Raw genomic sequence first — 57,671 nt, forward strand, 5'->3', positions numbered from 1 at the left:
CCATGTTGCTGCAATGATTTACTATAGAAAAACTCTCTTTGGTAGTGGACCTAAATTGACAGCAGTTCAAGGAGAAGTATCAAATATTCGCCGGCTGTACTAAATCGCTCTTCCATAGCTCCAGGATTTTATTGAACTCGACCGGTTGAATAGCATTTGAACCAGAGAATGGCGTGTTGTAGCTTAAGATGAGAAAGAAAATTAATCCTAGTGAAGTAGCCAGCAATGAGATCATCAATATATGATGACGCCGTTGAGGCATTGCATATAGAGACTGATAAAAAATATAAACAAATGCACCCAAGCATAAAGTCAAAAGCATTGAATAATCTAAGTCTGCTTTAGAACTAGTAATACGCTCTAAACGCAGCTTGTAGTATTCGGATATTAATCTTAACTCTTCTTGCTGGGCAATTAACTCGGTGTTATTCATCGGAATGTGTCGCAGCATAAGTAATTGGAATTGATGAAAATCAGCAAAATATTGATCATCAAATTGACTTTGGGCCATCAGCGGCCACTCTTTTGCAATGACATTCTGAACATAGCCCGTTAAGAGTTTGGTGCTTTTCTCCTGAAGTGGAGGCTGAAATGCATCTAAGGTCCTATAAATGGTAGTGAGGGTTGTAGCCTCCTGCACGACAATTGAATTAATACGATTGTAATTTTGCCAGGTCGAAACAGTGATGAAAGCTAAGGTCAGTCCAAAGATGGTGCCTATCGCAAATGAAAAAATAGTTGCATGGCTAGTATCATCGATTGTTAAAAATGAAAGATATTTTTGAACTACAAAAAATATGATGAGTGAACCGGCAAGAAAAGTTGCAAGAACAAGTAAAAGAGTTAATAGTATTGTTAGCATAGATGTTTAGAGTGCTAACTGAATATAACTCATATGTCATGCAGCACTATTTATGGAGCAACCCATTGTTTTGTGAGGACCCTTCTCACCATTGGATCAAAGGTAGATAGAGGTTCACTTTTGTAATTGGGATCAAAAGAGATTTCATCGTACTTGGCACAAAACTCTACGGTTTGCTCATAGGCAGGATCAGATTTGTATTGATCACGTGCATTAGGGTCAAGGCCAATTTTGTCACCGTAAAAATATGTCTGGAATAAACCATGCTGAACCAACATCCAGTAGTTATTTCTTGAGATAAAAGGATGCAAAATTGAGGCAATTACCTCCCCATGATTAAAGGGTCCTAATGGTTCAGTAATATCGTGGAATAGTGCCACGACAATATACTCTTCGTCTTTACCGTCACGCAAGGCTCTAGTAGCGGTCTGCAAACAGTGCTCTTTCCTAGTGATATTGTAGGCAGTATCTTTAGAAAGATTCTCCAGAAGTGCGAAGAGCTGATCTGGCAAAACAGCTAATGTATGTTCATGCACTTTTTTCAGCTTTTCGAAATCAGCAACCGTTCCTTGATCCATGCTGGTGAAATGCATTTTATCCATTAGAGGCCTTTAAAAATAAATGGAAGAGCTTTGTTACTTTGCGTACATCAAGATTAGTATTTTATGCTTGCCTTGTAATGTCATGACAATCTGCAACTGGTCCAGCCGACTTATCATAACGATCGGTGGTTGTAGAAGCAAAACAGACTGACATCTCATTTGGACCGCTCATCTTAAAGGTATAAATACCATCTTTATCCGCCATTGTGCCACTCATCAGATCGCGACTAAATGAGCCAACGATCTGGACTGTATGGCCCTCAATAGTAAATGTCCCAGCGAATGCTCGATTTGACTGCTTATCAAATTGATACGTTACCGTTAAGCCAAGAAATCGAACTTCACCTTTCTCGCCATTAGGATAGTGGCTTCCGCCCCCGATAACTGCGTCATTTGTCTTCCCTATCCATGTGCCAATGACATTGGGAGCTTGTTTGTTTGAATCAGACATGGTCATTACCCTTGAAATTAAAGAAACTACACTCTGGCATTTGCCTTTGATACATGACTTCCCCATTCCGCTAACTCTTTAGAACAGTCATCACGTAACAGTGGACACTCAATTAAAACAGGGCCTCCCTCATGCTTGATAGCTTGGTTAATCGCGGCAGTCAGATCACCTGCTGTCCGTACCTTAATTCCAAGACCCTTACCATCATTCGCATTAAAGACATTGATTAAGCCCGCATAATCCCAATTTTTAATCTGGTTATAAGGGCCGTCATGCAGCTCTACCTCAATGGTATATCCACCATTGTTCATCAGAAAAATAATCGGGTTGACTTGATAGCGAATCATTGTTGATAGCTCTTGTGCCGTCATCTGAAAAGAGCCATCGCCTATCAACGTAATGACTCTCCTGTCAGGCTTGCTTGCTAAGGCTACACCCAAGGTTGCCCCAGCGGACCAACCAATGGAACCATATTGCATTTGTACGTGATAGCTTGCACCTTTAGGTAAATGTATTTTTTGGCCATTAAACCAAGAATCACCGGTATCCACCAATAGGCTCGTCTCCGAGTTAATCATGCCCTGTATTTGCCTTTTTAACTCTCGCAAGTTCAAGACATCGGCTGTTGCTGCAATAGCCACTGGAGCAATGGGTTCTTGATAACGCTGAAACTCCAACATTGAGGCATCTTTTTTAGATACTTTTACTGCTAACGCCTCTAAAAATTCAGCCATATAAACCTGAGAAAAGACACCCTCAGGCATGCTGACTTGGTCAATCCCAATATTAATTGCACTGTCCATCTTATAGAGCGCCGTCCATCCAGTGGTTGTGTAATCCGTTTGTTGCACCCCAATCAACACCTGGCAATCGCTTGACTCAATGATTTCTGAGCAATTAGGACTGCTGACCTCAGACCAGTATGTTCCGATGAAATGAGGGTGATCTTCTGAAAAAATTCCCTTAGCATCTGGGGTGGTGGCTACGGCACAATCCATCGCATTCGCTAAGCCCAAGCTTGCATTACCTGCCTGAGCAGGTCGTACTTTGACCCCGACGACCAATGCTGGCTTAACAGCAGCATTGATACGCTGTACAGCAGCATCTACCGCAGCAGCTAAGGCGCCTGGATCGCTTTTAGCAGCAGGGATTGGGAACAGCATTGAAGTAGGCGCCGGAATTTTAAGTCCAGTGAGGTTGCAAGCTATTTCTAAATAAACTGGCTTTTTCTTAGTCAAACAAGTGACAATTGCTTCATCGATCATTCTGGCCGCATCATCTAGATGGCGAATATTAAAAACAGCCGCTACTACAGTGGCAAAGCACCGCTCAGCTTGATAGAGATCTAGTTCCCCAATCGTATGATGAATTCTGTGATGGTCTTGCTGATCGTTTGAGTTAGGACCACCTGATACGGCTAACAAAGAAAGATCATCCCCATAAGCTCCTGCCACAGCATTGATCAAACTAAGACCGCCAACGGTGTAAGTCACAACTGCCGCAGAAAATCCGGCAGTCCGTGCATAGCCATCAGCGGCATATCCCGCATTGAGTTCATTACAACAACTAATCATTCGAAGACCAGGTGTCGCTATTAGTTGATCTAGCAAGACCAAGGTAAAGTCGCCCGGAACGGTAAAGAAATATTTTAGTCCAGCCTCGACCAGACGCTGACCAAGATATGAGCCAACTGTGACCTGCTTCACATCATTCATCTTCAGATGCTTTCAATATTTTTTAAAATAATTTTTATTTATCACTCAGATTTTTGAAGCCTCATTACTAAGGCGGTCCAAAAAGAATATTGATACGTGACTTCCAGTTTGAAGTATTAACGAGGCCTTTGGCTATGTTCCGGAATTGTCCTAAAGCAATATCGAACACGTTAGAGGGTCTTGGCAGCGCGGGAGTTAGTCCAAATTGGGGTTTATTATCGGCAAGCTCAACTTGATATGTGCCAAAGATATGATCCCAAATCATCAAAATTCCACCGTAATTCTTATTGATATAAATATCATTAGTGCCATGATGCACTCGGTGATTTGACGGCGTGTCAAAGACATAATCAAGCCATCCTAAGCGTGGGACCAATTCTGTATGGACAGCAAACTGATAGGCTAAAGATGCGCTTACCATTCCATATACCCATTCAGGTGTAAAGCCTAACCATACGATTGGTAAATAGAATAGAAAAACACCCGATATCACCGGAAACCAAGTCAATCTAATAGATGCTAAAACAATCATTCTTTGGGCGGAATGATGAACCGCGTGAGAGGCCCACAGTAAATTTACAGAATGACTAGCCCTATGCATCACATAATAGGCAAAATCACATAGTACAAATAGAAGTACTCCCATATACCAATGATTCATATCTACTGTTAATGTAAATAATCGATAGTGATATACGGTGTAAGCAAAAAATCCAAAGATGATTCCATGAACTGCAGCGCCAGCAAGCAAGTGACCTAACATCAGCGCCAAACTAACACGAGCCTCTTCCCAAGGGTATGCCTTTTTTTGAGTTCGATAAGCAATGACTTCAATGAGCATTGCGAAAATGATCAATGCAAAAGCCGCCCTGCCTGCTGCATAACCTTCTTGAAAAATTAACTTATACCAATGCTCTGTACTTAAAAACCATTCCATCCTATACACCCTTTAAGAAAGCAAGTTCATTTCGCAAGCAATTTTTCAATATTGCTTGCGAACAAAAAAAATTATTTTCTAGAGATTTCGTGACAGTCTGCAACAGGGCCTGCATTCTTATTGGCAGGATCGATAGTGGTAGTTGTAAAGCAGAGGGCAATCTTATTAGGATCAACCATCTTAAATGACGTTGTTCCTTGCTTAGTCGCAATTGCACCGCTTGAGAGATCTCCAGACAAAGAGCCAACAAATGTAATGCTGTTGCCTTTAATGGTAGCAGCACCTGAAAAAGTTCGACCCTCTTGCTTATCAACTTTATAGCTAATTTTTTCTTTTAGAAAGCGAATTTGGCCTGGACTACCGCCCGGATAAATACGACCCTCACCAATCGTGGCGTCATTGGTTTCACCATTCCAAGTGCCAACTAAATTAGGGGTCTGCTGTGCAAATGCACTCATTGAAAAGCCTAAGGCGAGTAAGAGGGTTGCGGTTTTTTTCATTTTGAATTTAGTTTCATTCACTTACAGATTAAAAACAAAGGACAGATAATTTCAGATGCAAATCATCAGTAGTTTTCTGCTATCAAAAATCTCTATCCAGCGAGCTAAAAATGACTTTTCAGATTAGAAAAACTCACTAATGACAAGATTATGCATGAGCGGGTTATTTTGTGATACCCGTCGATCGGAGGGGGCTTCAGAACAATGAAGCGTCAGTCGGTAATGGCGAGCTCAAGGGCCTAGAAATTAGTGGACAGCGCAATCAACTCTACCAGAGAGCGTAATCGCAATTTATACATAACCTCGGATTTGTATTCTTTTACAGTTGATAGTGAGATACCCAAAGCTTCTATTGGCGTTGATAGCTATTGAACAAATTATCTTGCAAGACATAAGCTGCTCCCTTGGCCACCAAATTTAAATCTTCAGCCAGTAACCTGGTTCGATAAGACCAGCCTTTTGGCAATTGGAGTTGTTTCTCTAGCATTGGCAAATCCGCCATTGATAGCTTGGGGTTCACAATTTGTGCATACGATTGCATGACATACTGCTCACCAGAGGGTGATATGAGCTCATAGACTGGTGAGCCAGCTTTGTATATCCAGGTTGTATTGCGATGAACAATAGTGGCTTGATAAGTAGGGTTTCCCCATAATAATTGCAATTGCTTAAATAGCCCAACTTCAATAGTGGCACGCAAGTTCATCTCAATACCGCCAAAACTTGCTCGCTCGTGATTAACTGTATTTCCAGTGGCTTGTACGCCATCGATCATCCAATATCGTGGTCCATTGAGGCGGACAAATGACGCCTTGTACGCATCCGAAATCGTTTGGTTCGTGATTAACTTCCATGCATCCTCTGGACAGTCATTGAGCCCTTGAGTACTAAATACCTTGACTACTAAAGTCAAAAAAGAGCGATCACCATAAAGGACCTCACAATAGCGCTTATTACGAAGATTGCTAACGCTAACCACATTACTAATGAACTTCTCTTCGACAGTACTTGAAGTAGCTGCATACACAGATAAGCTAGCAAAAAACGCTAGGGCAGTGAGAAATAAATACATTTTATGGGTCATTGGGCCGCCCTGTCACCAGACTAATGAGGGCCATCTTGTAAGACCCCCGCGTAAGTCAGCGGAGCCTATGCAAGAGTGAAACTGAATGCAATATCGGGGCGCAATCAGATCCAAGCTATTTACAGCTCCAAATAAGAAACTCCTTCTCCGGACTCTCGGGAGTGACCAAAATCATATATTGGCCAGGAGCAGATTGGGTAACTAAAACACCGTAAACTTTTAAGTTACTTTTAGAGGCAATCCGATCAGCCACACCCCAAACATTAGTAAGATCATCAACATAGGCGTGGGAGTATTGACTAAATTTTGCTGCAGCATTTTCATCCAATCTGGCCAAATGAATATGTAATTGATTTTGACTGCGGTAGGTTTTAGGATTCGCAGCGAGGGCAATAGAACCAGTTTTAATTTGGTCTTTGGCGGCCTTCCAGGCAAAAACCCATATTTCTTCTCGTCGCTTAGGATCTTCAACGCCAGTGATTGGAACTCTTGGCATAGCCAGCCCATGTATAAAGCCTTTCGGGCATCCACACATCTTAGCTTCCCTAATCGCCACAAACTGTGAATTCTCAGACCAAACATCTATGGTTTTGTTACATACATTTGCACCATCACAATATGCATCCATTCGAGGAGATACACAATCACCGCAATAATTTTTCACCTTTGAATCAACGCATTTGGTGGCAACGTTTAATAAGACATCGCTTGAAGCCATATCAATCGCGTTACTTTTACCAATCAATACAAATATAAAAATTGAGAGAATAGCAAAAAGTTTAAGTCCCTTAATAATATTCATTGGCTTCTCTTGTACGGAATCTAGATTTTAAAAAGATGATAATTACGGAGATCGAAAATTGACTGATCTCAATTCAAAAACCAGTATTTCAATGAAGTGTATTACTGCCAAATCCGTCAGCATGGACAAGTCATTGAACTAATTTTTGAAATCTGAGAAGCTCACGATTAAAAATATCAAAGTCCATAAGCAAATTTGGAAACTCGAGACAGAAAATGATATACATGAGAAATAATAAAAGCGACAGATATAGGGTTGTTAGCAACCAATCCTCATGTTTCTTCACTGCCATTGAATATCCGCATAACATCGAACTGACTACTAGTTGAGCGTATAGGAATCTTTCTAAGAGAAATGAAGGGTGATTCTTTGCACGTAATTGGTGTTGAAAAAAAGCATCCATTAATTGCTGCAATCGACCCCCGAGGATCAACTTAGCCGGCTCAAGGTTGTTTGCTGGCGCCCTCGTAATACTTTGAATTATGAACTCATGAAATTTTTCAAGTTGCTGCTCCTCATAATCGATATGACGATCAAGGTCATCAACCGTATGTACATCTTTATAAACATCGAGGCGAGCAGTGACAATGTCATTAAGATATTTTTTTGCAGTAATTTGGTCATCCGCATTGAGGTACTTAGTCGCGTCATACATACGATTCAGACTGAGAGCCTCACTTCTAATGCTTTCAGTACGATCGTTAAAGTGATTAATTGATGTAATAAACGTAAACCCTAGTATTAGGGCAGTTAAACTGTAAATGGCTTTTTCTAATGCATCTTCTACAGTGACCTCTTTTTCCTTAAGGAGTCGATGCCTCCCATAGGCCCACCCAATAAATAAAAAAAGGAGGATGGATATTGCGAATATGAGAAAACCATAGCGAACTATCTGAACATGGTTGTCTAAAAAATAAGTTCCCATAGAATTTTTAAGCTTTAAGGTTCATAGAGTTAATAGATAGGCTATTTAAGTAACACGGATGGTGATGCAGGAATGCTACCTGGAGCTTTCTGAAGTCACATCAACTGAGATAGCAATTTGATTGATAAAGACGAATACCCATTGTCTGTACTTGGAATGCTGTAAATACCACTGTCTAAACCCTCAATAGTTGCAAACGGTTTAGGTGTGGGCTTATCCTTATCCACAATTAATAAGGCATATTGATTTAATTTACCCTGGTTGCTGTTGAAGGAAGTTGCTGTTGGGGGCAAAGTAACTAGATAGGGTTTATCTGCAAGCTGAGCCCTTACAACTTGTCCAAGATACTCAAAAACATTATTAGTCGAACGAATGCGGACTATTAATGTGGGTTGCTGTTTTTTTGTAGCGCTAGTCTTCTGCAAACTTTCTTCGCTATCGTCTTCGCAGTACAGAGTTTCACCATACTTTTTTACTGGCAGGTAATTCGCATAGGCATTTGATTTGATGCAAGCCTTATATTTATTTGAAATCTGAATAGGTTGATACAGGAGATTTTGAGGATCGCCCACCTGCTTAAGTGTAATGTTTGAATCTTTAAACATTGCAAAAGCTTTATCGCCAAATCTTAGAGTGACCTTATCAATGGTCAACGGAGCACCCAATTTTTCTGATGTATCAATCAGCTCAGCAGTAAAGCCCTCATTGATGAGCTTATAGAGGTATTGCTGAAACTGAGGATGGTCTGGCCGCAATGGGTTGTTGACTAATACGGTAGATTTCCCATTGGGCTGAAAAATTTCAATCTCATCAATGACTAAACTCAAAATCACTTCTTTTGGTATGTGATTATGGGAGAAATACTTTACAGTCTCTTTTGGAAGCTCATTGAGATAGTTTTTCCAAAACACCGCATTATCCAGTGAAGATTGCGTGAAATTAAACGTATTATTTAATGTGAGCGAAGTGGTAGCAGTAGCATATGAAAGCCCTCCTTGAATGACGTTGTAGGCAGCGTTATAAGGTATCGCTCCACCTGAAAAAAACCCGCCGACAGAAGGCGTTACACCAATTGAACCAGAGCCATTAATGGTTGGCATATCTAAAAAGCTAACTGGTCTATTTTCTGATGCGCGCAATATGTTTTGAAAAATCATATTGATTTGGTACTGCTCCAAAGAATTGGCGTATTTTGCAGACATTTGCCCAAAGTCTGGAGTGAGTGTAGATGTGCATCCACCCAACAAAAAGCCAGCCATACTCAGTGTGAGGTATTTGCGAATATTCAAAGACACTTGCATATTAATTTGTTCTAATTTACGCAGGAAAGAAAAGTGAAGTAACCACCAGCAGACTAGTTAATGCTTTTATATTTTTCATAATCATACTTTTAAATAGATGTAATTAAGCTAGTTGCATTAACGGATTCGCTTTAAAGCGTTTCAGTAACATATCATAAAAGATGATGGCGTCACTACTATTGCTTTTATAAGCATATCAACTAATTGTAAATTTTAATGGGTCTTGGCTGATCGCAATGGGCTCTGATGGCCTTCAGCGGTCATTTAATAGATGGGTTCCTGCGAGATTTTTTGTACTAAATTAAGTCTGTCGGCGTTTAAACAGCTCTTTTAATCCGTTGGTCGCGAGTTCGAATCTCGCCCGACCCACCAGTTATACGAAGGGATCACAGAAATGTGGTCCCTTTTCTTTTGGGCAAATGGAATATATTGGTATCCACTTGGAGCAATTGGCCATTTATTAGACCGCAATCAGTGGATATGTGAGGCTAGGCGCCCCAATGTAAGACACTTAAAAATAAGCGGGAGAGTGAATTTTTACCAGCTCTTTGGCTTAGTAATCTCAGTGTTTGGTATAGCATCCGGCAAAAGACTTTGCTCTAAGGCCCACCGCCGAATTGGAATGAAAAAATTAGCATACTTCTTTAGCTGCCATGAGGGCTTACGCTTAGGTGCGCCAGGAGTTACGAGGCCAATCACTTTCTTATGTTGCTCTTTCACTAACTGCAAAGCCGTCGCTAAGTCAGAGTCATTTGAAACGATTACAGCGCAGTCATAAGCATTAGCCCAAGCATCATTTAAGACATGCAAGGCCAAGTTAACATCAGAACCTTTTTCTTCGGTCTTAAAAATTTCAATTTTATTTGGTGGCGGATTAGCATTCTCAGAAAATACCTTATAACGCAAGAAATGCCCGAAATGAGTTTCAACTTCGGGGCAATATACTTCCAACGCTCGAAAGTAAGTATCTTGACGAATATTGACTTGTGGGTCACGCTCTGTTGGCTGCACCCGTGCCGTAAAGTATTTGATCTTCACTAGCTCATTTTCTTCACCCAAGACCGCCTTGAAGAGCTTCGTTAAATTCAGCCACTTATAATGACTATCTTTTAATTGCCCATATTAGAAATTGAAACCATCAATATAGACAATCGTTCTTAATTTAGATTTGGCCACTCAAAATCCTCTTTAGAAAAAGCAAGGGCCTCCGAAGAGGCCCTGCACCTGACAGTCGAAACCATCAGGGTAGTAGTCATTAAACGATAGTGCTAATTAGCGTCCAAAACAATACCCCTTAGGGTTTTTAATCATTGATACAACGGTATCTATAGATCCAATTAATCGCACGCTTCTTTTAGGCGCTAGCTATGCACTGATTTACATAGGGTTTTGAAGACCCACAACTTCTTTTAATCCACTGGTCGCGAGTTCGAAAACGTAGTTTCGTCGAAGCAAATCTTGCCTGACCCTCTATCATTATTAAGCCTCGCTTCTGCGGGGCTTTTTCTTAATTAGAACCATATAAAAACTTTACTTAGATGATGAGGCTATTTGAGTAATATAGCCTTCTGCAAAAACTCCACTAATTTGCTTTTAGCAGAGTCTTGGATACTTCATCAAGAATACGGTCATACGCCACCCTCTCCTCACCTATATATAGCGATCTCTCATTTAAACAAAGGTTCGCGCCACCGATAGAACCTCTGGCTTGTGACGCAATATATTCAGGAATTAGCTTTTGGGGATCTTTGTATATATTAAGAATAGCTGCAAAATTTAATATATTCAGCCCATGGATAATATTTGACTCTGGAATATTCAGATCTCTTAAGAGGTCGCCAGCTAAAGCCGTCCTATCAACTGATTCCGCAGAGCTTATAGCCTCATAAGTACCATCAAGATATCGATCAAGCATTGAGCCTCGACGATTAAAGAACATAAAAGCATTATTTAGACCATGCTGTGCGGGCTTATTTTCCTCAAAATATAGCTCATAAGAAAATCCATAGTCAGATGTTAGGTCTAAATCGATATTTTTTGAATTGATAATAAGAATATCAATATCTGCCCAAATAACTACCTCGTAATTGCTCAGCTCTTGCTTCATCCATTCGAGTCTGCAAATATCTGCAACCGTGCATAGATTGTTATTATTATTTAGTACCTTTTTTCTAGCCCAATCAGGTGCAAAATCAAAGAGCTCATCGCCAATAAATTTGTAATCAAATCCTCTAGACTGACTAAATTTCTTCACGCTGTCTTGGCATCGCGCAATCCAAGACGGCACATCATGTTGCCGAAAAGACTGAAGTACGATGGCTGAAGGCTTCTGTTTTTTCTTGTTAAGATTCTCTAATAGTAAGTCGCCAAAAATCTCAGGCCTGCCTTTAAAGAAGATATCTACCTTATCTGGCCCGGAGAGCTTTTGACTTAATGCTACCCGCTCCTCATGATTCTCTGCTAAGCGGACTACCGCATTAATATATTCATCTGTATTTTTAGTGATGAGCCAGTCAGGTAACCCCAGTCTCTCAAATAAACCTTGATCAATATGTTCATGAACCTCGGGGCCTGTTTTGCATACCCCCACTAAACCTGCACATACGGTATCGATGATGCCATTCGTATTGCCGAATGGAAAAGGATTAATAAACAGATCACATTGACGAATGACCGCCATGTAATCGGCATAAGATTGGTGCGGGTAAACGGTTACCTTATCCCCCAAAAACATTCGAATAACACGCTGCACATTGGGATAAACCAAACCTTGTGCTTGCCCCACTAAAAAATGAAAATGCACCGGTACTTGAGACTTTTCCATAATCTGTTTACAAGCTTGCAAAAAGCCTGGGTTGAGTTTCATAGTGGTTGAACAAACCACTATTTGAACTACCTCAGGGTTTTGACGCAATTGTTTGGGGACTGGTAAATCCTTGGCAGATGCTGAAGGACGGTAAGGCATACCATCGTTAGGCAACCTTAATAACTTCTCACTAAAACAGGCTTCGTCACCAACATAGTCCTCTTCTACAACTACATAATCAATCGCATGGCCATGGGTTGTGGCAGGATGGCCCAGCGCCATCAACTGCAAAGGCGCTACCCGTAAATTGGCTAGCCACATTGTTAGTGGAAACATGCCAACGCTAGGCATATAACACACTAGCGCTTTGCTATTTTTGGCCTGCTCTTGAATCTGACGTAACTGATCAATCATGCTAGTATTTTGAATCGGAATGAACTCATCAAATACTTGCTTAGTAATCTCATCTAGGCAATTTTCATAGCCCATAGCAATCACATGAAAATGACGACGCGCACTTTCCATCGTGCGTGAATGCGTGCGATAAATGGAATGCGAGCTACCAAACCACTCTAATACCACTAGCATCACCGGCTTTTCACCATTGGGGGCATCCAGAATAATGGGCTCTGAAAACCCTGAATCAAGTAAACCATTTTGTGCCAATTTTCTGCAAATTAAGGCATTGATTGGTTTTTTAATATCGTGCTTGTCTGCGCGATCGGCATAACTACAATGCATATAGAGATCATGGAGTACTCCTAGAGGTAGCTGCTCTATATCATCCAATTGATCTAATCTGCTAGCTAACCAAGGGAGGATTTCTTCTCGCTTGCTATGGGCAATTGGTGAACCTAAGAACCGTGGGGAGATCAATACCAAACTCAAACCTGCGGCCAATACTTTATCGGCTTCCCAGAGCGCATTGAGCTCTAAGTGAACCTCAGAATCCGGCGTAAACAATAAACAAAATTTTAGTAAATTCTCTTTCGCTATTTCTAAGCTCTTTAGGTCAGTATTACCCTGATTAATATCCAGAGTTCTAATCACATGATCAGCCGTATGAAAAGGTGTGGCAGCGAATAAAGCAGCTAACCAACGATGCAAACTCAAAACACTTCTTTGCCACTGCTCTGTAATAAACAGATTCTTATTGGCTAGCAAACATGAGGCAGCAGAGGCAATCCGAGTATAGGTATATTGCTCGGCCTCTTGCTGTGATAGTGCTTGCAAGGGTTGGGCCTCGAATTGTGCTCCTACTCCACCAAAATTTTTGTCGAGCTCTTCCAATAAAGACATGAGCTCGCGCATGCCCATTTCTAGATCGCCACTATAGGCATAAGACTCAAATTTTTCTAATGAAAATGGCAAAATTAGAATTTCCAGTTATTCACTGACTCAATTGGCTGACTAGTTAGTAAATCAGCTAATCAGCCAAGGCAACGATGGACACGGCAGGAATAGCGACATCCCCACCAGGACTTACTGTCGCAGTTACGGATCCTGATCCAGCAGATGCACTCTTTTGATCTTCCTTAGCTGATGATCCTGAGCTCCCTTGTGATGAAGCAGAAGCGGAAGATGGAGCACTACTAGGTGCTGAATCTGCTTTAGATAGGGTGCTACCACTTCCTGACCCTGAGTTACTTAAGCCTTGCAATATAAAACCTGAAGAACTGCTGGCTGCGACAACAGTCTGCGCGTTTGGATTTGAAGCAATCTCTGCAGTGGTAGTCAAAGTACTACCACCCGCTAAAGTGTAGTTGGCTGTATCTGTCAGCGTATTGGCTAAATTGACAGTCTGTTGCCCAGGAAGTGGGCTAGCAAATACGCCTGTGGTATCCACCCCAGCAGGGCCAAACGTACTATTGGGGGCCAAGCTGCCATTTGCAGCTGTGGCATTACCTAACTGGGCTACTCCAGAACTGTTGCCAGTTATCGTAGCACTTGTAGTACCGTCATAAGGCTTATTGCTAACAGTTCCTGGGTTACTTAAAAAGACATTGGCTTTGGCAATGGTGGCGCTAGAGCTGACATTACCAATCGAATAGCCATCGACCACCCATGATGAGTTGGTATTCGTAATAGCTAGGGCGCTACTATTGACTGTTTGCGACCCTGCACTCGCATTGGTAAAGAAGATGCCACTAGCGCGATAAATATCGCCATCTACCGTACTAACTACAGCAGAAGCATTAGTAGTAGTGTCATAGACTTTATTATTGACTGTGACAGTCTGAATAGGAGCCTCTCTGTAATAGTAGTTTTGCGTACCATTGACTGGGTTCACATTTGCCGCACTCGCGTTGTAGGTCTTGTAGTAGACACCCGTGCTGTTAGCTCCAGTGATATTGGCCTGGTAAGCAGCAGTATTGGGATTGCCAGAGAAAATGGTGAGGGTGCCGTTATTGCTCAGATTGATACTGCCCCCAAGATTGACATTGCCGCCGCTAGTATTGCCTGCAGCTGAGGCAGTGCCGGCTCGTAATTGGAGGTTGTTTGCAAGATTGATATTGGCTGATTGGTTGAGGTTACCCACAAGAGTGCTGATATTGAAGCTACCGCTTGTTTGGGTGATATTGCCCTGCAATAGAACCCCATCAGAAGCGTTGCTAGAGCCCGTAATGTTCAGACTGCCGTTAGCTTGAGTGAGATTGCCATAATTACCTACTTGATAAACTCCGTAACTCATATTGCTTGCTCCAGCAATATTCATACTGCCATTGTTTTGAGTCAGATTACCGTTGGAGTAAGTACCAAAGTAGGTATTACTTGTGCCGCTGATATTTAGACTGCCATTGTTTTGAGTAAGCGTGTACACGTTATCAAAATGGGCTCCGATGAAAGTATTGCTTATGCCGCTAATATTTAAGTTACCGTTGTTTTGGATAATACGACCACCCGCTAGATAAAATCCAGTACCCGAAACGCAACCATTACTTGAATTACTTACACCCGCAATATTGATAGAGCCGTTATTTTGAGTCAGCGTACCAATAATTTCTGCACCGCGGTATGCTTCACTCACGCCACTAATATTTAAGCTACCGTTATTTTGGGTGACGCTACCTGTTTGATAGTAACCATAGCCATTTGAGCCATTGCCATTAGTACCATTACTAAAACCGGCAATATTGATCGTGCCGTTGTTTTGGGTGAGGTTACCCGTGGTATCAGCGACTAAGCTGACGTTGTTAGTAGTGTTCGTAGTAACCGTGTTAGAGACAGTACTGGTTGAGCTATTGGACACAGCTGTAGTTGGCGTTGCTAAAACAGAGTTCAACCCCCCTACTTGCACACCTGCTCCGGTATTGCTACTGCCGCTGATATTAAGGGCGCTACCAGCAAAAGTTACATTACCTAAATAAGCACCAATACCTGAAGTACTGGTGCCCGCCAAAGAAGCGCCACTTCCACTACCGGCAACGATGAGGTTAAGATAAGGACCAATCTGAGTACTACTATTAGCAGTGGTGTTGCTACTACCAGCAGTAGTGTTTACAGCAGAAGTATTGGTATTTGTCGTTTGAGTAACGCCGCCAAGTTGCACGCCTTGTCCTGCAGTGCTAGTGCCATTGAGATTTAATGAACCAGTGCCAGCATTATTGAGCGTGACATTGCCACCGGCTAAATAGACACCAGCACCACTAGCAGAGCTTCCGGCAAAGGTGACATTACCAGCGCCTAAGAGATTGAGCGCAGTAGCGATACTTTGATTAGTGGTTGTAGTGGTAGTGTTAGCTCCTGTGGTGACAACACGAGTGGTATTGGTTTGTGAGCCAGAGAGTCTTACTCCCGATCCCTGTGAGCTAGAGATGCTGCCGTTAAGCACTAAAGTGCCAGCCGTAATATCGAGATTACTTAGTCCTACTACTTCAATTCCTGTGCCATTAACAGAATTGCCATTAATCGACAGATTATTACCGTTAGCAACGGTCAGATTAAAGACTGGAAAGGCGGTAGTATTGAGCGTTGAGCTACCGTTGGAATAAATGGTGGTCGTGTCATAGGTACTAGCGTTTGTGGAATTTACTGCAGTTGTGACATTAGTCCAGGAACTAGTTGTGGTGTTATAGGTATTATTAGTACCTAGTGCAGTTTGTTTCCCAAGAGAAATGCCGGAACTGTAATTACTACCTCCAGTGATGTTGAGAGTGCCGTTGGTTTGCCTCAGGTTGCCTTCAAATTTAAAGCCAGTGCTGGTATTGCCACTTCCAGTGATGTTGAGAGTACCGTTTGTTTGGCTCAGGTTTCCATTTAGCGTAATGCCTGGTTTCGCAGCCGTGCCGTTACCAGCAATATTTAAGCTACCGTTATTTTGGATCACATTAGCCAAATTTAAGCCACCACCACCGCTGCCAACAATATTCATACTACCGTTGTTTTGAATTATCGTAGTTATAGCAAGATTGCCGCCATCATGGGAAACACTCTTAGTCTGACCAATCAAACTGATACTGCCATTGTTTTGGGTGATATTGGAGTCATAAAAATTAAAACCAATACCCGAGGTAATTGAGGTTCCATTTAGGAAAATACTGCCCCCATTTTGGGTGAGGTTCATTGTTTCTGAACCAATACCATTACCGGTACTACTAACACCAGTCACATTAATGTAGCCATTGGTTTGAGTGATGTTGCCTCTCAGATCTACGGCAGTGCCAACATTATTACTGGTGATATTTATATTGCCATTAGTTTGAGTGTTGTTGCCGCCCGTCTTCACAGTACCATTGGAACTGTTGATATTGATGGTGCCATTGATTTGGTTCAAATTACTAAGATGTACTCCGTTACCCATGCTAGTAAAATTAGTAGTGCCGCCTTTTTGCGTAAAGGTGCTCGTGCTACTCAAAGAAAAACCTACATAAGACTGAGACTGACCATTGAAACTCATACTGCCACCGTTTTGGGTGATATTGGTTATATGTGAATTAAAACCTATACCTGTTTTGTTTGCGGTCGCATTTAGGAAAAAACTGCCGCCATCTTGGGTGAGGTTCATTGTTTCTGAAGAAATACCATTACTGTTACTACTAACACCAGTCACATTAATGTAGCCATTAGTTTGGGTCAATTTGCCAGATAGCGAAACACCAGTACTGGTGTTACTGGTGCCAATATTGTTAAGAGCGCCATTGATTTGCGTAATGTTGCCTTGTAATCTCAATCCAATACCGCTATTACTAATACCAGTGATATTGATACTGCCGTTGTTTTGCGTGAGGTTGTTACCCAGAAGAACACCGCCGCCAGTTGTGGTGCCCGTACTATTTCCCAGTAGGTTCAAACTACCATTGTTTTGAACTAAGAAACCACTGCGATAATCCACCCCATTGCCAGTGCTATTAAAGTTAGTACCGGTGATATTTAAGGTGCCAGCGTTATGAGTGACATTACCAATTAAGTAGACACCACTACCTGTGCCATTAGTATTGGCTCCAGTAATATTGAGGACACCATTATTTTGCGTGAGGTTACCGCTGTGATAAACCCCGTGAGAGCTGCTATTGCCTGATCCAGTAATACTGATCTGATCATTGCCATTGAAAAAGACATCACCTGTGATGTTCACACCATTGATGTTTCGTACGCTGCCATTACCACTTAAGGTTGCTGTGCCACCATTTAAGCTCACATTGGTATTGTTAATAATGAGCGTGCCATTGGCTGCGGTGGCATTTAATCCTAATTTACCAGTGCCGGTTGCGCAAACATTGACTCCGCTAAAAGTTAAAGTTTGATTAGCAAATAAGGTCAGTGTGGAATTACTTGGATTAGTGACAACTAAATCAGCCGCTACTGTTAAATTACCGCCTGCAGTGCCACTACTGGCTGTGGTGACGGTGACATTTGTGCCGGTCGCTAGGGCATTGGTAATGGAGGTATTAAGCACATTACCCGTAGTATTGGTACCGGCTCCACTCCACACGTTGCTAGCGTTCGTGACGTTGGCACTCGCTACTGCATTAATCGTAATATCGGTTGGGTCTATTAACCACTCACCATTTTTACCTTGACTAGATCCTTTAACGTTGCCCAGCATCGTGAGCGTTTGGCCAGAAGTCTCTACAAAACCACCATCGCCTGCAGTGCTACCAATCAAGATATTAGTATTGCTGCCAATATAGGTTTGCTTTGCCAGTTCTACTGGCATGAGAGAGCCGACTTTACCGAGTTGATCACCACCAATGATCACTGCCCCACCCCCATGGGTGCCACTCGCATCAATCGTCGAGTTCCCTAAGAGAGCCACGCGGTTGCCTGATAGGATGGTCGTGCCGCCTTTGCTATCTGTATTGCTGACACTACCTACACTACTAAAGTTGTTTGCAGATACATCGATGATCGAATCTTCTACCGCTACTTGACTGGGTTTGTGAGCACTATTACCCGCTAGGATGACTGTGCCACCCTTGCTGCTGTTGCTGCTGTTGCTGCTGTTGCTATTACTTCCACTAGCTAGCAGTTTGGAGTTCGCTAGCGCAATCTCTTGTGCAGATACGGTGATATTGCCCGCTGGAGCTCCTTGACGTGAAACATCAACTGTAGCGGTATCTAGATTGACTTTACCGTTGGCGCCCGCATCAATACCAACAGCGCCACCTTGGGCGCTCACGACGCCGGATAAGTTAATGACAGAATTAAGTAAGCTATTAGTCGCATTGGCATTGAGAACAATCTTGCCATCTTGCGCCTGAATAACGCCATTACTGGCGATCGAGAGATTGTTGGTATTGTGGTTGACCGTAAACTGCACTAACTGACCATTACTTAAACTTAAAGTGGCTTGATCACCAGCAGTGAGCATCACTTGGCCACCAGGGGCGTTGATCGATCCTGTGTTGCGAATCTGGTCAGCCGCTAGCACCACAAATCCCGAGCTGGCATTGAGTGAGCCTGCATTACTAATGAGGCCTGTGGCGTTTGCGCTGGTGTTTGCACCAAATTGCAGATTACCCCCAGCCATAAACGTATTAGGAGCAATATCTCTCGTACTGGCTAATAAAGCGCCCACATTAACCATCGAGCCATTACCAAACACAATGCCTTGGGGGTTGACGATAAATACCTGGCCGTTAGCGGTAAGGGTTCCTAAAATTTGACTAGAGCCCCCGGTAATGCCCACTACCCGGTTGAGTACTTGCGAGCTACTAGAGGGCTGGATAAACTGCACCGTATTGCCAGCACCGACATTAAAAGTATTCCAGTTAATGACCGCTTTAGAAGTAGTCTGGGTGATCTCCATTTTATTGGCATTGGGCTGCGCAATCGATGCAGCGCCACCAACTACTTGTCCACCGGTGGGTAAGTTTTGGGTTTGGGCTTGAGTTTGGGTGGATACCAATTGCAGGGCGGAGCCCAGCAACAAGCAAGCACTCAAACTAATGGCTTTAATCGGAAAGAGTGTGAATACGCAATCGATCGCCACCACTTGTGGTGCCGTGGCCGGAGTCGAGCCTTTGACATGGCCGACCACGATCTCCGAGACGGCAACTAACATGCCACGGGCTTTACTAAAGATCAGGCGATAGGCTTTTTTGTTCATGTGTCAGAGGTCTTCCTGATTAAAAGCGTACTTGGGCTACAAACCAAAATTGAGAATTACCATTGCCATAGGTACCGGCAGGGCTCATGGGCAATCGCTTAGCCCAAGAAGCGCTTAAGGAGTATTTATTAAAGTAGTTCCAATCTAGGCCAATGCCCGCATCGGAAGCCACGATGTGATTAGTGAGATTGAGGTTGGAATAACCCGTAGCAGCTTGCCAGCCAATATCGGGTCCATGGGTTACCCAGCCATTGAGGTAATCGGCAAAGATCACGGGCACAAACTGACCATACTCGGTGTTAAATGCTTTGCGTAACTCTAAAGAGCTGATCGTGCCTTGGTTAATCGAGCCTTGCTCTACGCTATAGGCACGCAATCCTGAATAGCCACCAATCATCATGCGCTCATAGGCATCAAGATTGGTATTGGCTGCTTGACCGCGGATATTAATAACAGAGTAGATTGAATGCGCATCACTGAGGATGATTTTGCCCACCCCCTGAAAGGCGAGCTTGGTATAGCCACCAACCGCCTCATAATAGGGTGAAGACAGGCTATTGGCATCATCCATCACCTGCCCTACTGTCAATGCAGAACGAAAGAACCAAGTATTTTGACCTAAGAGAATGGAGCGATCCCCTGAGTTGCCATCTACAGTGAGTTGTCCAGATTGCAGTGTTTTATTAGCCGTACTCACGCCACCTGTTTCTGAACTCGTTGCTACTACAACCGCGTTCAGTCCCGCTGTCCAGTTTTGATCTAAACCCCTTAGCAATGGGTAGGCAACACCAAGGCTCAATGCATTACCAAAGCCGCTCGTATTGTTGTAACTGGGTAAAGAAAACTGACTACGGGAGACTGAGCCTTGCCAGCGCAAGCCATTGGCCGCTAGTGGGCCGCTCAGATCGATTGCGCCTGAGACCGAGCCTTGATTAGAAACGTTCAGATTGATCCCCAGCACATCACCTACCCCAAGCAAATTATTAGCGCTTAATGAGGTAGCTAAGCGGTATTGACCGGTAGAGCTAAAGCCCTGATTATCCGCCCCAACAGCGCCTTTAATTTGCGCCTCTTTGGATAATGTAGTGACGGTCAATTGCGTTTGGCCTACTGGCATACCCTGAGAGCTAAACTCTAAACCACCGGTCTGCAGTCCCACGGTGTCATAGAGTAATTGGGTCATGCGCTCAAAATTGGTTTTAGTTAAAACGCAATCATTGCCAACACCATTGGGGCAGAGATTTTGATCAACGACTACTTGCACCCAGTCGCTATTGACCGCAGAAGTGTTTTTAACAACGATTTGCCCAATCTTGCCCAAAAAGATACTCAAGCGCAGATCACCTGTTTGATAAAAAGCGGCGCGATCTGCTGCGCTCACTACCACTTGACCAATGAGATAGCCTTGATCACGCAAGGCTTTAGTTAACTGCGCTTCTTGCTCGGTGATTTGCGCGTTTGCAAGCTGTTGACCGAGCAAGCTCGCTTGCGCCTTCTCCATCATTGCGTTCACTTGGGGATCAATACTGTTATCCCAGCTGACTGCCTTGACTACCCTAGCATCTTGACTTGGGTTTGGGGATTTGGCGGGGGTGGTTGAGGCAAGGACTGCGGGAGCCTGAGATACTCCTACCGTGCCAGAGCCTTGGGCACTGACGAGCGTAGTAGTGCCCATACCCAGGCAAGCAAGGGCAATACTGGACACCATCCGAACGTGCAAGGTATAAGTCTTCATCTGCAAGAACTTTTGAGGTTTATTTAAAAGGTGCATGTGCTGATCGACAGCAGCCAATATCAGCCAATATCAAACCATATTATTGAAAAGATATTAGGTCTTTCCTACCCCACGAATGGGGGGTAGGGGTAAATATCTTTGAACTCTAGAGGTAATAGAGGAGACGAATAAGCCTAAACAGCCATAAATTGGCATGTAGAGGCTATTAAAATCACTTATTACCAGCAACAATCCCACCAAACCTTGACGTAACTCGCCTTAGTTAATGGGATTGGGCATTGAATTCATAATAAATAGTCGTGGGCAAACTTGAGAGGCTTGGTTATAAATATATAGGCATTCTGCCTAGTCAACGCAGATAAAGATATTGTCTGGACGCAAGTGACTTAATTTAGTTGATGCATAGTTTATCGTAGGTCGAATAGAGTATTGCCTTAGATAAGTGAAAGAAAAAAGATGGATGATCACTTGAGAAAAAAACTGATGGGACTTCGCATCATCAGAATTGTTCTTATTACGTTTACCTTGCTTCAATTTTTTCTATTTCTGAATGCCTTGAGTTTGATCTGCGCACTGCTGTTTACTCCAATACTCATCATCTTTTTTAATTATCTAACCCATGTCTGTCTTAGCCCCAACAGTGAACTCAACGCTAGAGTTGGGAGAGCTATTACAAAATATGACAATACATCCGTCTTCTATGTGACAAATCCTGAAGATGGGAAAAACTACCTACTAGACAAAGAAAAAGTTTTTTCCATACCTTTCAGTCCAGCTATTTTCTTTCAACCTTTTTCTTTAGATTGGGCTTACCAGAAATTTGTTATCACGCCTCAGGGGAGTATCTATTCTATAAATTACTCTCAGGCAAATGAAATCGACTTAGATGCGCTGATTCTTCCTAAATTGGAATCACCTTCACCAGTTCAGAGACAGGGTTTTTATGTGCGGTATGGCATACCGGACCACCTCTTAAAACAAGCCCAAGAAGAGCTTAATGCGAGAGTATTAAATAAGTTCAAATCTCGATAGCATCAAGACAACAAGGCCCAAATGTAAGAGCATGAAAGGATCAAAGGCCAACTAGTTTGACAGGGCAGATTGTATTTCGCCTATCTAGATTAGTTGAAATGCCTCCAGGGGTTTTCAATCTCCCATGTTTAGGGGGTTCACATGCGCTAACCATAAACAACTCGTCAATACTAGCGCAAGCATTGAATTGCTTCGGACACTATTTAGCAATCATTTTGTTGATTGATCATGGCTCGTCGTAAAAAAGTAAATACGGCTACTAATATAACGATTGGGCCAATTTGAAAAGACGTAGCAGATGCTAGTACCACCATCAGAATAGGAAGCATCCATAGCAAGGCCAGCATGCGCCTTTCTGAAGGTAACCAGCCATACTTCATACCTTGAGTCGCAATAAGGGCAATCGGTAATGCCAAAAGAGTTAGGTCATAGTCCATGATGTAGGGACTTACAAGGAGCGAAGCAAACACTAAAATGGACTGTCGCATTGGCCAAGAAGCATTACTTCGCCAAACTTTCCAGACAATCAAAATCAACAAAATCACGATCGCAATATGAGCACCATAAGCAAGGCTTAAGGGGGCCCCTAATAGACTCATAAATGCAAAAACTGAAGGGGAGTAGTTCCAATGAAATTGAGCTGTTTCTAAAATTTGACGAGCTAAATAGAGGCTACTGAACCACCCCTCCCATAGCTCCGGGCCAAAGAAATATACTGAAGCACCAACGAAAAAAAGGCCTGTAGCTAAGGCGCTAAAGAGGGTTTGCCATGCGCCTATAGCCAACAATGCTACTGGCCACATCATGGCTAAATGAGGCTTGATACACAATGCGCCAATAAAAGCACCAGATAAACGTGGGTATTTTGGTAGCAGTAATAAGGCCCCCCCAAACAAAGCGGTAATCAGAAAACCGTTTTGAGCAAGACGAAAATTCATCCAGACACCTGGAAACGCCACTAAAACAAGCACCATGACATTGTCTGAAAAGTTTTTTTTAATAACATATACATAGGCTGTAAATGTCGCTATTAAATACACAATGCAGGCAGTTGCAAAAGGCAATAGACTGGCAGACCACATCATAAGAAGGTAAGTGGGAGGGTATAGCCAAACAAACCGCACGGGGATGTTTTGGGGATCAACAAGAGCGCTATTCACTTCGAGGCGATATGGATCTAAGCTCCAAAAAATTGAATTTAAGACACTTGGATCATAAACATCTGCAGCACGTCCATGAGTTACTAAATACGATGCGGACCAAAGAGTTCTAAAGTCAGCAAATACAATAAGACCGTTAGGATCGACGAAATCCGATCGACTTAAAATAAGGCAAGTTAATATGATAAAAAGAAATATGAATCCCAAGCTAAATGCTATTACACGGGAACGATTTAACCAATCTTTTATCAACATAAAAATCAATTTAATATAGAGATTTTTTCAAACAACTTAGTACTGATTAATCCCATTTTGTTCAGGCGAAATGAAATAGCTGTACTCAATACTCCTAAGCCGTAAATAACACTGCGATAGAAATTAATAGACGAAGCTTCTTCAAAGTATTTAGTAGGGCAAGAAATTTCGCCAATACGATAATTGGCATATATAGCCTGAGCTAGCATTTGATTATCAAATATAAAGTCATTCGAGCAACGATCTATTGGCAAGGCCTCCAGTAAATCTCTCGTCCATGCCCTATATCCAGTATGGAATTCAGATAATTTACTTCCAATCAGTAAATTTTCAAATGCAGTAAGGATCCGATTGGAAATATATTTGTATACAGGCATTCCACCGATCAAAGCGCCCCCTCCCAAAATTCGGGATCCCAATACAGCGTCATAGTGACCAGACCCAATCATTGCAACCATGGCCGTAATTAATTTAGGGGAATATTGATAGTCGGGATGAAGCATCACCACTATATCTGCACCACGATTTAATGCCTGCTGATAGCAAGTTTTCTGATTGGCTCCGTAGCCCAAATTTTCTGAGTGTTTAAGGGCGCAAATATTCAATTCAGTAGCAACAGCAATGGTTGCGTCAGAACTACCATCATCAGTTAATATAATTTCATCTACTATGTCAAAAGGAATTTCTGAGTAGGTTTGCCTTAAGGTTTTTTCTGCGTTGAACGCAGGCATCACTACTACCACTCTTTTAGCGTTGAGCATTGGCAACTCCGTGTTTTATAAGTACGTTAGAAATGATTATTAAGAAGTCATCAGAAATAGTTACACCATCACTAACTGTCCCAGAAGTAAAGACCATGCTTTTATTAATCAAAGTTATTTTTTATTGCTAAAGTCAAGGCACTCTGCACACTTCTTCCAAGCTGGGGCAAGCACATTGAAACCATTTACTTGAATCAATAAATCTTCATTAACATTTATATTTTTGCGAACTTCTGTTAGCACTACATCATCAATAATGTATAGAGTATCTTTATCGTAATTGCCAGTCCGCATCACCTCAGCATGTTTCAAAAAAATCATCTCTTGAGCAGACACATCAATCCGAGCCAAGTAAGCAGCATTGGTTTGTAGTCCATATGTAGCAGCAAAATAACCCAAGTAATTCCAATCCGGCTCCGTAGCCAGCAGAGATGGGCTTACTCGTAGCTTTTGATAATGCTTACCTGCTATCTGCCAAAATGGATCAACCATGGGGGTGTTCCAGGTAGATTGTGGTTCAGCCATTAACCTACTCCGAATTGCCATCCAACCCGAGCTGGTATCGATGATTTGAATGGCTAGAGCCAACCCCAATATCAAAGCAGCGTATCTAGGCTTAAATTGCTTCACAATCAGCGCTATCAGAACAAAAACGATGACATAAAACACTGGCCAAAACATCCGGGCCGAGGCCCTAAATAATCCGCCCACCCCCCTTAGAATGGGCTCTAATAAATCAAGCTTAAATTGAATACTGCCAATTCCTACTTGATGAGAGATGGAAAATAGCGTGAGCAATACCAGCATAATGACTAGAAAAATATTCTTCTTAATCTTCTCCATCAAATAAGGATAGTTCTTGATAAGTGAATACAGAGAAAGTGGGATGAGCAAAATAATGCCAAGCCCTAAGAAGTTAAATCTTTCGTGACCAAGCTCATCTCCCGGAAGATCACCCAGCAAATGAGACCAAAGACCATAATCTGATTTCCCGGAATCAATTAAGGACACTAAGTTAAACCCGTCATTGCCAAAACCGCCTGCTCCATGACCAGTAGCAATAGAAAAGTAACCAGCCTGCCAAAACAAGAAGATGAGGGTGCCGATAACTGAAAAATACTCAACAATAAATTGCTTAGAGGTGATCTGCTCAGCACTTCTAGATTGCAACAGATTAACTAACCACAATAGCATTACCATTGCTGCTATATAAGAATGAATCAGAGCGCTAAATCCAATCAAAAATGCCCAGTGGAGAATGCGCCTATGATTTTGATTTTTATTTAATGTTAAATATAGTGCAGCCAGTATCAAAAAATGTGCCACTAAATTTAAGTGCTGAATATTCTGGTGTAACCTCCACAGCATCGGAAGTGAAAAGGAGAGTAAGCCGGTTCCAAAGGCGCAAATCCATAAATTATTAGATAACAGTTTCATTAACCTCCACCCGAACCATGCTTGTAGAACAAAACAAGCTAACAACCAAATTCCAAAATATTGAAATGGGTGAGGCAAGATATCTCTTACACTTTTAAAGATAATGGCTAGTAAGGGATTTGAATCTGAGTAAACAATAGAATTACTAATTTCTAAACCATAAGATGGGCTCAACCCAATGGGAAAAGTCCATGGTGAATTACGAAAAAATTCCCAACCTAAATAATATGTAGATGTATCCACCATCTCAAGCCAACCAATGTTACTTGGATCTAAAACTCTAGGCCCTACTACTAATAGAAATTGGGCTAGACCTATTACAAGCGGAATTAAAAATAGAAATTGTTTTTTAAAGTAAACCATAGATGATGAGTATTAATCAGTAGGATTAAAAAATAAGCGCTAAGGCTTCCTAGCCAAGCAAAAAACGGATAGTCCAGCAAGCCGATTGTGGCGTAGCAATGTGCACTCTAGACTACAGATCATCTTTAGAGAGAAGTTAACCAAGGGGGAATGGGATTTCATGCTTGACTTTAGCTGCCCAGAACTTGGTTTTAAGCATCGTTCAAATAATCTAACTACAGCGGCTATCGGCAAAACTAAGCCAAAGAAATAGCACCCCAGATTTATCTCTAATCCTGCCATTTTTGCTAATTTCTCAACTTCACTTAAGGTATATCTTCGCTGATGCTCAAGATATTCATCATGCGAACTCCATAGCCATTGAAATGCTGGTACTGATATTAAAAATGCAGTACCAGCAGGTACCATAGAGACATAATGACTTAAGAAAGTGAGGTCATCCTCGATATGCTCAAGAACATCCATTAAAAGCACAAGCTCAATTTCATTGGCCTCATGAATTGACTTTCTATAGTGAAGCGTTTTACCTGCCCTACTCTCATCTGATTCAGATAGATAGGAAATATCAATGCACCATGCTTCATTGGCATCGGAGTGATCCAAGATATAGCGTGAGAAGAAGGCCGAACCAGAGCCAATATCCAGTATTTTTTTTGAATTAAGCCCACTGATGAGATTGGATAGAGCCTTTGCTTTGGACTGATAGTACCAATGCTTGCCTATATTTCCCCCAAGAATATCTACCTCTTTTAGATCCATGATTTTTTCAGCTTAATAGATTTGTCTTATTAGAAAAATCGGGCGTCGTTTTGATTCCATATAGGTTCTTCCAAGATATTCGCCCAATACACCAATACCAATTAACTGCAAACCCCCTAAAAAGGTAACGGCAACCATAATTGAGGCATAGCCAGGTACGTCTATACCAAATATAAGAACCCTGAATAATATAAAAATGCTAAAAATAAAAGAGGGAAATGCCACCAAAAAACCAATATAAATCCATGTCCTCATTGGGGCCGTACTGAAACTGGTTAGGCCCTCAATAGCAAAATTCCATAGCTTCCAACCATTAAATTTTGTACTGCCAGCAATACGCTCTGGCCTTACATAATCTACACAAGCCGTTTTAAATCCTACCCACGCAAACAAGCCCTTCATGAAGCGATGAGATTCTGGTAATTTTTTGATTGCATCTACCACGCACCTATCCATCAAACGAAAGTCACCCACATTTACAGGCAACTTAGGGGATGCAATTTTGTTATGGATGCGATAGAACCATGAGGCAGTTACTCGTTTTAGCCAATGGTCAGAACTTCTATTGACTCTTTTTCCCAGTACAACTTCATAACCCTCACGCCATAACTGAATCATCTCCAAAATGAGTTCAGGAGGATCTTGAAGATCTACGTCAATAGGGACAACAACCTCCCCGCTGGCAATATCTAGGCCTGCTGTTAGAGCGGCCTCTTTACCAAAATTTCTACTTAAATCGACTATTTTGATGCGTTGATCTGTTTGTTGGCGTTTGATGAGGCGCTCTAATGTTTCATCAGTACTTCCATCGTTGATAAAAATCATCTCAACAGTCAATTGCTCTTCCTGACTAAAAACACTGGATATTTTTTCGATAAAAAAATCAATAGTCTCCTGCTCGTTGAAAACAGGAACCACAAGTGATAACAGTAAATGATGCTTATCTAGGCGGCTATTCATGAAAGGCTATTACCGTCGAATAATAAATAGGGAAAAGCAAGATCTTTCTTGGGGTTAAGTTCATATTGAGATCTAGTTTTTTGACTAAAAATATGACTACGAGGGTTGTCTAACATAAATCACCGATGTCTCATCTTTAAAAACTTGCTTCCAGCTGGGATGAAATTCAAAGTACATGGCAAACTTATCAATGGGCCTCATTAATGCCCACTGAATAGCATGGGTATCTAATACACTGGTAATTTGTGTTGAGTCCACAGAGTCGGTAACTTTGTAATAATCATTATTTTCTGGTGTGCCATGAAGATCAGCCCGTCCATCAATAAATGATGGAATACCTTTAAAGATTAAGAACCCACCAAACTCATAGGAATTAAAAACATTTCCAGTAATACCAAGCTCCTGCACTTTCTTTAAGGCTTCAATAGGTGCAATTTTAGGATTTAATACAATAGGGTTGGAAGCTTGATAAATCACAGCTAAAAGACCGAACACAATTAGTGTAAAAATCATAGTGACTTTTTTGGCTGGGGCACTGAGCGCGATAAAAAACTGATCGATCACATTTCCTGCAAGCAGCTTGCCTGGGTTACCCTTGGCATAGGGCTGCGCCATTAATATAGGTGCTAATAGGCCAAATATGGAGATATACCTCACATGAGCGATTGCCTCATGAAACAGGGCAAGCAGGATAACGATTCCGCCTATTGATAGCCTGACATTTCCACAATACCCAATAACAAGAAAAGCCATTACCCATAATTCAATGACTATGAGATTGGATCCAAAAGCAGGAGCCCATTCCGTGATGCCAGTCAAGTATGGGGAAGACATCAAATCAACCCCAAATTTCCAGCCATCCAAACCATAGGGCGTGATTAGAGAGGCTAGCACGGATAATAGGAAAAACAGTCCCCACAATAGTAAATTCTTAACCCTGTCTTCTTTATCACAATAAATGACAGCATCTATTGCAATGAATGGAATTAAAACCAGACCCAGCAGAAAACTGCCATGTAAATTTGCCCACAGGACCATCAAAGGCAAAAGAGCAAAGGAGGGTTTCGATCGATTAGCGCTAGCAGTTATTAGGGTCGTGAACCAAATAATAATAATTGGCCAGGTAAGTAAATGAGGACGAGCTAACAAATGCGTGAGTAGTGATAAATAGCAAAGAAAACTAAACAGCAAGCCATAAATAGGAGGTAGGTAACGCAAAAAATACCGCAGCTGCAGTCCCAAGGTCAGCGCAAATAAAAATGCAGTAAATATTTTTACCCCACCAAATCCACCCCAGTTATAGACTAGCGCCCAAATCACCTGAGCAAGCCACTCATGAGCAATCCATACTTTTCCTTCAGTATTAAATGAGAACGGATCAAATGAGGGCACCAACTGATGAGCCATCATCCAGTTTCCAGCTGCAATGTGCATGAAACTATCTGGATCATCCAAAAATTGAGAGTTCTGATTAAGCAGAGCATAGAAAAATGCAAATAAACCAATAATGAGTGGCCAGGAAAACCCAGCTTTATTGATCCCCTTAAATTTCAATGGGGTATTAATGCCAAGTGATTGATCTACATTCATAAGCTAAGGGAGATTAATTTTAAATAGGGAGTAAAAAGTTCAGTCGAACTCAGGCAGCACTCAGGCAAGCGAAATACCAAAGAATAGGCAACAAGTAAGGCGAAAATAGCTAGGAAATATTTCTCAGAAAATTGAGTCTTATTGGAGGGTCCATGCTCCTGAACTAATTTGGACTGAGAGCTTTCCGGCTGGTTTTGAGAAGCAAATGTAAAAGCCAGCATTAGCAAACTATTACAACTAAATGACAGCCATCGCCCCCAATCTGCAGCAATAAAGTACATTAAAAAACTAGAGATAACGCCAAAAAGCATGTAACGATTAAAGATGCTTGCATGGTGATGAGTCGTCCTCACAATCACACAAAATACAAAAAACATGACTAAATAATTCCCGAGAATAAAGATAGGCCAATACAAATAAGCATCAGTAGCAAAAATGCCATAGAGGGTCAAAAAGTGCTGCTGAAGACCCCAACCCATTGATGCTATTGGCCCAAAAAAGGAGTACGGTGCTGCTGGAGAAAGGAGGACTCGATCAGATAAATTCAAAGAGTTCCATATATTATTAGCTGACTGCATGTCCCCATGAAATACGCTGCTTAATATGAAAATAGCTGGAATTAAGAAAAAATAAAGTGCAAAATAAAAACAGTAGAGCCTTTGAAATACACTATTTTTCAAATTAGTCCAGAGCAATACTAAGGTTAAGGGATAGCCCATAAAGACGTAGCCCTCGTGTACAAATGTACAAATAATCCCGCCAATAATTGCAAGCAAAAACAAAAGAGAGTTGAATATTGTTTTTTTATGTGCGGAAGATCTTTTGATAGCTAATGTAATAAGACACAGCACGCCGAATAAAAGTAAAAAAATAATTTCTTTTCTTGTAAAAAATTGCATGGTTAAGCCCATCTGCACTATTCCACCGGGAATCAGCAAAGCAGGAACTAATACGTACCAATTTTTGATTCTTGAATAAAAGTAAACTGATAAAAAAATAGCTACATACAGATAAAATAGAATCAAAGTTATGATATTTACGCTTTGGATTACAGACTCGCCAGCAGAAAAAATATATAACAACTGACCTATAAGCCCCCTTCTAACAAAGCCCCCTTCGTAATTAATCAACCATTCAGCAATCGGCCAAGACCCAAACTTCAAAATCTCAGGATCTCCAAACATCCAAACGCCAGGAATAATGATTGCGAGGTCAATCATGAAAATGACAACTATCGGGAGTGAGAGTTGGCTAAATTTCTTCATGAACATAAAAAATAGTTGATGGGAACTTATTACCCAAGTATTGGCAGGTAAACTGACCGCTACCCTTTATTAAAATATTAGCGCGCAAGCTCTCCTCAGTCATTTGTAGTTGAAGGGTTTTTTTATTTAGCTTGCCTGCAGTATTCCAATCATCTTTTTTGATTTCACTAGAATCACATGAACCCATTTTAAAAATGAGCTCAGTATCATTACTGAGGCAGACTTGATAAACCCCAGTAAAAGGCTTAGAAACGTATTGCGTAATCACTCGCTCATACTTTTCAATAAGCATTTGATCTTTGCCAGAAAATACTGACTGAAGATCACCATTGCTTAAAAAAGATTCTTGCTGCGTATTCCCCTTACAAAGCCAATATTCGGGTAATTGATTTTTATTGCAAGCAATCAAGACGATGCTTATCGGAAAAAGTAAGATGCAATTTTGAATACCTCCCAAGCGAAGACTAGAAGTAAGCTCAACTAATCTACAGAATAATTTATGAAGTGAAGGCATTAATAAAAAACCTATGAATCCAGTTACTTCATCATTCCTGCCACGGCAATCACAACCGGAGCAAGCACAACAACAAATAAAGCTGGAAATATGCAGGTAATTAAGGGGATTGTCAGTTTGATCTGAACTTTGGCTGCCTGAGCGCGAGCTTCCATCTTTCTTTTATACCGAAGGTCTTTTGAAAAAACTTCAAGAGCATCTGAAATACTCGCTCCATATCGATCGGCTTGATTAATCATCGAAGCAAATATTTTGATGTCTTCTAACCCAGTACGCTTAGCAAGATTTTGCATAGCAACGGCTCTTGAGTTTCCCGCCTTCAAGTCATTTGCAAGCAGATTAAATTCCACTGACATTGCTTTATTCATTAGCTCAATTTCAGCACCAACTCGTGCTATAGCAGCATCAATTGCCATGCCTGAAGAAATGCACACTCTAATTAAGTCGAGAGCCGTTGGGAACGCTAAAAGTAATTGTTTCTTACGAGATCTTGTGTAGAAAAAAAGAAAAATATCAGGAAGATAATACCCAGCCGCGCAACAGATCAGAACTTTAATTGCAATCTGCAATATTGATGCGCTGGTAAAGGGATTAGAAATTGATGACAGGGTAATATAAAATAAATACAAGAGGAATATCATGGTTCCTATTAAAGTTTTTATCCCAAAAAAGTAGCTCAAACTTCTTTTACTACGAAGACCTGCTTCATTAAATTTATTTTTGGTTTTTTCAAGATCCGCTTCTTTTCCTGGAAATGAATATCGAACTAAGGGCTCGATAAAATGCTTATAAAATGCATTAGCAAGACGATTAATTTTTATAGGGCTCCTGTCTTTTCTCTTTACTTGATAGAGACGTGTACCTGCCTGTTTGTCAAAGTACGAGTACGTAAAGTAAACGCATCCTGAAAAACATATCCAGAAAATAAACGCTAAAGTAATAATGGAAGAAAAACTCAGCATTTTTTTAGATACGTATGTTCGTTATTTGTCGCATCCAAATAAATCCAAGCATTACTTGTCCGATAGTGTAGTAAATGATGCTCATGCCATTGGGATTTTCTAGTAATCCGTCGTAATATTGTGGGTTGATAAATGAAACTAAACTCACCATGATTAACGGTAGTGAGCCTAGCACCTTAGCCGCCATTTTTCCTTCAGATGCTAGTGTTTTCACCAACACCTTAGATTCCAGCCTTGCCCGCATCATTCTAGACACCTCGCTTAACAAAGAAGCAAGGCTACCCCCCGTCTCTTGATTAATCACTATAGCGATTGCAAAAAAACGGACATCTTCAGTATCAATGCGATAAATTAGATTCTGCATAACATCACGAATCGGCATACCAATATTTAATTGATCAAATGTGATTTTTAATTGGGCAGCAATGGGCATGGGGGAATCTGCCACGGCCGCCTGAATTGCTGCATTGAGAGAATGTCCAGCACTTAAAGACCGCGCTATGTACTCTATTGCTCCAGGAAGTTGATCTTCAATTTTCGCTCGATGTTTCGCATTTTTAATTCTGATAAAGAAAATAGGTGCTGATGAAGCTAAAAGCCCGATAATAAGGCCCTGAAATAAAGAGCCTGTAACAATATAAAAAAGTAAAAAAGAGACTATAAAGATAATTAGTAAAGTTAAAACTAAATCATGAACATTGAATTTGAATCCTGAACGAAAGATCATTCCATCAAGAGTTCTAAATACTAAAAATTTCTTCAAGGTTTGATCAATTTTTTCATCTTTACTAAACACCCTATATTTAAAAATAGAATTAATAGTTTTTAATTCTTGGCTGTCATTAACCAATCTATTCAGACGAGATTCTAATTTTTTATTAGTCGATCCATCTTTTACAATAAAGGTTCGGAACGCCCAGTAGGACAGCACTAAACTAAAGACGCATAAGATCAATAGAGAGGTGTAGTAATAATTCATACTGCTGAAGCCACAAATAAATGTTCATCCACGGTGGCTCCACGCGTTGCTAGCTTATCTGCAAGCCGTAGCCGTATTCCTGTAGCTACATGCTCGCCAAGTACGGCACCGCTAGGGGATATTCCTCGTTGATTAAAAACAAATATATCTTGCATCGATATCATCTCGCCTTCCATACCAACAATTTCACTGATACTGGTTACTTTTCTCTGACCGTCACTCAAGCGAGAAATATGAATTACGATAGAAATCGCTGAGGCAATTTGTTGACGTAGCGATTTTTGAACAGCAGAAACACCTGCCATACCAACCATATTCTCAATTCGAACTACTGCCTCTCGAGCTGAGTTTGCGTGAATCGTAGTTAATGATCCATCATGTCCTGTATTCATGGCTTGCAACATATCTAGTACTTCAGCTCCACGGATTTCACCCAACACAATCCGATCAGGGCGCATCCGCAAGCAGTTGTGTAATAGTGAGCGTTGATCGATGCCGCCTTGTCCCTCGATATTGGATTGTCTTGTTTCTAAACGAACAACGTGCGGCTGCTGCAAGCGAAGTTCAGCAGCATCTTCAATGGTGATGATGCGTTCATTTTCAGGAATATAGCTAGACAAAATATTTAACAAGGTTGTTTTACCGCTTCCAGTACCGCCCGCGATCAAGATATTAATTTTGGCTTTGACTAATGCGGCCAGTACTAAGGCCATTTGCTCAGTTAACGCTCCACCGTGGACTAGATTTGATATAGTTAATGGCACGACAGAAAACCGACGAATAGACATTGATGGGCCATCAAGTGCCAGAGGGGGAATAATTGCATTGACACGAGAACCATCAGGTAAACGGGCATCTACCATAGGGCTAGATTCATCAATACGCCGTCCAATTCTTGAGGCAATTTTTTGAATAATTTTTAATAAATGGGCATTGTTATCAAATTGAATCTTTGATCTTTCAAGAACGCCTTTTCTCTCTACATAAATATTAAAGGCATTATTAATTAAGATATCTGATATGGATGGGTCTGCAATCAATACCTCAAGGGGCCCTAAACCAATTAATTCATTTTGAATTGCGGCTATGAGCTTCGATACATCAGCTTCAGACACTACTAAATTCAGGCTTGAAACTAAAAGTAGTAAACCTTCTTCAATTTGCTCTTTTAATTCAGAGCTAGTCATATTTTCTATAGTCGCAAGATCTATTTGATCAAGTAATTTAGAGTGTAAAAGCCCCTTAATAGAAGCAAAATCATTCTTTGAAATGATGTCTGAGCGCTCTGAGTTTCTGTACTCAATTTTAGCTTTGATGCTATTTCCTAGCGTAGTCCTTATAGTCATGATTCTATTCAGACTTATTTAGTAAACAGGGATTTAACCCAAGACCGCTTGATGTCGGGATTTAAATTTACCCCCGTCAATTCTGATGCTATTTTTCGCAATGAGATACAAATTTGACTTTTGCTTGAAATGTTTGTGATGGGCTTGCCAAGATTTGCAGATTCCATGGCAACTTTTGAGTCATTGGGTATTGTGGAACTTAATCCCCTCTTAATTAAAGCCTCAGTCTTTGTGGCCGAAAGAAAGCTATTCTCCTCGAGCCGATTTAAGATCAATCGAATCTTGCTATGCGGATAGCTCAATCTATCAAATAGATCTATAAGAGTTAATAATCCTCGCAAATAAGCCATGATCGGCTGAGTGATCAGATAAATTAAATTTGACCGATCCAAAGCCCTAATGGTGATTCCATCTAAAGCATGTGGTAAATCTAGGATAACAAAATCAAACTCTTTAGAGGCTACAGTAATTAAATTATCGATATGGTCTGGAGTAATCCGCAAACCCTTTTCTGGATCATTTGGACCCTCTAGTAGAAAAAAATTCGTTTCCATTTTCAGTGATCCTGCAATCAGCATCATGGCATCTAAAGATTCATGCTCAGCAATCTCAGCAAACGAACTTCCTGAGGTTTCATCTGCAAGATAAAAAGCTGCATCACCACCTTGGATATGTAGATCAATAATTAAGGTCCGGCAGCCAAACTCTGAGGATAGGATGTATCCTAAATTAGTAGCAAGGAAAGTAGCGCCCGCACCGCCTTTGGAAGACATGAACGCAAGAACTGTTCCTGATGAATTTCCCCTTAAATTCTTATTTCTTCTGCGAATTCTATCGATTGCTAATTTCAATTCTTCTAGAATTATCGTGCCCGTTAACACATCCTTAGCCCCAGCTCGCATTAACTCAAGTAACTCAGAATTAGATAACTCTTCACTAATATAAATTACTGCGGGCCACAATGACGCCTCAGTTAACGACGTGATAATTGGTAGATCTTCCTTGATTAACCTACTATTTTGAATGATGAGTAAGTCCGTATACTCTATGTTAATTTGATCTATTTGCAGCCCTCGATCTTCACGCACCAACTCTTTGACTATGTCTGATGCCAAAAAGGCAGAATGTATATTTCCAACTCCACCAGTGAAATTAGGTTCGGTAATAATGGTGATATTCATAGTTAGAAGCCAGTGGCTCCTGATTGAGAACCGCTTCCACTGCCCCCAGACGAACCTGAGCTGCCTGAAGAACTAGATGTGCCACCTGCAGCAGATCCAATTTGTGGAAAAATAAATGATTTTTGGTAGTTATCTATGGTGGCCTTAGCGCTAACGCCATCCATTCCACCTAAGACTCTATCTTTTGGGGGGCCATCAGGGTAAATAGATTGTGCCCTGATCGCATTATTTACGGACTTACCTAGATTCATGTCAGCATCCCACCCTTGCTGAGCACAAGCAGTAAGCATTCCAACAGATAGCCAGGCGAAGAGTTTTTTCAGGGTCATGAGAAATGACTTATTTAGATACATTGCTCTGCTCCTGAGTATTTTGTAGTTTTGAGGGGTTAGGATTTCCCTCCATTTTTCCCTCTAAAAAGAATTCACTATAACTAGGCTGCACAAAGTTATCAGTTGGTATGCTTGGTTTTTCATCCAGGGGCTTAACAATCCGCGGAGTTACTAGAATAATTAACTCACTGCGCTGACTATTAAACGCACTACTACGAAATAAAGCGCCAATAATAGGTAGGGAGGCTAGCCAAGGAAATGCTGCAATAGATTCTTGGACACTATTATTAATCAAACCGCCAATAGCAAATGTTTGCCCATCACTCAATTGCACCGTAGTTGATGCACTCCTACTTTTAATATTTGGTACAACCTGTGTCTGACCATTTGCGCTAATTGAAAATCCATTGCTACTGACATCAGAAACTTTTGGCGCAACCTTCAGATTAATTCGATTGCCACCCAATACTGTCGGTGTAAAACGAACGCCGATTCCATATTCGACTGGGGTTAAAGTAACTACCGCATTACCGTATCCACTAGCCTGAGAAATCGGCAAATAAACAGTCCCTCCCGATAAGAAGTTTCCCTCTTGACCGCTAATGGCCATAATGTTGGGCTCAGCTAGTATTTTGATCAACCCATTAGCCTCACTAGCTTGCAAAAATGCTTGGGTTGATCCAGCTCCAGCGCCAAATGCAGCTAAGGCAGTTGAACCCCCAGTTCCAATCAGGCTGTAGGAAAAATTGGAATTTGCAAATGAAATACCAAGAGCACTTGATACAGATCGATCAATTTCAGCAATTTTCACTTCGAGCAATACCTGAGGGAGGCTCTCGGTTGAAAGCATGTTCAATACTTTTCTACCAGATGCCTCTTCAGTAATTCGAACAGCTTTTTGTACCGTATCAGCATCTTTAGCTATCCCAGCTAAAACAATAGATTCACCAGCTGAATTAATCTGAAATACATTCCCCGATGGGAGTAATTTATATAAAAGATTGGATATGTAATTTGCATCACCGACCACGATCAAATCTAAGGTACTGGAGCCCCCGTCCTTGTACCAAATAATTACATTAGTGGAACCTGTTTTTTTTCCGAGAAATTGCACATCCATTGCTGTTGTCGATAAGACGTCAGCTATATTGATATTTCCAATAGCAATTCGAGCTACCGGGGCTTTAAATCGATAGGACAGGGTTTTACCCACAGTTAAGGCAATACTATTTTGTGCTGCTTCAATGCTTTTGGATTGAGCGACTACCGATGTTGGTGTGGGGATTCCCACTACCCTCTCTTGAGAAAATGCAGGATTAACCGCATTTAAAGCAAAAATCAAAGTAACAACAAACGCCTTTCTAATAAACCCAAAATGATTACTTGTTGCCTGATGATGAAAATTGAGTAGTTTCATCTTCTTGATTCCGTGCTGGTTGGGCTAATTACAGAACCTCGAATCGTCTCAATAAAAAATTGACCTGACTGGTTTGACGCCCGAATAGTAGATTTTGAATTGATATCATCCGCACTACGAAGCACCAAAGAGAGAGTTCCATAGGTCCGCGCCAAATCCAGCCTATTAACCTCATCAGCAGAGATCTGAAGAGTTGCTGAATTTCCCACCTTCGATGCCTCTGTGATGGTACGTAATTGCGAAATGGCTAATACTCTTGCATTTTGAACAATTACTTTAGAGTAGGCGCCATATGCTGGATCTTGACCGCTTAAGATAACGTCAACATAATTTCCAGGCACCACAAATCCGCCAACACCAGAAATCTCATTGACTGTAATCGTGAATGCTCTTGCGCCAGCGGGTAAATCTGAAGCCACATCAACCAGGTTTTTTTGAGAAATCATGTTAGAAACAATAATTTCTCCAGGGCCTATCCTATTTTCAGCAACTTTATTAACTATCAAGTTAATATCAAAAATTGCGCCGGCAGGGATCACATTGGGCAAAGGGCTCATAGCCGTTATATCAGCTGAGGCAATTTTACTGCCGGGTAATATTTCCTTATTTGCGGAATACACTCGGATTACATCCACAGGGCCGGTGGGGGGCGATGTATTTGCCAAATAAAGGTAAAAAATTCCCGCGACGAGAAGTGAAAACACCCCCGAACCAATAATGACAGATAGTAATTTCTTATCCCTCATTACATATCAACCCAAATATCGCTGAAATAATGCTACTGATAAGCCAGTAAAAATGGCGGAAACATAAGGAAATTGTTTCTCCTTGAGCATTTTTGTAAATAAGGGCTCTCGGAATCTTTTTACTAACCAGTCAATCAGAATTAAACCCATAACAATTAGGCCTCCGGCCACAGATGAATAGAGAACAATTCCCAAAAATGAAATGGGGCCCTCAAATAAGGCGATGACAAAAAAGAGTTTCACATCGCCACCACCCAATAATCCATAAATGAAAGGTGGCAAAAAAAGGGCTATTGCGATACCGGCAGCTGTGATACTTGAAATAAAACTCTCGCCCCCATAAGGGGAAATAGAAAATAAAAATCCAATACAAGTGCCAAATAAAATTAGAGCATTAGGCACTTTTCTGTCCTTTAAATCACTTATAAGGGCGAGCGATACAATACTGAATAAAATTGAATCCTCAAACACTAGTGGCAATACGGTTAAAAATCCCATTCAAATTCGTGCCCAGGGTTCGTACTGCAGTAATGATCACTAGAGCAACTAGCCCACTAATTAAGCCGTATTCAATTGCTGATACACCTTTAGTGCTCCTGAGAAGATTAATGATATATATGAACATATAAATCCCTCGCTGGTTTAAACGCTTGTGGCAATACGGCTAAAAATTCCGTTTAAATTAGTGCCCAATGTAGTAACAGCTGTAATAATTACCAATGCCACTAAGCCAGCAATTAATCCATACTCAATAGCGGATACACCCTTCTCATTACCAGCGAGCTTGGAATAGATGTTACGAAAATGTGATTTGATATTTTTCATGATTTATCCAAAAAAAAAGTTATAAAAAAACTACAACTTGATTAAACTTTTTTATAATTGCTTTCGCAAGACAGAATGTTCACATGGCGTGAAATTGATTCATTTCATTAAATTCAATAAATTTAAGTACCATTCAATTTGATACATAAGTACTAATTTTGTAATCAAGATTGAAAATATGGCTTTTGCATGACTTACAAGCCGAAGAGATAACTCTTTACAGCAACTATTACCAGGAATGCATTTAGACAATGCCTATTTTTGAATGTATAGTTAGTAAAATATTTTTAAGTTTACTTCGGCATACAAATCGTTAGCCTTGTTTTTTCACAGTGCGCTCTTCACCTGCCTCTATGATAATTTATTAAATTTTTAATACTCTTTTCTTGTCGCTAATTTGCAGATCGTTCGTTTTTATGCCAGCTTTTTTAATGTTAAAAAAACTATGTAAGGATCAAAGTGGATCTGCTGTAGTTGAATTTGCAATTGTGCTTCCCACCCTTCTCTTGCTTGTCTTTGGAGCAATTAACTACGGGGCAGTTTTTAACAATCAATTGATCATTAATGCTGCAGCTAGGGAAGGTGCAAGATGGGCCGCACTGTATTCCGATTCCTCTACGGTGTGTTCCACTACAGGCGCTACGAATCCCTGTAAAGTTGCTTCTGATTATATGCAGTCAGGACTACTTTTTGCCTCTGAAACAACCTTACCAACATATACCTGGACTGCTGCCAATACCGATACCAATACTCTACAGACTGTGCATGTTACCTATACCTATAGCGAGATAGGCTGGAGTATTCCAGGTTTAAAGACCGCTTATTCAGCAACTTCGTCTGCATTACATCAATGAGGTTCATCATTCCAAAAGAAACAGATTACCCGCTAGGAATCATTTCAAATTACTCCTGTCTGCCAGCAACAACAATTCAAACTCGTTTTTTAGATGTCAAATCTTTTTTAAAAACTCTAGCACCTTAATTATGCTTTTCTTTGCACCTAAATTAGGAGGCAATATGTTTAATAAATTAAGCGTGTTTTTTTTCATGGGAAATTATTTCCAATTATTTATTCGGGTACATCATCATGTCTAAAGCAAAGAATCAGGAAAACGGCTCGGTAGCTGTCATATTTGCGCTTTGCTTAATACCTCTAATATTTTTTTTAGCCTTCATTGTGGATTTAGGATATCTGCGTATACAAAAGGCCTTGGCACAAGACACCGCCGATGCAGTCGCCATTGGCTGCGTACTTAGTAATCAACAAACTCCAGGTAGCTGTGTTACTACCTCTTCTGCAACGGCATTTTCTAGTCTTATTCCCAGCGGCTTTAACGTAAGTATCGACACGATAACTTGCCCCGCAAATCCGCCAGGGCTTGATAATTGTCTTCAGGCAACTGCTATATATAGTTGGACACCTTTTTTTAGCAAATTTGTTGGCAAAAATATTCTAGGAGTTTCGGCTAATTCTAAGGTAGGGGGGTACGCAAGTGCGCCATGCTTGTTAGCATTGAATGCAACAGGTAATTTTTATAGTGCGGGTAATGGTAGTGCGGGGATTTATCTAGATGTGGGTGGTGGCGGAAAAGTCGCCACAGCATGCGGTGTTGGTGTTAAGGGAAGTAATTCCGCTTATCAGATAAATGTAAATACTGGAACATTAGATGCCAGTGCTGGATACAACTACATACGGTTAGAGAGCCCTTACCGTACCGGAGGAAATACTTCAAATATATTACCCAGCATTACTCAAGCTAGCTCGATAAAAAATCCACATCGAGTATTTGATAATATTGTCTCATCACTCCCCGCTGTTACTGGGCAGCAACAAAGCTTTCAAGGTGGAACTGCTACACTTAATCCTGGTAGTTACTATGGAATACGTGCCCAAGGAGGATCATTGGTACTGAACCCTGGTGTTTACTATATCGGTGATGGCGGCATAGATTTTAGAAATACTATGGTCACTGCAACTAATGTGGCAATTATTAATCAGTCGTCATCTGGTGGATCAATCACAATTAAAGACGATACCAAGATTCAGTGGACTGCACCAACTAGCGGCGATTACAAAGGCATGATATTGATCCAGCATGCCTCAAACAGAAATACCGTGGAGATAATGCATAACCCATCCCTGTCGACGTTTGATGGCAACTTATATTTACCAGGAGCTCCATTTTATTTACATCCTAATAATTCAACCAGCTCTAGCCCGGGCATTGGTTCAACAGTTGCCGATACTTTTTTTATTACAAATGGTTATTACAAATTTAATGCAATTAAAGCAACAAAATACTACTCAACCGAAGTTAAATCACTTCCATAAGTATAAAACTTAGCCCTTAATTTTATCTACCGAGTTTAAGAATGCCCTGCTTTATTGATAATTTAGTAGTGCTACTAAACTATCAATAAAAAATGGTGGAAACACCCAAGTCTTTTCTGATTAAAGCTCTACTTGCTTGACTCAATCATATGAAATATTGTCCATATCCTTAATTGCGAGGGAATGACAAAAAAATCTAGATCAATTGATTGAGTAGAGAAATCATATTGGTTGCCGCCTAACTGGGTTGAAAATACCGACTGCAATGAATCATCCCCTATTTGAGGGGGTTACACAGCTAATTTATGCGGGCTATTATTGATGTTAATTTTTTTAGTTTCATGACGCATCAGATGTCGGACAAATTAACCTAATGCCCAATTTTAAGAAAATCAAAGCTGTCCAAATCGGAGAACAATTGTGTTCTGCCAGAGTAGGCCAAGGTCTTAGCTATATTCACTTATCCGTCGCAAGTGGCTTATCTTTACGAGATTTAATTCATATTGAGACTGGTAATTATTATCAATTTGATAGAGATTTTGAGCAATTCTTAGAATACGCGGGCATTTATGCAAAAACTATCAATGTAAATATCTGTCATATCCCCTCGGATCAAAGTAAGCGATTCAACACCAAACCAGATCTAGTCGAAAAAGAAATATATATACCCAGTTTTCTCAGAGTTAAATCCTATCCATTTGAGTAGATTGAAAAATGAAGCTTGAAACTAAATCTTCTTCTCATGAGATTGATGGCGATAAGCTACGATTTGCTAGAGAAGCTATGGGACTGAGTCAGCAAGAGCTTGCAATAAAGTTATGCCTTTCGCAATTACATATTGCCCAATTAGAAGATGGTCGATTAAGTATATTTTTTTCCCCAGCGCACAAAATTCAGATCGCCAAAAAAGCAGGATTAGTCTTAGATTTGCAGGAACTTGAGTACTTGATTCCAAAAAATATTCAGCCAGGATCTGCACCGTCCTATTCAGAAGGAATCTCTCAATCACCTGCAAATGGACTTCATTCCAACCCAATTACGGCACACCAATATCAAGCTGCTAAGCGTAAGCACTTTCTAATCCCAAGTTGCATCTCAGGAATATTAGCAATTAGCGTTTGCACGCTAATTTATTTTGAGGAGCTGTCAATGCAGGATCTTACTAAGCACATCAGTGTGAAGCAGGCATTTACTCTACAGGTACGGGAAAACAATATGCCACTAGAGCCAACAATTCCTGATCCCAGAGTTGAGCTAGCGAATTCAAGCGCTCAACTCGAATCTGAGCCTAAGCATCTACTTCCGGAGAATTGTCAATTTAATAAATCTGAATTAAAGCAATATCAGACAATCAATCCCACCAAAAAGGATGAAATGGTCTACGTTCTTAGTAAAGAAAATCAATCAATCTGTGTGATTGATAGTCAAAACAAAGTAACTACCCTTCATTTATTACCTGGAGAATCTAAATCGGTCCATGGAATAGCGCCTTTTACGTTAGTGAGCTCCGACTTGAGCAGGTTTGATCTGTACTTTCAAGGATCAAAAGTCAAGGCCAATCAACTTAATACAAGAGCAATTCGACTTGAAATAGCAGAAAATTTGACTGCATATAACTAGAGGGAACAATCAAGTGTAGCTGCCTAGTAATTAGGCCTTGCCGCTTCAAGCATCCGTTTGAAGCGGTTTTTTTCATCTAGAATTCCCCCCTCTTTACAGGCTACTTGAATGAATACTTTGATAAGGAATCAATACAGATACGATTTACTCGCTCACCTATGTTGACTGTTAAATAGAGGTTGATAGCTCTCAATTAGCCTACGTTCAATCAGATTTCTGTCAGCCTGCTTTGGCACAGTCTTTGCATGAATATGCGTTACCCCTAATTTTTTCGCCTCTTCTAAGCTCTCATGTTTAGAAAAACGCTCCTTAAATGAAGATACCTGCCCTATATATAGCGGTACCCAGCGATTCTCTTCATTTAATTTAGTAAAAATAAAGATTCCACCAACATCAATCCATTTACTATCGATCGGATAAATTCCAAAATCCATTGCTAGCCAATGCATTCTCTGAGTCATTTTGCCTTTCAAGATGAAAATCCCCCGCTTTTAAGGGCGGGGGAAGTACACACACCACATGAACAAAGCAACGCCATGAAGACGTTGGATTAATTTAACGGAGTTTAGTAGTTTGAGATACCCCCACAAATAAGGGATTAATTCTTGAGCTCATGCCGACTACATTAGAAAATTATGAAAATACTACTTTTATGGCTCATTTGTCTATTTCTTTTACTTATTTTTAGCCTATCAGGCGCTTACTCATGGCAAGCTTATGTGCTAATCATCATTACAACTCTTGGGTCAATTGGATTTGCAATAAACGGGTCTCCTAACACTACGAAATCAAAATTACAAAAATAATCATGAATAAATATTTAAAACTTGTGAAGCAAATCAAGAAAATTAATAGCGAATATGTATTAAATCAGTATGAAATTAAGATACTCAATATAGTGGCTGAAGCTTATTCTAATAATTCAATGATATCTGTACAAGATTTGATTTGCCATAGAGAAATTGCATCCCAAGCTACGCTCCATTGCGCTTTTAAGGGCTTAGTCAATAAGCAACTATTTTTACCAAAACTCATAACCTAGACGGTAGAGTAAAAGAAGTTTACTTAACAAACACTGCACTGAAGTATTACAACAAACTTGAGCGAGAGCTTCTTGAGGCTTAACTTGTTAGAAAGAATTGCATGTACTGTATTGCGCAAGGTAATGAATACGAGATGGCAAGATGTTTACTTTTGATAACCCTGTACTTAAGTTCAGCGCAGTGCTTTGCTAACAGGCATTGACTAAAATTATGCTCAAACTTTTGCGCCTCTAATAAAAGACAGCATCAGAGACAAGCTGATATTGATACCCCACCGCACACAAAATCCCCATGTCAAGAATTTTTTGGGAAAGAGACTTGCGGTATCCAAGCCAATTCATTTAAAGCCCCACAGAATCAAGAGTGGCGTTCTGATAGAAATTCAATAATTCATAAGTAACTAGGAAACTGTAATTTAGCCTATATTCAATGTATTAAATCTTGTAATCATTAACAATTACATCCAGATTCAATTTGATAGGCACATCATCACATGGAAAGATGGGTAAATGTAGATGCCCTTATCGCCCACGATTAACCTCTAGTCGCTCGACTAGTTAACAATGGCCTGACTCTACCAAATACTTTTCGGTAACTCAATTCTTAAACTTGAGTTGCACAGAGATTTTGCTTTTCCCGTTGAGGTACCGCACCGGGAAAGCATGATGGCCGTTCATTTGAATTGAATAAAAAAAATTACGTTAATCGATCAAATTGCTTGGCAAGATTCGAACAAATTAACATGTTGTTCATTAAGCCCTCGTCTCTGATTTTTTTTTACAATGTAAATTTGAGAGTTAAGCAACCCCCCTAAAGATGGGGGTTAGTTAACATATCAGGCCTTAAAACTTTTGATGAAAATGATTCAACAATGAAATTAAGAATCCCTTAAAATAAACATAATAGTTTAGATCATCAACAAACATATTGATTTTTAATGCGCTGCAAGGACTACTTAATTACTTATAGTTTCTAAAAATTTTTAAATATATTTTTTAATGTCCAATAAAATGCCAGAGTTCAATTCCAACAAACAAGTACGTCTACTGATTGTGGAAGATGATCTTTTTTTTACCAATCTCTACAAAAGTGAAATTGAAAAGAATGCTTCACTATGTTTATTGAGCAGCAGTGAAACTGGGGAAGATGCCATAACCTTCCTAGAAAATAATTCAATTGATATTTTGATTTGCGACTTGAATCTACCTGACATCAGGGGCATTGAAGTCATCTCCAAGGCAAAAGCATTGCATCCTCAAGTTGAGGTTTTAGTAATCACTGGCGTTGGTGATCAAACTGACTTTTATGAGTGTTTAAACTTAGAAGTTAAAGGTTTTATCCAAAAAGATGAGCTTAGGGCAAACTTTGGGAATATTCTCAATAGTATTAAGGAGGGTTATGCCGCAATTAGTCCCACTATTGCAAAGGCCTTAATTCAAAAAAATCGGCAGAATGAGCAGTTGCAGATTAAGGCCAATAACCCCTTAACCAAGAGAGAGTTAGAGGTATTAATGGAAATGGCCATTGGACTTTCAGTAAAGCAAATAGCGCGTAAGTTTAGTCTATCTCCATATACTGTAAGTGGCTACACTAAATCAATTTATCGGAAGCTCAAAGTTAGATCGAATACCCAAGCTATTTCTGAAATAAAAAAAATGGGTTGGTTAAACTAAGGAACCATTGGTATTCAGATGTCAAAGCAAGCTTCAGCAATAAAATATACAGATTCCCTTTTAAATCTAACTACGATATTTACTTCGTTTAATAAAAATAGGGATTCCGAAGAGCTCATTAAAAATATTCTCAAGCTGGCGATCAATATTACAGGCGCTGAGGGTGGCACCATTTATCTTGTAACCAACCGAAAAACTTTGCTTTTTCGAATTTTTATCAATGAAGTGCTGGGTTTAAAGTCAAAAAATAGCAAATTACATAAGTTATTGAGTACTGAGATTCCACTTTTTGATGAACAGGGTAAGCCTAGAGAGCATCATGTATGTAGCCATGCCTTTCATCAACAGAAAATGGTTCATGTAAAAAATGCCTATGCGTCAACATCATATGATTTTTCAGGGCTAAAAGCTTTTGATAAGACCCACAATTATGTTTCCAAGTCTTTATTAACAGTTCCAATTATTGGCAATGATCAAAAAGTGATTGCGATATTGCAGCTGATAAATGCCCAGGACCCAAAGGATCAAAAGTGCGTACCATTCTCTGGGAAGGTGCAAAAAACTGTTGTGGCTCTAGCTGCTATTTCTGGTCTACAGATTGATAATTTGCAACTTATTGAGAACCTGACCCTGCAGATTGACTGCGCCAATCGCGCTCAGGCTGAAAAAGATCGTCTTTTACGCGACCTTCACGACGGTATAGGCTCACAACTCACTAAAGCGTCCATAGACCTTCAATCTAGGGCCCTATCTCGTAGTGCCCAGCAAAAGATCATCGATAGCGCATTGGATGAAATGCGCCAAATATTTAACAACTATATTCATTTTGATTCCAGCTTAATAAAAATGATTTCATTGGTTGTAGAGCAATATAAGGATTTATTTAAATCCAAGAAAAAATGCTCATTAAGATACAAATACTTAGGTGAAAAATCGGGTAACGAGAATTTTTCAAGAGATCTAGTGGTCAATTTAATGCAAGTCTTACGTGAAATACTGACAAATTGCTTAAAACATTCACCTGCATCCATCATTAATATCGCCCTCATCATCAAAAAGAATCAAATTAATCTAATTGTCATAGAAAATAGATCAATCAATCTAAACCTTTATCTTCCTCAGATTGAAAATGGTGGTCAAGGTCATATCAATATCGAGTACCGTGTTGAAAAGCTCCTAGGTGGCCAGATATCTTATGATTACAAAAACTCTAAGCGCATCACAAAAATAGAAATCAATCGAAATTAAGTTTATCTTAGCGATCCATGAGTACTATTGAATGAAATTCCTCTTGATATCCCAAGGAAGATAATTTAACAAATGTTCATGAGATCATTTTTTTAATACCTTATTGATATAAGTTATTACTCTTGAATAGATAGACTGTAGATTTGTATTTTTTTCGTCCAACTCTTTTAGACTCCCAATATTATTAAAAATAGGAGCCTCTTCAAATTTCGCAACCCAAGAATCTTTAGCTTTTATTAATTCAGTAATGGTGTGGCACGATAAAGTGAAGTGGTGTTTTCCATCAACATCCTGATAGCCAATGTAAGCCAAAACATAAATTCGTTTTGTCTTTCCATAATGCTGTAGGGTTGATAATTCTTCAAATACTTGAGCATTACCAACAGAATCTATTTGAGTAGTGTCTCCTGGCAATAAATAGCTTTTCTTATCATATGAGTACATCTCTGGATAAGAAATGCTAATTGGAAGAGGATGATCCAGCATATAGATGCCAGATGCAATATCAATATTATGGGCAGGCGTTTGTCCATAATTCTGGATTTCTAGTGAAATATGAAAATAATCTTTAGCATTGCTCAAATGAATAGACTGAGTACGTACAGTTAGATAAGCGCGTAATTGCACATAATTAGATCTTTTAAATCCGCTCACCAAATTACTAGATGCTCTCCAGAGCACGGCAAAGAGGATGCTCACCAATAAAAGAGTAATGGCCATGACTATGATCACAGGCCAAAATATCATTTCACTGGATACGGACGGACTACTTTCGGGCTCGATGACACCTACTACATCACTGGATTCTTCATCATCTGGCGATACATCAATTACCCGCATTGACTCATCTGAGTCCAGGCCAGGTTGCTCCTCCTTAATTAATGTGGATTTTGACGGTTTAAAGCCCCCTATTCTTGAATTTGCGGCCTCTAGAGGCAACTCCACTTGTGAGGACTTTACTTGAGAGCTTGAACCTGAGCCGCCAATCAGATTATTCGGATTTCCATCCCCAGGAACTTGCTTAGGGTCTAGCAGCCTAGCATAAAGAGGCAAGGATTGCGTCTTAATTATCCGACTGCCTGCCTCTTCAGTATTAACCTGTGTTGATACATTTTCAGAATGCACAAATCCAGAAGAAAATACAAATAATATTGCCACATAAAATCTTATTCTAAACATTGATGCAATCTCATGGTGACTGAAAAGTATCTGATGATAATGCCTCTTAACTTGCGTCATTAATTTTAAATATTGTATAAATCAATTTTCTTAATAAACGAGATAATTTATTCTTACATGAATTCTAGATCCTAAGATACCCTACGATTAGACGGAGTCGGAAACGATCAACTAGATATCGAATTAGGCATCTAGTTTTTTTAGGAGAACTTTCTTTAGATACCCCTTATTTATGGGGTTGGAATAATTTTGTTAACCCTTATTCTGCATTCATTACATTTAGGAATTTAATAATGCTGATGAATGCCAATCACTCTGATAAAGAAATTGATCTAGCAAGTAATAAAAATATCTTAGTGCTAGGTATCAATAAGGTATATTTTTCACTGCTCTCAATATACTTAAAAAACTATCTCTCTGCTGAATTAGTTTATGCATCCTATGATGAGTTCAGAATACATCCTGAGAAAGAATGTTTTAAAAATGCAGACTTGATTATTTTTGAATTTGATCAAAATGAAACGGATCTAGTCGCTAATCTTATTAGCATGTATAAAAAGAATTTTCTTGTTTTCTTTAAAGAGCGTCATATTGAGGCAATCAATCACTGGATCGAGCTTGGTGTAAAAGGCTTTTTTAATGAAAATCGTAGTCTTGATCATTTATTGGAGGCCGTTGCAACTGTCCAGAGTGGTAAGTACTACATAAGCCACGAAGATTCAGAGATCGTCTTTAAAAATCTAGAAGCGAGAACTACAAAATTTAAACAATCACTTAGTTTGATGACTGCGATCAATACGTTAACAAAAAAAGAGGTTGCAGTGGTTCATGCGATTGCAAGCAATGAGGGTTCATTACTAAAAAATGTATCCGAAAAAATGTTTTTAAGTGACCATACACTCCGCAATCATCTTCAATCAATATACAAAAAACTGAATATCCGGAACCGTATTGATTTGTATATTTTTTACCAAAAAAACGAAGCTATTTTTACTGAAATAATTGCTTCAAATGCTTTATCAAAGTCTGAAAAATTGAGAAATGTGCAGAGTAGATTTAGTTCTGAGCCCAATAGATATTCGGAAAAATTAAGTGCACAATCTTAAGCTGAGCCTCTTTGTAGAAGAGTCCTGATTACCATCTTCCTGAATATTTATCTAATAACATTTCTATAAATTTAATCAATCTATTCAATCTCTTTTATTAACACCTATTTACGAGGTCATAAAGAAGCTTGCCTTTAGCCTCAGATAGAAATGGCTGACAAAGATCAATGTGCACCGATAATTCAGGTGCCCCCACAATCTCAATTTAGCAGAGTATTAGGCATCTTTAAACCTGCAGTTTGGATTGCTCTTGTTTGGGTATTGGGTATCACTGTGTTGTTTATTCCATTTTTATTGGTGGAATATCCCCCTTTGGTGGACTATCCGGTTCACCTATCAAGACAATTTATCTTACAGAACCTTGAATCCATTCCGCAATTACAGGTAAATTATCAGTTGGCATGGGGGATTAAGCCTAACTTGGCAATGGATCTAATAGTTCCGATCTTATCTATTTTTTTACCCCTTACGTTAGCCACCAAAGCATTTGTCATGCTTTCTATCGCATTAATCGTCCTTGGTACCCTGATGTTGAGCAAACAAATTCATGGCCGCATTGGAGTACTCCCGTTTGCATCTCTCCTGTTTGTATACAACATGGCTCTTTATGAAGGCCACATCAATTACTTATTTGCATCTGGGTTAATGTTGGTGAGCTTTGCAGTATGGCTTAAATTAACAGACTATTCCAACCGAGTTCAGACAGCAAGCTTATCCGTACTCTTGATAGCGCTATTCATTTCTCATCTTTTTGCCATGGGATTGTTGTGTCTATGCATTTTTTGCTACGAACTGGCAAAAGCATTTACCTTAAGAAAATTCTCGATCCAGCCATTCCTGAACCTCACTATTGCCTTAGTACCATTGGCACTGTTGTGGTTACTAAAACCTGCTGGACCTCCCTCAGGCGGCTGGGATTACGGATACGACATCACTACCCATATCGTTGCACTTCTGAGTGGCGCCTTTTTCTTTGATGAATCTGACATTCTGACAATGATATGTTTATGCGCTCTATTTATTGTTTTTGCTATTGTTGCATTTCATAAAAATACTCGAGAAGGAGATAAGCCCTTTTTTCTTCTCGTATTCGCGCTGATCATCATTTCGCCCTTTGTTCCAGAAACGATGATGGGTGGCAGTAGATTTGTGATACGAATACCCATACTGATCCCATTTTTGATATTAGCAATTCCCCCCCCTGCAATGATTTCACATCGGATGAGTCAATATTTTCTTGGGACCATTCTGATACTAATCACCTGCAGAACAATGAATATTGCAAATGATTGGCTATCTAAAAATCAGGATTTTTCAGAGTTTATAGCTGCCTCTCAGGTGATTTCAGCGGGCTCTCGTGTGATTCAAGCAAGACAAGAAAGCACTGGAAAAGTAATCTTTGATATGCCTTATCGACATTTAACTGAGCTATTAATTCCAGATAAATACATTTTTGTTCCACATATGGCAAAAATACCTGATCAACAACCCATAGCACCTTCAAAGGAAACCGCATCCATTGATGGAGGAACTGCCTCTCCCATCACACTCAAGCAACTTCAGGATGGTTCAGACCCAGTGATCTCAAAAACGCTTCTAAATACCAAGATGGATGGCTGGCAAAAACCTTATTGGGCGTTTTGGCCTCAGAATTTTGATTATTTAGTCTTTTTACATATGCGTGAACCGCAAGAAAACCCTAGCCCAGATCATCTGAAATTAATTAAAGCGGGCTCTTTTTTTGACATTTATCAAATTCAGGGGCGAAGGCTTGCATTTGATTATTCAACACCGAATAAACAATAAGGTCTCTTTGGCATATTTCATGCTAGCGCCTATAAACCCCTATGAATTTGAAGGCAGTATTATCCCCATCAAATAGCTATCCGCTCTAGGCTTAGAGTGGAGAAAACCAAACAGCATAGTGTTTAGTTGCAAGTTTTTTCCATGGAGTCAACCATTCGTACTTGACGAATGATCACATAATAAAAACTGATCAAAACAAATATCCCAATCTGTATTCCCAATAACTTTCCACTGGACAAACTGAGAATCGGGAGAAAAAAAGTTGCGAGCAATATTTCTCTATCGCCTTTTGACCACCCATAGCTCAAACCAATTCTCACAACCCATATGATTGGAAAAGCTAACCAAACCAAATCGTAATCAAATGCATATGGCGCAGCAAGAAAGGCGCCCGTCATGAGGGCAGCACCTTTTAGCTCCCATGATTTACAACTGCGCCAAACCTTCCAAGTGCTAAACATAACAACAGCAGAAAGTAGAAATTGGACTATGTAGGAAATAGTCGATGAAAATCCCATCAGTTTAGAAAAAGCGTATATCGTAGGCATTTTTACCAAAGGAAAATCAGGCGAATTTACTAAAGCCCCGAGGTGAGACATGCTTGCATAAAATGAGTTGAATATTGAAGGTCCAAATATTGCTAACTCGAGAGAGGCAAGTAAAACAACGGTCAGCACAGCTGCAAGAAATGAAGTCCACGCTCCTGCAGCTATTAATGCAATTGGGAATAGGAGCCCAAATTGTGGTTTGATGGTTAAAAGACCAATTAAAATTCCAGCGATTACTGGTCTTTTTTTTATTGACATCACTGCCCATGCTGCGATCGAAGCCGTTATAAATCCATTTTGGCCTTGTATCATATTGATCCAAATCCCTGGGAAAGCTAATAGACATAAGCAATCAATTAATTTTCTTTCACTAACTCGATACAGTGTGAGTAAATACACCCCTAAAGTTGTCAGCATAAACGCCCAGTATGCTTTTGTGACTGACATAAGACCCAAGGGCATCATCAAAAGAAGTAGCGTTGGGGGGTAGGAAAATACATAGCCGCTATTCCAGCTTGGAAGGGCCGACCCAATCATTTCATTCAGTATTTGTAAATTATATGCATCATTGGCCTGGCCAAAAGTAGCTAATTTTGCTGCAGCCCAAAACATGACGAAGTCAGAAAGAATTGGCTTGCCTGAATAACTAATATAGTTATTGGAAAGAAAAATCCAAATTGCGCCTGAAATTATATAGGCCGTTAAAAGTATTATGGAGTAGCCATAAAGACGATCTCTATTGAGCCAATGTTGATCTCCATTTGAAGTATTCATACTGAGCCCTATTATTTCCAAAAAATCAGTGGAGAAACATTTTTTTACCAATACCTAAACTATTTACGCCATAGTCGTTGCTGCGGCAAAAATATCTGAATTATTGTAAGAACAGCTCGAGGCCACCCCTTAGCAGGATATGCACATCACGCAAATTGAGCTGGATGCAGACTTAATTTCCTTTAAAAAGTAATAGCGCTCTACTTCCCTAGCTTTAATTCACAATTTTGTATCATTATTTTTGATAATTTGACCTGTCTGGTTTTATCGGACCAATTTCATCTAGAAACTCTGGCTCCCGTGGTTAATTCCTCTTGCCATCCCGCCACAAACTCAGATGGGGTTTGATAATCCAAGCTTGAGTGTGGTCTGATTAAATTGTAGTGCTTGCGCCATACTTCAATGACCACCTTAGCATGAGCTCTACTGTGAAACCAGTTCATGGCTAAGCACTCATCTCTAAATTTGCCATTAAAACTCTCATTAGTGCCGTTTTGCCAAGGTTTACCTGGCTCGATATGCAGATTGCGTAATCCTCGCTCTACCGCCCATTCCAACAAGACGGTACTCACAAACTCTGGACCGTTGTCACTGCGAAGAACTTTGGGGCAACCACGCTGCGCAATCACTTCTTCTAAAACCTGAACTACTCGTTTGCCTTTAATTGAGCCCGCCACATCGATGCGCAGACTCTCTTTGGTGAACTCGTCTATCAGGGTTAAGCACTTGAGCTTTTGCCCATTGGCACAAGCATCAAAGACAAAGTCGTAAGCCCAAACTTCATTGGGTCCAGTTGCGACATGCGGTTGTCGATTTTGACTATGGTAACGCTTGCGGGTCCTTTTGGCGGGCACCTGCAGACCCGCTCCAGCCCAAATACGTGCCGCCCGATCGCGACCCAGAACAAGACCATCCCGCCTTAAAAAGATCCGAATCCGTCTGGCGCCATAGCGAGGATATTGCTCGGAATACTGGCGCATGGCAGCTACGACAGGCTGATCTTTAACAGCCATCTTGCACTGGTAATCTAAGCCAGATCTAGCAACACTTAGCAGCGTACAAGCGCGTCTTTGGGAGATACCCCGCCCAACTGCATAGCGGGCCTGCTCCAATCGATCTTGCACGCTCACCACTTTTTTACGGCAATCTCCTTCATCACTTCAATCTCGAGATCGCGCTCTGCCAAGATCTTCTTTAGACGGCCGTTCTCTTGCTCTAACTGTTTTAAGCGTTTGAGCTCATCCGTACCTAGATCGCCAAACTTCTTACGCCAGCTGTAAATCGAGGGTTCGCTGACACCATGACGCTTAGCAACCTCTGCTATTGGTGAACGATCTGCCTCTTGCAATATCCGAACAATCTGTTCGTCTGAAAACCGTGCTCTCTTCATACCTGCTCCTTAGGTTGAAGGAGTCATTATCTCTAAAAGCTTTTGGTCTGAAAATCCCAGGACAGGTCAAATTCATCATTAAATTGCTCAGCAATCGCTCGATACATAGCAATTGCCTCTGCATAATCCTTGCGCGTATAACGCTCAAACGCCTCACTAGTCAGAATGCACAGATCTTGTTCGGCTTGGGTTGCCATTGTTTCTGAATCACCATCACGAATAGCAACCAACTCATAAATCAGCATATCCGCATTACGACCTTTAGTCATAATGAAATCAATAGGCCTCACCCAAAGACGCTCACCAGCCTCCTTGTATAAGGAATGGCTTACACATATACCGGTAGCAAATTCTTGAACTGACCTAATTTTTAGTACCACTCCAAAAGAGAGGATTTTTGATAATCTTCACCCTAAAGGAGTGCTAAATATGGCAAAAGGCCAACGTCTCAAACCCGAACAAATAGTCACCTTATTGCGTCAAATCGATGTTTTAACCACCAATGGCAAAACCCTAGCCCAGGCCTGTAAAGAAGTGGGAACGGTTGAGCAAAGCTACTACCGTTGGCGCAAGATCTACGGCGGCATGAAAGTCGATCAGGCAAAGAAGTATAAAGATCTGGAACTGGAAAATACCCGGCTTAAGAAACTGGTTGCCGATCTCTCCTTGCGAGAAGTCATGCTCAAGGAAGTCATTAAGGGAAACTTCTAAGCCCTACTAGGCGTAAAAATGCAGCGCAGCTGCTCATGGATAAGCATCTTGTCTCTGAGCGGTCTGCCTGTAGTTTGGTAGGGCTCTCCAGAGCAGCGTATCGGTACATGCCGCTCCCTCGAGATGACGAAGGGCCGCTTAGGGCTGAGGTCATCCGTATGGCGAGCACCTATGGCAGGTACGGCTACCGATTTATTGCAGGCATGATGCGCAATAGCGGTTGGGGACAAGCGACTACAGCCAAGGTCGCTCGTATCTGGCGGCAAGAAGGCCTAAAGATCCCACAAAAGCAACCCCCTAGAGGCAGACTCTGGCTCTCCGATGGCAGTTGTATGCGCCTGCGAGCTACCCACCCCAACCATGTGTGGAGTTATGACTTTGTCTTTATTAGAGATGCTTATGGCGGCAAGATCAGGATGCTCACGATGATTGATGAGTTCACCAGGAAATGCTTAACGATCCACTGCGCTAGAAGGATTGGCTCGATCCAAGTGATTGAACAACTGGCGAACGCCATGATCGCCAACGGTATCCCGGAATACATACGCTCGGACAACGGCCCAGAATTTATTGCTAAAGACCTACGCAGTTGGTTATCTGGCATTGGAGTGAAAACCGCTTACATTGAACCAGGGAGCCCCTGGGAGAATGGCTTTTGTGAAAGCTTTAATGGCACCTTCAGAGACAACCTTGTGGATGGTGAAATCTTCTACAGTCTTAAAGAAGCCCAGATCATCGTGGGGGAATGGGTGAAACACTATAACCATGTCAGGCCGCATAGTGCATTAGGTTATAGGCCACCAGCACCTCAAACCCAAGTACCCCAACTATTACAGAATCAACCCATGGTGCTGCAATGATTTACTATGGAAAAACTCTCTTTGGTTGTGGACCTAAATTGACAGCAGTTCATCCCGACACCCCCCGAATCTTCGAAGCAGCAGCATACTTGGTGTTTTTGTTTAATAAATTGGCAATTACGATTTTTAACATACTGTTTCCTTAAAAGAGATTTATATCGGTCTAATAAATTGTATGAAAAACAACTTAATAGGATTCAATTATTAGATGATCCACTGCTTTATGAAACCCTCCGATCGGGGGGTTAAACTCTCAGGTAATAACTGTGTAGAGTAAAAACAGCTCAATATCATTTAAGGGTATTTGAGAAAGCTTGGAGCCTCTTGTAAACAGATATAAGCTCAACAATGGTGGGCCAGCTCTTTACTAGAAATTGAAAAGAAGACAGTACCCTATAGAAAGCCCGAATAATCTGCTGCATCACCCCCAAGGTGATCAGGCCAGCCACGATAGAAGGAGCTAGTAGTACATAAGGAAGAATGACGCCTATCTGCAAATAACTAAATTTGGCAACATCAAAATAGAGGTAGTGAAAGAATAGGCGAAAGTAGTTTGTTTTAACTTCAGAAAATAAACCCTTCATCACGCCGAGCTCACCACGATCGGCACTATCCTCTGCAAGCACCAGCTCTTTTCTAAAGGCAGCCTCTACCCTCTGATTATTGAACTCCAGACCAGGTAATTTAAACCCAATAAGCCCCAAGGCAATAGTCCCAAAAATAGCAAAAAAGATGGTGACAAATACGGGGGCATGATCAACATGACCGAATACAGGGATCTCATTAATGGATCCCGATAGCTCCCAAAGAATGGGAATAAAGGCTATAAGGACCATTATCGACTCTACAAGCTCCGCACCCAAAGACTCCATAATCGTTGCAAAACGCTTGGTATCCTCTTGCACCCTTTGACTAGCACCTTCAATGTGCCGCAACTCCTGCCAATGCTCCATGAAATACATTGTCATTGCTTGGCGCCAACGAAATACCCAATGTTTTGCAAAAAAACTGAGGATGACAGCAATAAAAACAAACTGGCCGGCAAGAATAAAGATATCAAAAAGCAAGTAGTAGTAACTATCAATAGAAATACTATTAGGGGAAGATAGTGCCTTTTGGATAGTGTTGTAAAACTGTCCAAACCATTCATTGATGCGGACATCAATCCTTACCTGCATCCATGAACCAACCAAGATAAAGCAGGCACCACCCCAGGACCAAGCAAGCCAATATTTATTTAGGAAAAATGATTTAAACAATAAATTAAGAGATGGCTATTAACTAACCTATTCCCAAATCAATACATTTGGCAGATTTGGGTTTAGGCCTCTTAATAGCGCATAACCAACACCCGAAAGTCCTCTAAAGAAACCTAGGTTAAATTGTGTGCCGCCAACCCCAATAATATAATGTCCATGCTCCTGACTAGTAGCAACAATTTCTTTTAAACGATTTACTGCAAGCTGTTTCATGGTTTCATTGTTAAGAATGTCGCCAGCCTCTCGCAGAAACTCAATAGCACCTAGGGTCCCACAACATAAAGTATCCATGCTGTTGGGCCAATTACGCTCAGCACAGATAGAGGCGCTTTCAATATCTGCCTTAAGCAAATTCAAGGAGGCGCCCGCTTTCACTTGACCAATACGCGCCAATCCAATACCAGGAGCACCATGACACCATTGGCAAACCATGATTCTTAATGGCTTACCATCTGTATCCCCTCTAAAGTCCGGCCAATTATGTTCCGACTCATCATATTGAGATTGTTCATAGGCAAGGCATTCTTTGGTAGCGTCCGCAAAATCATCTCTTTGCGTCACCTGGTGCAGACTTGAAAGTGCGTAGGCAAATCCAGCGGCACCGTGGGACATTCCATTTAACGGAGAATTACCCATTCCCAATCCGACCCACGTACGAGAGCCCACTTCTCCTATACGAGGTGTATTTAACAAGTGCTCACCACAAAGAACCGCCTTTTCAAGAACGTCAGGAGATTGCGTTTGACGATATAGAGCTAATAAACATAAGATTGCCCCAGCTGAACCTGAGATAACATCCAGGCCCTGGTCGGCATCAATTAATTCTTTCGTATACAGTTTTGAAACTGCAATAGCATCCCCAAGGATTTCATCATCCTCTAATAAAGTGGCGATATTAACCAGAACATAAATGATTGAACCAATACCTGCCGTACCACCTATCCCCAAACTTCTTGCCCAGCGAGCAGA

General features: G+C 40.7%; 49 protein-coding genes (1 of these 49 cut by a window edge). 9 read left to right on the plus strand and 40 right to left on the minus strand.

Annotation, left to right across the window (positions count from 1 at the left end; genetic code table 11):
• Window positions 1–79 precede the first annotated feature (79 nt).
• The 15 genes from DN92_RS02875 to DN92_RS02945 form a co-directional block, all read right to left on the minus strand.
• Complete coding sequence (locus DN92_RS02875; protein ID WP_173959835.1) at window positions 80–862, minus strand: bestrophin-like domain; 783 nt, start codon at window positions 860–862, stop codon at window positions 80–82.
• A 50-nt stretch (window positions 863–912) separates the two neighbouring features.
• Window positions 913–1,464 carry an HD domain-containing protein gene (locus DN92_RS02880; protein ID WP_173959836.1) on the minus strand — a complete coding sequence of 184 codons (552 nt, stop codon included), beginning with the start codon at window positions 1,462–1,464 and terminating at the stop codon, window positions 913–915.
• A 61-nt stretch (window positions 1,465–1,525) separates the two neighbouring features.
• Window positions 1,526–1,915, minus strand: a complete 390-nt coding sequence (locus tag DN92_RS02885; protein WP_173959837.1) for a hypothetical protein — start codon at window positions 1,913–1,915, stop codon at window positions 1,526–1,528.
• 26 nt (window positions 1,916–1,941) lie between these two features.
• The gene (locus tag DN92_RS02890) at window positions 1,942–3,630 is read right to left on the minus strand and encodes a thiamine pyrophosphate-dependent enzyme (protein WP_173959838.1); all 1,689 of its coding nucleotides are present in this window, start codon (window positions 3,628–3,630) and stop codon (window positions 1,942–1,944) included.
• 67 nt (window positions 3,631–3,697) lie between these two features.
• The gene (locus DN92_RS02895; protein ID WP_173959839.1) at window positions 3,698–4,567 is read right to left on the minus strand and encodes a sterol desaturase family protein; all 870 of its coding nucleotides are present in this window, start codon (window positions 4,565–4,567) and stop codon (window positions 3,698–3,700) included.
• Window positions 4,568–4,638: 71 nt separating this feature from the next.
• The gene (locus tag DN92_RS02900) at window positions 4,639–5,067 is read right to left on the minus strand and encodes a DUF2147 domain-containing protein (protein ID WP_173959840.1); all 429 of its coding nucleotides are present in this window, start codon (window positions 5,065–5,067) and stop codon (window positions 4,639–4,641) included.
• 239 nt (window positions 5,068–5,306) lie between these two features.
• Window positions 5,307–5,411, minus strand: a complete 105-nt coding sequence (locus DN92_RS10725; protein ID WP_173959841.1) for a LuxR C-terminal-related transcriptional regulator — start codon at window positions 5,409–5,411, stop codon at window positions 5,307–5,309.
• Between the two features lie 5 nt (window positions 5,412–5,416).
• Window positions 5,417–6,151, minus strand: coding sequence for a hypothetical protein (locus tag DN92_RS02910; RefSeq protein ID WP_173959842.1), 735 nt, complete (start codon window positions 6,149–6,151; stop codon window positions 5,417–5,419).
• Between the two features lie 115 nt (window positions 6,152–6,266).
• Window positions 6,267–6,953, minus strand: coding sequence for a CDP-diacylglycerol diphosphatase (locus DN92_RS02915; RefSeq protein ID WP_173959843.1), 687 nt, complete (start codon window positions 6,951–6,953; stop codon window positions 6,267–6,269).
• A gap of 130 nt (window positions 6,954–7,083) precedes the next feature.
• Window positions 7,084–7,878 carry a hypothetical protein gene (locus tag DN92_RS02920; protein ID WP_173959844.1) on the minus strand — a complete coding sequence of 265 codons (795 nt, stop codon included), beginning with the start codon at window positions 7,876–7,878 and terminating at the stop codon, window positions 7,084–7,086.
• Window positions 7,879–7,973: 95 nt separating this feature from the next.
• Window positions 7,974–9,173, minus strand: a complete 1,200-nt coding sequence (locus DN92_RS02925; RefSeq protein ID WP_217426040.1) for a hypothetical protein — start codon at window positions 9,171–9,173, stop codon at window positions 7,974–7,976.
• A 543-nt stretch (window positions 9,174–9,716) separates the two neighbouring features.
• Entirely contained in the window at window positions 9,717–10,217 is a 501-nt protein-coding gene (locus tag DN92_RS02930; RefSeq protein ID WP_217426041.1) for an NYN domain-containing protein, read from the minus strand.
• A gap of 544 nt (window positions 10,218–10,761) precedes the next feature.
• Window positions 10,762–13,356: a peptide transporter gene (locus DN92_RS02935; protein ID WP_173959846.1), complete on the minus strand. Its 2,595-nt coding sequence runs from the start codon at window positions 13,354–13,356 to the stop codon at window positions 10,762–10,764.
• Between the two features lie 55 nt (window positions 13,357–13,411).
• Entirely contained in the window at window positions 13,412–19,534 is a 6,123-nt protein-coding gene (locus DN92_RS02940) for an ESPR-type extended signal peptide-containing protein (protein ID WP_173959847.1), read from the minus strand.
• A gap of 19 nt (window positions 19,535–19,553) precedes the next feature.
• Entirely contained in the window at window positions 19,554–21,269 is a 1,716-nt protein-coding gene (locus tag DN92_RS02945) for a ShlB/FhaC/HecB family hemolysin secretion/activation protein (RefSeq protein WP_173959848.1), read from the minus strand.
• 456 nt (window positions 21,270–21,725) lie between these two features.
• On the opposite strand from DN92_RS02945, the gene DN92_RS02950 reads away from it, so the two are divergent.
• Window positions 21,726–22,301 (plus strand): hypothetical protein, encoded by a 576-nt coding sequence (locus DN92_RS02950; protein WP_173959849.1) that lies wholly within the window; start codon window positions 21,726–21,728, stop codon window positions 22,299–22,301.
• 203 nt (window positions 22,302–22,504) lie between these two features.
• On the opposite strand, the gene DN92_RS02955 is transcribed toward DN92_RS02950, so the two are convergent.
• The 18 genes from DN92_RS02955 to DN92_RS03040 form a co-directional block, all read right to left on the minus strand.
• Window positions 22,505–23,716 (minus strand): glycosyltransferase family 87 protein, encoded by a 1,212-nt coding sequence (locus DN92_RS02955; protein ID WP_254598365.1) that lies wholly within the window; start codon window positions 23,714–23,716, stop codon window positions 22,505–22,507.
• Between the two features lie 5 nt (window positions 23,717–23,721).
• Window positions 23,722–24,477, minus strand: coding sequence for a glycosyltransferase family 2 protein (locus tag DN92_RS02960; protein ID WP_173959851.1), 756 nt, complete (start codon window positions 24,475–24,477; stop codon window positions 23,722–23,724).
• 114 nt (window positions 24,478–24,591) lie between these two features.
• Entirely contained in the window at window positions 24,592–26,277 is a 1,686-nt protein-coding gene (locus DN92_RS10635) for a DUF6311 domain-containing protein (protein ID WP_254598327.1), read from the minus strand.
• A gap of 39 nt (window positions 26,278–26,316) precedes the next feature.
• Window positions 26,317–27,036: a class I SAM-dependent methyltransferase gene (locus tag DN92_RS02970; protein WP_173959853.1), complete on the minus strand. Its 720-nt coding sequence runs from the start codon at window positions 27,034–27,036 to the stop codon at window positions 26,317–26,319.
• Between the two features lie 12 nt (window positions 27,037–27,048).
• Window positions 27,049–27,996, minus strand: coding sequence for a glycosyltransferase family 2 protein (locus DN92_RS02975; RefSeq protein WP_173959854.1), 948 nt, complete (start codon window positions 27,994–27,996; stop codon window positions 27,049–27,051).
• 96 nt (window positions 27,997–28,092) lie between these two features.
• Window positions 28,093–29,586 (minus strand): hypothetical protein, encoded by a 1,494-nt coding sequence (locus DN92_RS02980; RefSeq protein ID WP_173959855.1) that lies wholly within the window; start codon window positions 29,584–29,586, stop codon window positions 28,093–28,095.
• A complete protein-coding gene (locus tag DN92_RS02985; RefSeq protein ID WP_217426042.1) occupies window positions 29,583–30,851 on the minus strand; it encodes a hypothetical protein in 1,269 nt (422 codons plus the stop codon). Before DN92_RS02985 ends, DN92_RS02980 begins: the two co-directional genes overlap by 4 nt.
• Entirely contained in the window at window positions 30,838–31,365 is a 528-nt protein-coding gene (locus tag DN92_RS02990) for a hypothetical protein (protein WP_173959857.1), read from the minus strand. Before DN92_RS02990 ends, DN92_RS02985 begins: the two co-directional genes overlap by 14 nt.
• Window positions 31,366–31,388: 23 nt before the next feature.
• Window positions 31,389–32,327: a type II secretion system F family protein gene (locus DN92_RS02995; RefSeq protein ID WP_173959858.1), complete on the minus strand. Its 939-nt coding sequence runs from the start codon at window positions 32,325–32,327 to the stop codon at window positions 31,389–31,391.
• 4 nt (window positions 32,328–32,331) lie between these two features.
• Complete coding sequence (locus DN92_RS03000; RefSeq protein ID WP_173959859.1) at window positions 32,332–33,306, minus strand: type II secretion system F family protein; 975 nt, start codon at window positions 33,304–33,306, stop codon at window positions 32,332–32,334.
• The gene (locus DN92_RS03005) at window positions 33,303–34,493 is read right to left on the minus strand and encodes a TadA family conjugal transfer-associated ATPase (RefSeq protein WP_254598328.1); all 1,191 of its coding nucleotides are present in this window, start codon (window positions 34,491–34,493) and stop codon (window positions 33,303–33,305) included. The genes DN92_RS03000 and DN92_RS03005 overlap by 4 nt, the downstream gene beginning before the upstream one ends.
• Window positions 34,494–34,666: 173 nt before the next feature.
• Complete coding sequence (locus DN92_RS03010) at window positions 34,667–35,833, minus strand: CpaE/TadZ family protein (RefSeq protein WP_173959861.1); 1,167 nt, start codon at window positions 35,831–35,833, stop codon at window positions 34,667–34,669.
• A gap of 2 nt (window positions 35,834–35,835) precedes the next feature.
• The gene (locus tag DN92_RS03015) at window positions 35,836–36,162 is read right to left on the minus strand and encodes a hypothetical protein (RefSeq protein ID WP_173959862.1); all 327 of its coding nucleotides are present in this window, start codon (window positions 36,160–36,162) and stop codon (window positions 35,836–35,838) included.
• Window positions 36,163–36,172: 10 nt separating this feature from the next.
• On the minus strand, window positions 36,173–37,582 hold the full coding sequence (locus DN92_RS03020) for a type II and III secretion system protein family protein (RefSeq protein ID WP_173959863.1): 1,410 nt from the start codon (window positions 37,580–37,582) through the stop codon (window positions 36,173–36,175).
• On the minus strand, window positions 37,579–38,328 hold the full coding sequence (cpaB, locus tag DN92_RS03025; RefSeq protein WP_173959864.1) for a Flp pilus assembly protein CpaB: 750 nt from the start codon (window positions 38,326–38,328) through the stop codon (window positions 37,579–37,581). The genes DN92_RS03020 and cpaB overlap by 4 nt, the downstream gene beginning before the upstream one ends.
• A gap of 6 nt (window positions 38,329–38,334) precedes the next feature.
• A complete protein-coding gene (locus DN92_RS03030) occupies window positions 38,335–38,826 on the minus strand; it encodes an A24 family peptidase (protein ID WP_173959865.1) in 492 nt (163 codons plus the stop codon).
• Window positions 38,792–38,953 (minus strand): Flp family type IVb pilin, encoded by a 162-nt coding sequence (locus DN92_RS03035; protein ID WP_173959866.1) that lies wholly within the window; start codon window positions 38,951–38,953, stop codon window positions 38,792–38,794. Before DN92_RS03035 ends, DN92_RS03030 begins: the two co-directional genes overlap by 35 nt.
• A 17-nt stretch (window positions 38,954–38,970) precedes the next feature.
• Window positions 38,971–39,153: a Flp family type IVb pilin gene (locus tag DN92_RS03040; RefSeq protein ID WP_173959867.1), complete on the minus strand. Its 183-nt coding sequence runs from the start codon at window positions 39,151–39,153 to the stop codon at window positions 38,971–38,973.
• Between the two features lie 416 nt (window positions 39,154–39,569).
• Here DN92_RS03040 and DN92_RS03045 point away from each other — a divergent pair, with 416 nt between their 5' ends.
• From DN92_RS03045 to DN92_RS03055, 3 genes are all read left to right on the plus strand, one after another.
• Window positions 39,570–40,007 carry a TadE/TadG family type IV pilus assembly protein gene (locus DN92_RS03045; RefSeq protein ID WP_173959868.1) on the plus strand — a complete coding sequence of 146 codons (438 nt, stop codon included), beginning with the start codon at window positions 39,570–39,572 and terminating at the stop codon, window positions 40,005–40,007.
• 233 nt (window positions 40,008–40,240) lie between these two features.
• Window positions 40,241–41,485, plus strand: coding sequence for a TadE/TadG family type IV pilus assembly protein (locus tag DN92_RS03050; protein WP_173959869.1), 1,245 nt, complete (start codon window positions 40,241–40,243; stop codon window positions 41,483–41,485).
• A gap of 714 nt (window positions 41,486–42,199) precedes the next feature.
• Window positions 42,200–43,105 carry a helix-turn-helix domain-containing protein gene (locus tag DN92_RS03055; RefSeq protein WP_173959870.1) on the plus strand — a complete coding sequence of 302 codons (906 nt, stop codon included), beginning with the start codon at window positions 42,200–42,202 and terminating at the stop codon, window positions 43,103–43,105.
• 152 nt (window positions 43,106–43,257) lie between these two features.
• Here the strand turns inward: DN92_RS03055 and DN92_RS03060 are convergent, their stop codons facing one another.
• Window positions 43,258–43,566, minus strand: coding sequence for a hypothetical protein (locus DN92_RS03060; protein WP_217426043.1), 309 nt, complete (start codon window positions 43,564–43,566; stop codon window positions 43,258–43,260).
• 1,580 nt (window positions 43,567–45,146) lie between these two features.
• Here DN92_RS03060 and DN92_RS03065 point away from each other — a divergent pair.
• Window positions 45,147–45,821, plus strand: coding sequence for a response regulator transcription factor (locus DN92_RS03065; protein ID WP_173959872.1), 675 nt, complete (start codon window positions 45,147–45,149; stop codon window positions 45,819–45,821).
• Between the two features lie 18 nt (window positions 45,822–45,839).
• On the plus strand, window positions 45,840–47,069 hold the full coding sequence (locus tag DN92_RS03070; protein ID WP_173959873.1) for a GAF domain-containing sensor histidine kinase: 1,230 nt from the start codon (window positions 45,840–45,842) through the stop codon (window positions 47,067–47,069).
• An 84-nt stretch (window positions 47,070–47,153) separates the two neighbouring features.
• Here DN92_RS03070 and DN92_RS03075 read toward each other — a convergent pair whose 3' ends face one another.
• Window positions 47,154–48,227, minus strand: a complete 1,074-nt coding sequence (locus DN92_RS03075) for a DUF8453 domain-containing protein (RefSeq protein ID WP_173959874.1) — start codon at window positions 48,225–48,227, stop codon at window positions 47,154–47,156.
• A gap of 314 nt (window positions 48,228–48,541) precedes the next feature.
• Here DN92_RS03075 and DN92_RS03080 point away from each other — a divergent pair, with 314 nt between their 5' ends.
• Window positions 48,542–49,354 (plus strand): response regulator transcription factor, encoded by an 813-nt coding sequence (locus DN92_RS03080; protein WP_173959875.1) that lies wholly within the window; start codon window positions 48,542–48,544, stop codon window positions 49,352–49,354.
• A 276-nt stretch (window positions 49,355–49,630) separates the two neighbouring features.
• The gene (locus DN92_RS03085; RefSeq protein WP_173959876.1) at window positions 49,631–51,160 is read left to right on the plus strand and encodes a putative glycosyltransferase family protein; all 1,530 of its coding nucleotides are present in this window, start codon (window positions 49,631–49,633) and stop codon (window positions 51,158–51,160) included.
• A 122-nt stretch (window positions 51,161–51,282) separates the two neighbouring features.
• Here the strand turns inward: DN92_RS03085 and DN92_RS03090 are convergent, their stop codons facing one another.
• From DN92_RS03090 to DN92_RS03100, 3 genes are all read right to left on the minus strand, one after another.
• Complete coding sequence (locus DN92_RS03090; RefSeq protein ID WP_173959877.1) at window positions 51,283–52,482, minus strand: glycosyltransferase family 87 protein; 1,200 nt, start codon at window positions 52,480–52,482, stop codon at window positions 51,283–51,285.
• A gap of 278 nt (window positions 52,483–52,760) precedes the next feature.
• A protein-coding gene (locus tag DN92_RS03095) for an IS3 family transposase (protein ID WP_415836400.1) occupies window positions 52,761–53,872 on the minus strand; the annotation gives its coding sequence in 2 pieces (ribosomal slippage) (window positions 52,761–53,623 and window positions 53,623–53,872; 1,113 coding nt in all).
• Between the two features lie 32 nt (window positions 53,873–53,904).
• On the minus strand, window positions 53,905–54,141 hold the full coding sequence (locus tag DN92_RS03100; protein WP_173959879.1) for a hypothetical protein: 237 nt from the start codon (window positions 54,139–54,141) through the stop codon (window positions 53,905–53,907).
• A gap of 160 nt (window positions 54,142–54,301) precedes the next feature.
• Between DN92_RS03100 and DN92_RS03105 the strand changes: the two genes are divergently transcribed.
• Window positions 54,302–55,443, plus strand: a protein-coding gene (locus DN92_RS03105; protein ID WP_173959700.1) for an IS3 family transposase whose coding sequence is annotated in 2 segments (ribosomal slippage) — window positions 54,302–54,569 and window positions 54,569–55,443 — 1,143 coding nt in all. Because the reading frame shifts where the segments join, the coding sequence is not laid out codon by codon here.
• 290 nt (window positions 55,444–55,733) lie between these two features.
• Here DN92_RS03105 and DN92_RS03110 read toward each other — a convergent pair.
• Together DN92_RS03110 and DN92_RS03115 are read right to left on the minus strand one after the other, a co-directional pair.
• Window positions 55,734–56,702 carry a putative transporter gene (locus DN92_RS03110; protein ID WP_173959880.1) on the minus strand — a complete coding sequence of 323 codons (969 nt, stop codon included), beginning with the start codon at window positions 56,700–56,702 and terminating at the stop codon, window positions 55,734–55,736.
• Window positions 56,703–56,729: 27 nt separating this feature from the next.
• Window positions 56,730–57,671, minus strand: partial view of a type 2 lanthipeptide synthetase LanM family protein gene (locus tag DN92_RS03115; RefSeq protein WP_173959881.1) — the end only. Its footprint extends 2,298 nt past the window's final position; only the last 942 of its 3,240 coding nucleotides appear in the window; the start codon falls outside the window, past its right edge; it ends in the stop codon at window positions 56,730–56,732.

Source organism: Polynucleobacter arcticus, assembly GCF_013307205.1.
GTDB classification, from domain to species: domain Bacteria; phylum Pseudomonadota; class Gammaproteobacteria; order Burkholderiales; family Burkholderiaceae; genus Polynucleobacter; species Polynucleobacter arcticus.

Bases quoted from the DNA above. Each gene is read 5' to 3' on its own strand.
- DN92_RS03010 (WP_173959861.1), bottom strand. From the start codon at position 35,833: ATGAATATCACCATTATTACCGAACCTAATTTCACTGGTGGAGTTGGA.
- DN92_RS02880 (WP_173959836.1), bottom strand. From the start codon at position 1,464: ATGGATAAAATGCATTTCACCAGCATGGATCAAGGAACGGTTGCTGAT.
- DN92_RS03090 (WP_173959877.1), bottom strand. From the start codon at position 52,482: ATGAATACTTCAAATGGAGATCAACATTGGCTCAATAGAGATCGTCTT.
- DN92_RS02885 (WP_173959837.1), bottom strand. From the start codon at position 1,915: ATGTCTGATTCAAACAAACAAGCTCCCAATGTCATTGGCACATGGATA.
- DN92_RS02980 (WP_173959855.1), bottom strand. From the start codon at position 29,586: ATGAATGTAGATCAATCACTTGGCATTAATACCCCATTGAAATTTAAG.
- DN92_RS02900 (WP_173959840.1), bottom strand. From the start codon at position 5,067: ATGAAAAAAACCGCAACCCTCTTACTCGCCTTAGGCTTTTCAATGAGT.
- DN92_RS02950 (WP_173959849.1), top strand. From the start codon at position 21,726: ATGGATGATCACTTGAGAAAAAAACTGATGGGACTTCGCATCATCAGA.
- DN92_RS03070 (WP_173959873.1), top strand. From the start codon at position 45,840: ATGTCAAAGCAAGCTTCAGCAATAAAATATACAGATTCCCTTTTAAAT.
- DN92_RS03045 (WP_173959868.1), top strand. From the start codon at position 39,570: ATGCCAGCTTTTTTAATGTTAAAAAAACTATGTAAGGATCAAAGTGGA.
- DN92_RS03080 (WP_173959875.1), top strand. From the start codon at position 48,542: ATGCTGATGAATGCCAATCACTCTGATAAAGAAATTGATCTAGCAAGT.
- DN92_RS03035 (WP_173959866.1), bottom strand. From the start codon at position 38,953: ATGTTCATATATATCATTAATCTTCTCAGGAGCACTAAAGGTGTATCA.
- DN92_RS03030 (WP_173959865.1), bottom strand. From the start codon at position 38,826: ATGGGATTTTTAACCGTATTGCCACTAGTGTTTGAGGATTCAATTTTA.
- DN92_RS02890 (WP_173959838.1), bottom strand. From the start codon at position 3,630: ATGAATGATGTGAAGCAGGTCACAGTTGGCTCATATCTTGGTCAGCGT.
- DN92_RS03055 (WP_173959870.1), top strand. From the start codon at position 42,200: ATGAAGCTTGAAACTAAATCTTCTTCTCATGAGATTGATGGCGATAAG.
- DN92_RS02990 (WP_173959857.1), bottom strand. From the start codon at position 31,365: ATGCCTTCACTTCATAAATTATTCTGTAGATTAGTTGAGCTTACTTCT.
- DN92_RS02915 (WP_173959843.1), bottom strand. From the start codon at position 6,953: ATGAATATTATTAAGGGACTTAAACTTTTTGCTATTCTCTCAATTTTT.
- DN92_RS03005 (WP_254598328.1), bottom strand. From the start codon at position 34,493: ATGACTAGCTCTGAATTAAAAGAGCAAATTGAAGAAGGTTTACTACTT.
- DN92_RS02970 (WP_173959853.1), bottom strand. From the start codon at position 27,036: ATGGATCTAAAAGAGGTAGATATTCTTGGGGGAAATATAGGCAAGCAT.
- DN92_RS02875 (WP_173959835.1), bottom strand. From the start codon at position 862: ATGCTAACAATACTATTAACTCTTTTACTTGTTCTTGCAACTTTTCTT.
- DN92_RS02955 (WP_254598365.1), bottom strand. From the start codon at position 23,716: ATGTTGATAAAAGATTGGTTAAATCGTTCCCGTGTAATAGCATTTAGC.
- DN92_RS02920 (WP_173959844.1), bottom strand. From the start codon at position 7,878: ATGGGAACTTATTTTTTAGACAACCATGTTCAGATAGTTCGCTATGGT.
- DN92_RS03050 (WP_173959869.1), top strand. From the start codon at position 40,241: ATGTCTAAAGCAAAGAATCAGGAAAACGGCTCGGTAGCTGTCATATTT.
- cpaB (WP_173959864.1), bottom strand. From the start codon at position 38,328: ATGAGGGATAAGAAATTACTATCTGTCATTATTGGTTCGGGGGTGTTT.
- DN92_RS03020 (WP_173959863.1), bottom strand. From the start codon at position 37,582: ATGAAACTACTCAATTTTCATCATCAGGCAACAAGTAATCATTTTGGG.
- DN92_RS03015 (WP_173959862.1), bottom strand. From the start codon at position 36,162: ATGACCCTGAAAAAACTCTTCGCCTGGCTATCTGTTGGAATGCTTACT.
- DN92_RS10635 (WP_254598327.1), bottom strand. From the start codon at position 26,277: ATGGTTTACTTTAAAAAACAATTTCTATTTTTAATTCCGCTTGTAATA.
- DN92_RS02895 (WP_173959839.1), bottom strand. From the start codon at position 4,567: ATGGAATGGTTTTTAAGTACAGAGCATTGGTATAAGTTAATTTTTCAA.
- DN92_RS02945 (WP_173959848.1), bottom strand. From the start codon at position 21,269: ATGAAGACTTATACCTTGCACGTTCGGATGGTGTCCAGTATTGCCCTT.
- DN92_RS02975 (WP_173959854.1), bottom strand. From the start codon at position 27,996: ATGAATAGCCGCCTAGATAAGCATCATTTACTGTTATCACTTGTGGTT.
- DN92_RS02985 (WP_217426042.1), bottom strand. From the start codon at position 30,851: ATGAAGAAATTTAGCCAACTCTCACTCCCGATAGTTGTCATTTTCATG.
- DN92_RS02940 (WP_173959847.1), bottom strand. From the start codon at position 19,534: ATGAACAAAAAAGCCTATCGCCTGATCTTTAGTAAAGCCCGTGGCATG.
- DN92_RS03060 (WP_217426043.1), bottom strand. From the start codon at position 43,566: ATGACTCAGAGAATGCATTGGCTAGCAATGGATTTTGGAATTTATCCG.
- DN92_RS02995 (WP_173959858.1), bottom strand. From the start codon at position 32,327: ATGCTGAGTTTTTCTTCCATTATTACTTTAGCGTTTATTTTCTGGATA.
- DN92_RS03000 (WP_173959859.1), bottom strand. From the start codon at position 33,306: ATGAATTATTACTACACCTCTCTATTGATCTTATGCGTCTTTAGTTTA.
- DN92_RS03040 (WP_173959867.1), bottom strand. From the start codon at position 39,153: ATGAAAAATATCAAATCACATTTTCGTAACATCTATTCCAAGCTCGCT.
- DN92_RS02960 (WP_173959851.1), bottom strand. From the start codon at position 24,477: ATGCTCAACGCTAAAAGAGTGGTAGTAGTGATGCCTGCGTTCAACGCA.
- DN92_RS03100 (WP_173959879.1), bottom strand. From the start codon at position 54,141: ATGACTAAAGGTCGTAATGCGGATATGCTGATTTATGAGTTGGTTGCT.
- DN92_RS03065 (WP_173959872.1), top strand. From the start codon at position 45,147: ATGTCCAATAAAATGCCAGAGTTCAATTCCAACAAACAAGTACGTCTA.
- DN92_RS02910 (WP_173959842.1), bottom strand. From the start codon at position 6,151: ATGACCCATAAAATGTATTTATTTCTCACTGCCCTAGCGTTTTTTGCT.